The sequence below is a fragment of the Neisseria sp. HMSC070A01 genome, assembly GCF_001810165.1.
In the GTDB taxonomy this organism is placed as follows: domain Bacteria; phylum Pseudomonadota; class Gammaproteobacteria; order Burkholderiales; family Neisseriaceae; genus Neisseria.
The window spans coordinates 267,550-312,613 of the sequence record NZ_KV800123.1 but is presented as its reverse complement, the minus strand read 5'-3'; the positions used below and the strand labels follow the sequence as shown (position 1 = coordinate 312,613).

40 protein-coding genes and 1 pseudogene (1 of these 41 cut by a window edge) are annotated in these 45,064 nt (G+C 51.9%); 15 read left to right on the top strand and 26 right to left on the bottom strand.

Annotated features, from left to right (window positions below):
• The first annotated feature begins 84 nt into the window (after positions 1-84).
• A complete protein-coding gene (locus HMPREF2711_RS06985) occupies positions 85-1,377 on the top strand; it encodes a valine--pyruvate transaminase (protein WP_003749117.1) in 1,293 nt (430 codons plus the stop codon).
• Between the two features lie 69 nt (positions 1,378-1,446).
• On the opposite strand, the gene HMPREF2711_RS06980 is transcribed toward HMPREF2711_RS06985, so the two are convergent.
• From HMPREF2711_RS06980 to HMPREF2711_RS06950, 7 genes are all read right to left on the bottom strand, one after another.
• Positions 1,447-2,205 carry an iron ABC transporter ATP-binding protein gene (locus HMPREF2711_RS06980; protein ID WP_003749115.1) on the bottom strand — a complete coding sequence of 253 codons (759 nt, stop codon included), beginning with the start codon at positions 2,203-2,205 and terminating at the stop codon, positions 1,447-1,449.
• A gap of 84 nt (positions 2,206-2,289) precedes the next feature.
• Complete coding sequence (locus HMPREF2711_RS06975) at positions 2,290-2,916, bottom strand: FmdE family protein (protein WP_003749113.1); 627 nt, start codon at positions 2,914-2,916, stop codon at positions 2,290-2,292.
• Between the two features lie 65 nt (positions 2,917-2,981).
• A complete protein-coding gene (locus HMPREF2711_RS06970) occupies positions 2,982-4,847 on the bottom strand; it encodes an acyltransferase family protein (RefSeq protein ID WP_003749112.1) in 1,866 nt (621 codons plus the stop codon).
• Positions 4,848-4,976: 129 nt separating this feature from the next.
• Complete coding sequence (locus HMPREF2711_RS06965; RefSeq protein ID WP_070615889.1) at positions 4,977-5,948, bottom strand: iron chelate uptake ABC transporter family permease subunit; 972 nt, start codon at positions 5,946-5,948, stop codon at positions 4,977-4,979.
• Positions 5,938-6,906: an ABC transporter permease gene (locus tag HMPREF2711_RS06960; protein WP_003749107.1), complete on the bottom strand. Its 969-nt coding sequence runs from the start codon at positions 6,904-6,906 to the stop codon at positions 5,938-5,940. The genes HMPREF2711_RS06965 and HMPREF2711_RS06960 overlap by 11 nt, the downstream gene beginning before the upstream one ends.
• A 181-nt stretch (positions 6,907-7,087) precedes the next feature.
• Complete coding sequence (locus HMPREF2711_RS06955) at positions 7,088-8,050, bottom strand: siderophore ABC transporter substrate-binding protein (RefSeq protein ID WP_003749104.1); 963 nt, start codon at positions 8,048-8,050, stop codon at positions 7,088-7,090.
• 115 nt (positions 8,051-8,165) lie between these two features.
• Positions 8,166-10,181 (bottom strand): TonB-dependent receptor domain-containing protein, encoded by a 2,016-nt coding sequence (locus HMPREF2711_RS06950; protein WP_003749103.1) that lies wholly within the window; start codon positions 10,179-10,181, stop codon positions 8,166-8,168.
• A gap of 416 nt (positions 10,182-10,597) precedes the next feature.
• Here HMPREF2711_RS06950 and groES point away from each other — a divergent pair, with 416 nt between their 5' ends.
• Entirely contained in the window at positions 10,598-10,885 is a 288-nt protein-coding gene (gene groES, locus HMPREF2711_RS06945; RefSeq protein WP_003744509.1) for a co-chaperone GroES, read from the top strand.
• Positions 10,886-10,983: 98 nt separating this feature from the next.
• Complete coding sequence (groL, locus tag HMPREF2711_RS06940) at positions 10,984-12,618, top strand: chaperonin GroEL (RefSeq protein ID WP_003749101.1); 1,635 nt, start codon at positions 10,984-10,986, stop codon at positions 12,616-12,618.
• Positions 12,619-12,926: 308 nt separating this feature from the next.
• Here the strand turns inward: groL and katA are convergent, their stop codons facing one another.
• The 4 genes from katA to accB form a co-directional block, all read right to left on the bottom strand.
• Complete coding sequence (gene katA, locus HMPREF2711_RS06935) at positions 12,927-14,441, bottom strand: catalase KatA (RefSeq protein ID WP_003749098.1); 1,515 nt, start codon at positions 14,439-14,441, stop codon at positions 12,927-12,929.
• A gap of 296 nt (positions 14,442-14,737) precedes the next feature.
• The gene (gene accC, locus HMPREF2711_RS06930) at positions 14,738-16,099 is read right to left on the bottom strand and encodes an acetyl-CoA carboxylase biotin carboxylase subunit (protein ID WP_070615887.1); all 1,362 of its coding nucleotides are present in this window, start codon (positions 16,097-16,099) and stop codon (positions 14,738-14,740) included.
• Between the two features lie 29 nt (positions 16,100-16,128).
• Positions 16,129-16,320: a YqaE/Pmp3 family membrane protein gene (locus HMPREF2711_RS06925; protein WP_003749093.1), complete on the bottom strand. Its 192-nt coding sequence runs from the start codon at positions 16,318-16,320 to the stop codon at positions 16,129-16,131.
• Positions 16,321-16,391: 71 nt separating this feature from the next.
• The gene (accB, locus tag HMPREF2711_RS06920) at positions 16,392-16,850 is read right to left on the bottom strand and encodes an acetyl-CoA carboxylase biotin carboxyl carrier protein (RefSeq protein WP_070615885.1); all 459 of its coding nucleotides are present in this window, start codon (positions 16,848-16,850) and stop codon (positions 16,392-16,394) included.
• Between the two features lie 357 nt (positions 16,851-17,207).
• On the opposite strand from accB, the gene queA reads away from it, so the two are divergent.
• Both queA and HMPREF2711_RS06910 read left to right on the top strand, forming a co-directional pair.
• Complete coding sequence (queA, locus tag HMPREF2711_RS06915; protein ID WP_003749086.1) at positions 17,208-18,236, top strand: tRNA preQ1(34) S-adenosylmethionine ribosyltransferase-isomerase QueA; 1,029 nt, start codon at positions 17,208-17,210, stop codon at positions 18,234-18,236.
• Positions 18,237-18,351: 115 nt separating this feature from the next.
• Entirely contained in the window at positions 18,352-18,981 is a 630-nt protein-coding gene (locus tag HMPREF2711_RS06910) for a hypothetical protein (RefSeq protein ID WP_003749084.1), read from the top strand.
• A gap of 82 nt (positions 18,982-19,063) precedes the next feature.
• On the opposite strand, the gene gyrB is transcribed toward HMPREF2711_RS06910, so the two are convergent.
• From gyrB to HMPREF2711_RS06890, 4 genes are all read right to left on the bottom strand, one after another.
• On the bottom strand, positions 19,064-21,454 hold the full coding sequence (gene gyrB / locus HMPREF2711_RS06905) for a DNA topoisomerase (ATP-hydrolyzing) subunit B (protein WP_003749083.1): 2,391 nt from the start codon (positions 21,452-21,454) through the stop codon (positions 19,064-19,066).
• Positions 21,455-21,648: 194 nt separating this feature from the next.
• Complete coding sequence (gene prmA, locus HMPREF2711_RS06900) at positions 21,649-22,536, bottom strand: 50S ribosomal protein L11 methyltransferase (RefSeq protein ID WP_003684134.1); 888 nt, start codon at positions 22,534-22,536, stop codon at positions 21,649-21,651.
• Positions 22,537-22,625: 89 nt separating this feature from the next.
• Complete coding sequence (gene dapB / locus HMPREF2711_RS06895) at positions 22,626-23,435, bottom strand: 4-hydroxy-tetrahydrodipicolinate reductase (protein WP_070615883.1); 810 nt, start codon at positions 23,433-23,435, stop codon at positions 22,626-22,628.
• Between the two features lie 9 nt (positions 23,436-23,444).
• Positions 23,445-23,840, bottom strand: coding sequence for an outer membrane protein assembly factor BamE (locus HMPREF2711_RS06890; protein WP_003749079.1), 396 nt, complete (start codon positions 23,838-23,840; stop codon positions 23,445-23,447).
• A gap of 151 nt (positions 23,841-23,991) precedes the next feature.
• Between HMPREF2711_RS06890 and fur the strand changes: the two genes are divergently transcribed.
• The 3 genes from fur to dapD all read left to right on the top strand — a co-directional run bounded on the left by fur (position 23,992) and on the right by dapD (position 26,394).
• A complete protein-coding gene (gene fur, locus HMPREF2711_RS06885; protein ID WP_003682812.1) occupies positions 23,992-24,489 on the top strand; it encodes a ferric iron uptake transcriptional regulator in 498 nt (165 codons plus the stop codon).
• A gap of 77 nt (positions 24,490-24,566) precedes the next feature.
• A complete protein-coding gene (gene aat, locus HMPREF2711_RS06880) occupies positions 24,567-25,310 on the top strand; it encodes a leucyl/phenylalanyl-tRNA--protein transferase (protein WP_036494039.1) in 744 nt (247 codons plus the stop codon).
• A gap of 262 nt (positions 25,311-25,572) precedes the next feature.
• Positions 25,573-26,394 (top strand): 2,3,4,5-tetrahydropyridine-2,6-dicarboxylate N-succinyltransferase, encoded by an 822-nt coding sequence (gene dapD, locus HMPREF2711_RS06875; RefSeq protein ID WP_003749076.1) that lies wholly within the window; start codon positions 25,573-25,575, stop codon positions 26,392-26,394.
• 194 nt (positions 26,395-26,588) lie between these two features.
• Here the strand turns inward: dapD and HMPREF2711_RS06870 are convergent, their stop codons facing one another.
• From HMPREF2711_RS06870 to HMPREF2711_RS06855, 4 genes are all read right to left on the bottom strand, one after another.
• On the bottom strand, positions 26,589-27,383 hold the full coding sequence (locus tag HMPREF2711_RS06870; protein WP_070615881.1) for a glycosyltransferase family 8 protein: 795 nt from the start codon (positions 27,381-27,383) through the stop codon (positions 26,589-26,591).
• Between the two features lie 38 nt (positions 27,384-27,421).
• Positions 27,422-29,224, bottom strand: a complete 1,803-nt coding sequence (gene rmuC, locus HMPREF2711_RS06865) for a DNA recombination protein RmuC (RefSeq protein WP_003749072.1) — start codon at positions 29,222-29,224, stop codon at positions 27,422-27,424.
• A 1,029-nt stretch (positions 29,225-30,253) separates the two neighbouring features.
• Positions 30,254-31,618, bottom strand: a complete 1,365-nt coding sequence (gene mnmE / locus HMPREF2711_RS06860) for a tRNA uridine-5-carboxymethylaminomethyl(34) synthesis GTPase MnmE (protein ID WP_003749070.1) — start codon at positions 31,616-31,618, stop codon at positions 30,254-30,256.
• Positions 31,619-31,709: 91 nt separating this feature from the next.
• Positions 31,710-32,366, bottom strand: a complete 657-nt coding sequence (locus HMPREF2711_RS06855) for an NAD(P)-dependent oxidoreductase (protein ID WP_003749068.1) — start codon at positions 32,364-32,366, stop codon at positions 31,710-31,712.
• A 119-nt stretch (positions 32,367-32,485) separates the two neighbouring features.
• On the opposite strand from HMPREF2711_RS06855, the pseudogene HMPREF2711_RS06850 reads away from it, so the two are divergent.
• The 4 genes and pseudogenes from HMPREF2711_RS06850 to ubiG all read left to right on the top strand — a co-directional run bounded on the left by HMPREF2711_RS06850 (position 32,486) and on the right by ubiG (position 35,518).
• Positions 32,486-33,377 (top strand): annotated as a pseudogene (locus tag HMPREF2711_RS06850) (LysR family transcriptional regulator).
• The gene (locus tag HMPREF2711_RS06845; RefSeq protein ID WP_003749065.1) at positions 33,374-33,646 is read left to right on the top strand and encodes a GIY-YIG nuclease family protein; all 273 of its coding nucleotides are present in this window, start codon (positions 33,374-33,376) and stop codon (positions 33,644-33,646) included. The pseudogene HMPREF2711_RS06850 and the gene HMPREF2711_RS06845 overlap by 4 nt, the downstream one beginning before the upstream one ends.
• 462 nt (positions 33,647-34,108) lie before the next feature.
• Positions 34,109-34,642 carry a c-type cytochrome gene (locus tag HMPREF2711_RS06840; protein WP_003749061.1) on the top strand — a complete coding sequence of 178 codons (534 nt, stop codon included), beginning with the start codon at positions 34,109-34,111 and terminating at the stop codon, positions 34,640-34,642.
• A 162-nt stretch (positions 34,643-34,804) separates the two neighbouring features.
• The gene (gene ubiG / locus HMPREF2711_RS06835; protein ID WP_003749057.1) at positions 34,805-35,518 is read left to right on the top strand and encodes a bifunctional 2-polyprenyl-6-hydroxyphenol methylase/3-demethylubiquinol 3-O-methyltransferase UbiG; all 714 of its coding nucleotides are present in this window, start codon (positions 34,805-34,807) and stop codon (positions 35,516-35,518) included.
• Positions 35,519-35,673: 155 nt separating this feature from the next.
• Here the strand turns inward: ubiG and HMPREF2711_RS06830 are convergent, their stop codons facing one another.
• The gene (locus HMPREF2711_RS06830) at positions 35,674-36,144 is read right to left on the bottom strand and encodes a CYTH domain-containing protein (RefSeq protein ID WP_070615879.1); all 471 of its coding nucleotides are present in this window, start codon (positions 36,142-36,144) and stop codon (positions 35,674-35,676) included.
• A 38-nt stretch (positions 36,145-36,182) separates the two neighbouring features.
• Positions 36,183-36,602, bottom strand: coding sequence for a CopD family protein (locus tag HMPREF2711_RS06825; protein WP_036492713.1), 420 nt, complete (start codon positions 36,600-36,602; stop codon positions 36,183-36,185).
• 234 nt (positions 36,603-36,836) lie between these two features.
• On the opposite strand from HMPREF2711_RS06825, the gene HMPREF2711_RS06820 reads away from it, so the two are divergent.
• On the top strand, positions 36,837-37,100 hold the full coding sequence (locus tag HMPREF2711_RS06820) for a hypothetical protein (RefSeq protein ID WP_003749052.1): 264 nt from the start codon (positions 36,837-36,839) through the stop codon (positions 37,098-37,100).
• Positions 37,101-37,461: 361 nt separating this feature from the next.
• Here HMPREF2711_RS06820 and HMPREF2711_RS06815 read toward each other — a convergent pair whose 3' ends face one another.
• The 4 genes from HMPREF2711_RS06815 to HMPREF2711_RS06800 form a co-directional block, all read right to left on the bottom strand.
• On the bottom strand, positions 37,462-39,498 hold the full coding sequence (locus HMPREF2711_RS06815; protein ID WP_003749050.1) for a M3 family metallopeptidase: 2,037 nt from the start codon (positions 39,496-39,498) through the stop codon (positions 37,462-37,464).
• A gap of 121 nt (positions 39,499-39,619) precedes the next feature.
• Complete coding sequence (locus HMPREF2711_RS06810; protein WP_070615877.1) at positions 39,620-40,486, bottom strand: trafficking protein particle complex subunit; 867 nt, start codon at positions 40,484-40,486, stop codon at positions 39,620-39,622.
• Between the two features lie 71 nt (positions 40,487-40,557).
• Positions 40,558-41,421 (bottom strand): mechanosensitive ion channel family protein, encoded by an 864-nt coding sequence (locus HMPREF2711_RS06805; RefSeq protein ID WP_070615875.1) that lies wholly within the window; start codon positions 41,419-41,421, stop codon positions 40,558-40,560.
• Positions 41,422-41,442: 21 nt separating this feature from the next.
• Positions 41,443-41,937, bottom strand: a complete 495-nt coding sequence (locus HMPREF2711_RS06800) for a restriction endonuclease (RefSeq protein WP_070615872.1) — start codon at positions 41,935-41,937, stop codon at positions 41,443-41,445.
• A 288-nt stretch (positions 41,938-42,225) separates the two neighbouring features.
• Here HMPREF2711_RS06800 and HMPREF2711_RS06795 point away from each other — a divergent pair, with 288 nt between their 5' ends.
• Together HMPREF2711_RS06795 and HMPREF2711_RS06790 are read left to right on the top strand one after the other, a co-directional pair.
• Complete coding sequence (locus tag HMPREF2711_RS06795) at positions 42,226-42,561, top strand: hypothetical protein (protein WP_003684489.1); 336 nt, start codon at positions 42,226-42,228, stop codon at positions 42,559-42,561.
• 440 nt (positions 42,562-43,001) lie between these two features.
• Entirely contained in the window at positions 43,002-44,741 is a 1,740-nt protein-coding gene (locus HMPREF2711_RS06790) for a potassium/proton antiporter (RefSeq protein WP_070615871.1), read from the top strand.
• A gap of 270 nt (positions 44,742-45,011) precedes the next feature.
• On the opposite strand, the gene dnaE is transcribed toward HMPREF2711_RS06790, so the two are convergent.
• Positions 45,012-45,064, bottom strand: the end of a protein-coding gene (gene dnaE, locus HMPREF2711_RS06785) for a DNA polymerase III subunit alpha (RefSeq protein WP_070615894.1). 3,382 nt of this gene lie beyond the right edge of the window; the window shows 53 of its 3,435 coding nt (coding positions 3,383-3,435); its start codon lies beyond the right edge, outside the window; its stop codon occupies positions 45,012-45,014.

Here is a 45,064-nt window from a genome sequence, read left to right as displayed (position 1 = left end):
TAAAGATATTTGACAATGTAATACACTATCTTTGTTCTTATAATAGCGGTTTATTGTTTTCACACACCCAGCAACGGAGTTTCCATGCAGTTTTCAGCATTCGGCGAAAAATTCACGCAACACAGTGGTATTTTGCAATTGATGGACGATTTGGGCGACGCGCTCAAAAGCGACAAACCCGTCAATATGCTTGGCGGTGGCAATCCGGCGAAAATTGCGGAAGTCAATGCCGTGTTCGCCGATGTGTTCTCCAAACTGGCGGCGGAACATGCTGTTGAGAATATCGGCAATTATTCCAATCCGCAGGGAGATGCGGCGCTGATTGACGCGTTGACCGCCTTTCTCAACCGCGAATACGGCTGGAACCTGACCGCCGACAATATCGCGCTGACCAACGGTTCGCAGAACGCGTTTTTCTATTTATTCAACCTCTTCGGCGGCAAATTCAAGGTTTCAGACGACCTTTCCGTAGAGAAAGCCATCCTGCTGCCGCTCGCGCCCGAATACATCGGCTATGCCGACGTGCATGTCGAAGGGCAGCACTTTGTTTCCGTCAAACCGAAAATCGAAGCTGTCGAACACGAAGGCGAAGCAGGTTTCTTCAAATACCGCGTGGACTTTGACGCGCTGGAGAGCCTGCCTGAATTGAAAGCGGGCAAAATCGGTGCGATTTGCTGTTCTCGCCCGACCAACCCGACCGGTAATGTGCTGACTGACGGCGAGATGGCGCGTTTGGACGCGTTGGCGCAGGAACACGGGATTCCGCTGATTATCGACAACGCTTACGGAATGCCGTTCCCGAATATTATTTACAGCGATGTGACGCTCAACTGGCACGAAAACATCATCCTCTGCTTCAGCCTTTCTAAAATCGGCCTGCCCGGCGTGCGTACCGGCATTATTGTCGCTGCGCCGGAAGTGGTTAAAGCCGTCAGCAGTTTGAATGCGATTGTGAACTTGTCGCCAACCCGTTTCGGCGCGGCGATTGCGGCGCCGCTGTTAAACGACGGCCGTCTGAAACAGTTGGCCGACCAAGTGATTCAGCCGTTTTACCGTCGGCAGGCGCAAACGGCGGTTTCCCTGCTCAAACGCGAATTGGGTGCGTATCCGTTAAAAATCCACAAGCCCGAAGGTGCGATTTTCTTGTGGCTTTGGTTTGAAAACCTGCCGGTTTCGTCGCAAACCTTGTACGAAATGCTCAAGGCTGAGGGCACGCTGATTATTCCGGGCGAGCATTTCTTTGTCGGCATCGATACGCAAGATTATCCGCACGCGGGCGAGTGCATCCGCATGAGCATTGCGCAGGACGCGGAAACGCTGGAAAAAGGCATCGCCGCGATCGGTCGCGTGGTGCGCGGTTTGTACGATAAAAAATAAATGCTTTGAATAGGCAAAGGCCGTCTGAAACGTGGAGAATCGGGTTTCAGACGGCCTTTTTTATTGGATTCAAACGTGGTGGATAACCAGTTTTTTGCCTTCGTAATCGAGGACGTTGACGTCCATATCGAATAGGGATTTGATGTTTTCGGCGGTGAAAATGTCGTTGGGTGCGCCCTGCATGGCGACTTGGCCGTTTTTCATGGCGACAACGTGGTCGGCGTAGGCGGCGGCCTGGTTGATGTCGTGCAGGACGACGACGGTGGTGCGTTTGTACTCGTCGGTCAGCCGGCGCAGGATCTGCATGAGGGAGCGGGCATGATACATGTCGAGGTTGTTCAGCGGTTCGTCCAATAAAACGTAGTCGGTGCGCTGGCAGAATACCATGGCAATCATGGCGCGTTGGCGTTGACCGCCGGAAAGCTCGGTCAGGTAGCGGTCGGCGAAGCCTTGCAGGTGGAACTCGGCGAGTGCTTCTTCGACGATGGTTTTATCCGTTTCAGACGGCCTGCCTTGGTGGTAGGGATAGCGGCCGAACATGAGCAGGTCGCGCACGGTAATGCGGCTCATGATGCTGTTTTCTTGGGTGAGGATGGAGAGCGTGCGGGCGAGTTCGGCGGTGGGGGTGGTTTTGATGTCTTTGCCTGCGTAGCTGATGTCGCCGTGTACCAAGGGCTGTAGGCGCGCCATAAAGGAGAGGAGGGTGGACTTGCCTGCGCCGTTCGGGCCGATTAGCGCGGTAATGCCGCCTTCGGGGATGTCGAGGCTGACGTCGTTGAGGATGGGGTTGCTGCCGATGGTGTGGCTGACGTTGCGGATGGTAATCATAGGCGGATTCGAGTATGGAAAACTTGGGGTTTCAGACGGCCTTTCAGCGTGAGGCCGTCTGAATTTTATTTCTGTATGGAATGGTTAGATTTCGCTGACGGTCACAAATTCGGGATTGTCGGCTTGATCTATCAGGAAGGCGCGGACTCGTTCTTGCCAAAGCTCGCCGAATTGTTTGAGTTCGTCGGCACTTGCGCTGCCGCTGACGGCTTTGGGCATGATGTCGCGCATTTGCGGCGCGAAGGGTTGGAGCGCGGCGTTGAGGCTGACGGCAACGGTTTTGCCGGTATCGCGGCGGCGGAGTGCGAGTGTGCCGTTGATTTCGCCTGCACCAAAGGACAATAAATGGCGGCGGGCAAAGCGTCCGGCAGGACCTACGCCGCCAAAGCCGGTTTCGGGTGCTGCGCCGGTAAGGAGTTGGACAACGGAAGCGGTAACGCCGGTTGTGCCTTCGTCACGCTCGCCCTGCATGAAGGCTTCGATGTCGCCGCGTTGCGGCAACTCTTCGCCGTAAAGGGCTTCCAGGCCTTTGATGACCATCAGGTAGGCACCGGCGACAGTCGGGCAGGAGTGGCCGCACAGGCGTACGGCATCGGCGTAGTGGTAAGTGAGGATGCCGTGTTCGGCTGCACCGAGGAAGTCGGCCAATGCGTCTTGGACGGTGACGGTCGGGGCTTGGTTGAAGAATGATGGGAAATGTTCTTGTGTCATGAGGGTTGTCCTTTGCGGGTTTGCCCGGGCCGTCTGAAATATTCAGACGGCCTTGGGCATGAATGTTATTTTAAGAGTATTTGTTTGTCCTGTATAAATTTTTCGGCCAGTTTTGTCGCACCGTGGGTGTTGAGGTGGTTGGTGTCGAAATATATCGGCAGGCCGTCTATGGTTTTATCTGCCGGAATCGGCCCCATGATGTTGACCCAATGCACGGCAGGCCGCTGTTTGACAATGTTTTCTATGGTCTTGTCGGCTTCGGCGGAGCGGGCGATTTCGGCTTTTTTATGCTCGGAAACGTATTGCATGTCGAGGCCGAGGCGTTGTTTCAGGTAATAATGGCGCAGGGGCAGTTGCGCGTTCATCGGCGTGTCGGCAAAGACGTAAACCTGCTTGCCCTGTTGAATCAGGGTGTCGAGCATTTTGCCGAAATGCTCCGTAAAACCGGGCTTGTCGGTATGCAGGAACCAACGTTGCGAGATAAAGACCACCGGATAGTTTTCGATCTTTTGTGCGATAAAGCGGTTGTAAGGGTTGCAACGGTCGGCACGGCGGTCGCTTTGCGGCAACATAAAGCCGAAGGCAACGCCGCAGCTGTTGGACGAGATAACGTCGGCGGCAAAGCCTTCCCGTTTGCCCACCATATCGATAAAGGGCGTCAGGTGGGCGGCGTGGGAATCACCCATCAGCAGGACTTTGCTGCTTTGGTTTTCCGCGCCGACAGCGCAGTCGGTTTTGATCAAGGTATCCGCGCAGATTTTACTTTCGTCAACTGTATATAGGTTTGCCTCGTATGCGGCCGGTTTGGCCGTCAGCAGGTAGCCGGCGGCAGGAATCAGCAGAGCGAAATAGGCGGCGATTACCCCGATGAATTTTGGGGTGGTGAAATTCTTTATCCGTCGCGCCGGTGTTTCGACGAAGTAATAGGACAAAACGGACAAGCCCGACATCAGCACCACGGCCAATACAATCGCGGACATCGGCAAAGCATTGTCCATGTAAACATAGCGCATGACGGCCAAGACCACCCAATGCCACAAATACAGCGAATAGGAAATCAAACCGATAAACACAACAGGCTTGAGGCTCAACAGTTTGGCGGTATTGAAGCCGTTTTGCGTCTGCAGGGTTTTGCCCGAGTAAATCAAGCCGCCGACCGCCGTACAGCACAGCAGCCGTTCGATATTACCTTCACCGGGCAACACGCCGTAAGGAAGCAGCAACATGGCGGCAATCACCGCCATCATCGCCCAGCCGACCAAAGGCGTGCTGAAGCGGTCGTTGTTTTGCGAGGGCGGAATAAAGGCGAAAAGCGCGCCGATCAGCAGCTCGTATGCGCGCACATAAGGCAGGAAATAAGGGTCCATGCCGAAGGTGGGCAAAAAGACGGACAGCAGGCTCAATACAATCAGCAAAAGGATGAATTGGCGGATGCTGCGCCCTTTGCTGAAGCGGAAAAAGGCAATCAGCAAAACCGGAAAAACAAAGTAAAACTGCTCTTCCAGCGATAAAGACCAAATGTGTTGCAAAGGTTTTTCTGCCGCGTCGGCATCAAAATAACCGCCGCGCCGTGCAAAAAACAGGTTGGCCGAAAACAGCAACGCAAACACTGCCGATTTGACGTATTGGCGCAGGTCGAATGCCAAAAAGAAAAGGGCGGCCGCCGCGGTTGTACACACAAGTACAAAAGAGAAAACGGGCAAAATGCGTTTCGCGCGTCGTTTGTAAAACTCTAAAAACGAAAAACTGCCGTTTTGCATTTCGCGGCTGATAATGGTGGTAATCAGATAGCCGGACAAAACGAAAAACATATCCACGCCGAGAAAGCCGCCGGGCAGCCAAGCGGCGTCGATGTGGAAAATAATAACGGCCAAGACGGCCAAAGCTCGGATGCCGTCCAAGTCGGGACGGTATTTTAATGTCGTACTCATTTTTTGTAATTTTAGTAAATTTAGTGATGTTTACTATGAGTACATGTCAGAAATTTAGTTTCATTTCAATGGTTAAATATTTTTTAACACGGGTTTCAGACGGCCTGAAGCTGTTTGGGCACATTTAATTTATTTCTTTTTCAACACCAAATATAAAAATACTAATCCGCCTGCAAATTCGACGACCACGCTCAATACGGCCTGCATGCCGAGGAAGTGTTCGAAGATGGTTTGCCCGCCGACCAGCAGGATGCCGCCGACACAAAAAGTCATCGGCAGGCGGACGGAATGTTTGACCGACGGGGAGAAATGGTTGGCCAGCGCGGCAACCAGCAGGCCGAAAAAGCTCACGGGGCCGACAACGGCGGTCGCGGTCGCAACCAGCGCGGCGATCCATAGCAGCAGCCATAAGGTATTGCGCGTGTAGTTGATGCCCAAATTAATGGCCTGATTGCGGCCGAGCAGGTAAACGTCGAGGCGGTGGCGTTCGCGCCAGATCACGGCGGCGCTGATGAGCAACACGACTGCGCCGATGCCCAACAATTCCGAGTGGACGGTATTGAAGGTGGCAAACATATTCGCCTGCGCGGCGGTAAATTCTTCGGGGTCAATCATGCGCGAAAGCAGCGACGACAGGCTGCGGAACAAAATCCCGAAAATCACGCCGATTAAAATCATGCGCGACAAATCGCGTCCGCCCTGTTTGATGAGCGTGTAAAACAGCAGCAGCGAGCCGCCCATCATGATGACCAGCTCAAAGCCGAATTTGCCCGTCAACGGCAGGGAAGCATAGCCCACGCCGCCGAGCGTAAACACCAGCAAGGTCTGCAAAAACACATACAGCGAATCGAAACCCAAAATCGAAGGGGTCAGAATCGGGTTGTTGGTCAGCGTTTGGAAAAGTTGCGTGGACACGCCGACCGCATAGGCGACCATCAGCAGCGCGGCAAGTTTGGTCAGGCGCAGGTTTAAAACAAAGTCCCAATCGCCTTTGACGTTGAGCGTCATAAACAGGGCGCAGGAAACCAGCAGCAGCGCAAAGGCGACCCACAACGGACGGCTGCTTCCTGCCATAAAATCGATATTTTTTTCAGACGGCATGAGCTGGTTTCCTTAATAAAAGCCACAAAAATAAAACCGTCCCCATTACGCCAAAAACCGTAGAGACCGGAATTTCAAACGGAAACACAATCACGCGTCCGACAATGTCGCACAGCAACACCAAAGACGCGCCCAGCAAGGCCACTGCCGGCAGGCTTTGGCGCAGCTTGTCACCCATCAGGCGGCTGATGATGTTCGGCACGACCAGGCCGATAAACGGAATATTGCCGACCGTCACGACCACCAAAGACGTAATCAGCGCCACAATAATCAGCCCCGACCACAGAATCGCCGTCCGGTTCAGCCCCAAGTTCACGCTCACCGTTTCGCCCAAACCCAAAATCGTCAGCTGGTCGGCAATCAAATAGGCAAACAAAGCCAAAACCCCCGTTGCCCACAACAGCTCATACCGCCCGAGCAACACGCCGGAAAAATCGCCCTGTTGCCACACGCCCAGCATTTGCAGCATTTCGTTTTGATACGCGATAAAGGTGGCCACCGCCTCAATCACGCCGCCGAAAATAATCCCGACCAAAGGCACCATCAGTTGCGCGGTCGGTGGCAGGCGGCGGATCAGCAGCATAAAGACCAACATCCCGATCAGCGCGGCAACGGCGGCAACTGACATTTTTGCCAGCAGCGGCGCGGCCGGAAGCAGCAGGGTCATCAACAGCAAACCCAAAGCCGCGCTTTGGCTTGCGCCCACCATTGACGGCTCGACAAAACGGTTGCGCATCAAAATCTGCATAATCATGCCGGCCACGGCCATCGATGCGCCTGTCAGCACAATGGCAAACGTGCGCGGCAGGCGGCTGATGAACATAACCTGTTGGCTGTCGGAGAGCGAAAACAGGGCGGACCAGTCGAATTGGGCGACCCCGACCGACAGGCTGACGGCAAACAATATCAGAAGCGCGATGCCGTTGATAAGGTTCAAATAAAAGGGCTTGTGAAACATAAACGATAAGGTCGTAAAAGAAACAAAGGCATTATTTTATAGTTGTATCGTTTTAAAAGATAACGAAGCAAACGGGCATTCTTGCCCGTTTCAGACGGCCCGATGACCAAAATACAGCTTGGGCAAAGGCCGTCCGGATGCCGTGAAACGGAAGGGTGGGCATTGCCGCCCGCCGAAACAACTATTTCGCCGCGTTGAATGCGTCGGCAACCTGTTTGGAAGCGTTCAGCAATTCTTGCGCGCCGCCGGCCGCCAAATAAGTTTCAGGAACAAGGTAAACCACCTGTCCTTTTTTCCAGGCGTTCGTTTCAGCGACCAGCGGATTGTTCAACACATCTTTTGCCGCCTGGCCTTCTTCGCCGATGGCCGCGCCGCGGTCAAGGACGAACAACCAATCAGGGTTTTTCTCTTTCAAGTATTCAAAGCTGATGGGCTGGCCGTGGCTGCCTTCTTTAATCGATTCATCGACAGCGGGAACGCCGATGTCTTTGTGCAGCCAACCGCCCAAACGTGAAGAAGGGCCGAAAGCCGACATCTTGCCGCCGTTGACCAATACCACCAAACCCTTGCCTTTGCCTTGTGCCGCAGTTTTCGCCGCGTCAAACGAAGCATCGATTTCCGCTTTCAGCTTGTCCGCTTCGGCCTGTTTGCCGAAGATTTGCGCCAGCGCGTCGATGCGCTCTTTTGAGCTTTCTTTCAGATTGGCGGTTTCGGCGGTCATTTCGATGGTCGGCGCGATCTCGTTCAACTTATCAAACGCTTTGGCTGCACGGCTGCCGATGATGATGAGCTGCGGTTTGTAAGCGTTTAAGGCTTCGTAGTCAGGCTCAAACAGCGTGCCGGCAGGTTTGGTCGTTTTGAAATATTCGTCCAAGTAGGGTAGGCGGTTTGTGTCGACGGACAAACCGGTTTTTACGCCCAGTTTGTTTAAAGTGTCGAGCATACCCAAATCGTAAACGGCGATACGCTCCGGATTTTGCGGTACTTTCACCTCACCGCGCGCCGTTTTCACGGTCAGGCCTGCGCCTTCGGTTTGGGCGGCAGAAGCGGAAGCAGTTTGGGCTTGGTTGGAAGCAGAATCTTTCGGTGAACACGCACCCAAAGCAAGGGTGCAGCATACGGCTAAAGCGGTCAAACGTAACATGGGGTTTCTCCGTGGTCGGGAATAAAGTAAATCGAAATGATAACTTGTATCGGATTATAAAGCTAGATGCCGTCTGAAAACTTTTGTTTTCAGACGGCTTTTTCAAGCTGATTGCTTAGAAGCGGTAGTTCACGCTTAGGCGGACATCGCGGCCTGGTTCAGGCAGAGAATTGGCACCTGCGCGTTGGCTGTGCGGCTTGTAGTTTTTATCAAAGACATTGTTGACGGAGAAGTTGACGTTCAAATCGTCTTTGCCTGTCGGCTTCCAGTTGGCAAAGATATCGTTGACGCCGTAGCCTGCACGGACGACATTCAGAGCCACGTCAGAGCCGCGCGAGGTCGGCGCATAGCCTGCATTTTGGACATAACGTCCGCGCCAGCCGATTTCCAGATTCGGATTGTCGAATTGGTAAGACAGACCTGTCGTCCATGTACGTCCCATCGGGATGGCGGTTGTCACGATGTCGGCGGTGTCGCCGTTCAGTTTCGGTCTGCTGTATGCTACGCCTGCACGGGCGGTCAGACCTTTCCAGCGGTAGGCTGCGTTCAGTTCGTAACCTCTGTTTTTCAGCTTGCCGCCGTTATACCAGACGTAGTTTCGTCCTTCTTGACGAATGGCCTGTACATCTTTGATTTGCTGATGGAAATAGCTGCCGGAGAGCGTCAGGGCAGAATTCCAGTGGTAGTTAAAGCCGATTTCTGCATTTCGCGAGCGTTCTGCTTTCAAATCAGGCGATGAAACAATCGGCCTGTTGTTTGCTAAAGCTGCTTCGTACAGGCGGGGGCTGCGGGTTGCATAGTTCAGGCTGGTGTTGATGGAGAAATCAGGAGTAATGTCATAAACCAACCCGATGCTTGGATTGAGGTTGCCGTCTGAATTTTCTGTATTACTGCTGGTTTTCATTTTCCAACGGTCATAGCGCAAACCTGTGGTCAGCGTAACCGGAGAGAAATCCCAAATGCCTTCTACATATACGCCGGCATCGTTTTTCTTCTCGCTGTTTTCTCCGTTTGAGCTGCTTTTTTGAGTGCGCCAGTTTACTCCGTATTTCAGGGTATGGCGGTCAAATAGACGGCTGTCGAGATTCAGATTGGCTCCGTATGTCCGTACTTCGCCGTCCAATTCATAATTTGGATTGGGGACTTCATCACGTTTGGTATTCAAACGGTAAACATTGGCTTTGATTTTGTCGATAAAGCCCAAGTTTCCGCCTTTGAATTCCAAGTTGGTGGTGTCTTGGGTCAGCGTGCGGTAACGCGGCGAGTTGTTGGCGGTATTCGGAATGCGGTTGCCGTTGGCATCCAAAACGTATTGACCTGTGCGGCGGTCGGTTTGGAAGACTTGCGAGAAATCGAACTCTTCGCGTAGGGCGCGTTCTCCATATTGTTTTTCTTGGCGGTGGCTTAATTCAATACGGTTGTCCTCGTTGAAACGATAGCCGATTTTGCCCAGCAAACCGCGTGAACCCAATCCACTGTTTAAAACCTTATCGCTTCCGAGCAGATTACGGTAGCCTTTGCCTGCCGTGTATTCTTTGTCGCGTACGAAATTGCCTGAAACCAAAGCATCAAAACCGCCTGCCTGACCGTAAACGCTTGCGCCGCGTGAATAGCCTTTATTGCTGCTGATGCCGGCATTGACTTTGAAACCGACGTTTTGACCTTCTCTCAGTAAGTCTTTGGCTTCAACCGTTTCGGCAACAATCGCGCCGCTGGTTGCGCCGATACCTGCGGAGGCCGAACCCGTACCTTTTTGCACGGCAACGACTTTTACCAATGCGGGGTCAAGCATAAAGCGGCCGTTGTGGTGGAAAATCTGGCTGTCGGTGTAAGTATCGTCAACTTTATAGTCTATTTGGTCTTGTCCCATGCCGCGGATGGTCACCCACTGCGACTGACCGTTGCCGCCGCCGAAACTGATAGAGGGTTCGTTGAACAATACGTCTTTTAAATCAGTGGAAGTCGTTTCTTCCATACGTTTCGTCGTTACGCGGTGTGTGGCGCTTGTGGCTTGACCTTTGACGGTAACGGTATCGAGTACAACATTGTCTTTGGCTTCATTTTCTGCGTGTGCAAAACCGGCTGCCAGTGTCAGTGACAGCAGGCTCAGTCGAAACAGGGGCGTATTCATTGAGAAATGTCCTTAATAAAATGACAGTAATAAAAAAATAAAAGCAAATAAAGAGAAATTATCTTTAAAATATGCAATTAAGAATAATCATCATTTATAATAATGCATATAAAAGAAACAGTTGTAAAGAGTTGTATTGAATTTGTTAAGGAAGTGGGTTGTTTTTAAACGAACTTTGCAGTTGGTATATCAGGCCGTCTGAAAAATAAGTGATCGGGCATTTTTGCGTATGAAAATATTTGGAAAGACTGCATAGAATTTTTTACTTTTTCCCTTGAATTTGTCGCAAACAACCCAAATCTATCCGCCATTACGGCAGGCTTTCCATAAGCGTGTCGCTATTTCCAAGCAAACCGTGTCTGTCATGTCCGACAGACAATTGTTTTCAATCTATTTATTTATCGGAGCATTAAGACATGACCATCCGCCCTTTACACGACCGCGTAGTCGTCAAACGCTTAGAAGCTGAAGAAAAAACTGCCTCCGGCATCGTTTTGCCGGGTGCGGCTGCTGAAAAACCCGACATGGGCGAAGTAATCGCCGTGGGTGCGGGCAAAATCGGTAAAGACGGTGCGCGCCGTCCGCTGGATGTCAAAGTCGGCGACAAAGTGATCTTTGGCAAATACAGCGGTCAAACTGTAAAAGCCGACGGCGAAGAGCTGTTGGTAATGCGTGAAGAAGACATCTTCGGTATCGTTGAATAATTGTTGAATTAAGTTTCAGAACCAAAGGCCGTCTGAATCAAACATGAAGTTTTCAGACGGCCTCGAACAGATTTTTAATATTGATTTGGAGAATTTAAATGGCAGCAAAAGACGTACAATTCGGCAATGAAGTTCGCCAAAAAATGGTAAACGGCGTCAATGTATTGGCAAACGCCGTACGCGTAACTTTGGGCCCTAAAGGCCGCAACGTGGTACTCGACCGCGCTTTCGGCGGCCCGCACATCACTAAAGACGGTGTGTCTGTTGCAAAAGAAATCGAATTGAAAGATAAATTCGAAAACATGGGCGCGCAAATGGTGAAAGAAGTTGCGTCTAAAACCAACGACGTAGCCGGCGACGGTACCACTACTGCAACCGTATTGGCACAATCCATCGTTGCCGAGGGCATGAAATACGTGACCGCCGGCATGAACCCGACCGACCTGAAACGCGGTATCGACAAAGCCGTCGCCGCTTTGGTTGAAGAGCTGAAAAACATCGCCAAACCTTGCGACACTTCCAAAGAAATCGCCCAAGTCGGCTCGATTTCCGCCAACTCCGACGAACAAGTCGGCGCGATTATTGCCGAAGCGATGGAAAAAGTCGGCAAAGAAGGCGTGATTACCGTTGAAGACGGCAAATCTTTGGAAAACGAATTGGATGTCGTCGAAGGTATGCAGTTCGACCGCGGCTACCTGTCCCCTTACTTCATCAACGACGCAGAAAAACAAATCGCCGCGCTGGACAATCCGTTTGTATTGCTGTTCGACAAAAAAATCAGCAACATCCGCGACCTGCTGCCTGTTTTGGAACAAGTGGCAAAAGCCAGCCGTCCGCTCTTGATTATTGCTGAAGACGTAGAAGGCGAAGCCTTGGCGACTTTGGTGGTGAACAACATCCGCGGCATCCTGAAAACCGTTGCCGTGAAAGCCCCAGGCTTCGGCGACCGCCGTAAAGCCATGCTGCAAGACATCGCCATTCTGACCGGCGGTACTGTAATCGCCGAAGAAGTCGGCCTGTCTTTGGAAAAAGCCACTTTGGAAGACTTGGGTCAAGCCAAACGCATCGAAATCGGTAAAGAAAACACCACCATCATCGACGGCTTCGGCGACGCAGCCCAAATCGAAGCGCGTGTTGCCGAAATCCGCCAACAAATCGAAACCGCAACCAGCGATTACGACAAAGAAAAACTGCAAGAGCGCGTTGCCAAATTGGCCGGCGGCGTGGCAGTAATCAAAGTCGGTGCCGCTACCGAAGTGGAAATGAAAGAGAAAAAAGACCGCGTGGAAGACGCGCTGCACGCTACCCGCGCAGCCGTTGAAGAAGGCGTGGTTGCAGGCGGCGGCGTAGCCCTGTTGCGCGCCCGTGCTGCTTTGGAAAACCTGCACACCGGCAATGCCGACCAAGACGCAGGCGTACAAATCGTCTTGCGCGCCGTTGAATCTCCGCTGCGCCAAATCGTTGCCAACGCAGGCGGCGAACCTAGCGTGGTTGTGAACAAAGTGTTGGAAGGCGAAGGTAACTACGGTTACAACGCAGGCTCCGGCGAATACGGCGACATGATCGAAATGGGTGTACTCGACCCTGCCAAAGTAACCCGTTCCGCGCTGCAACACGCCGCATCTATCGCCGGCCTGATGCTGACCACAGACTGCATGATCGCTGAAATCCCTGAAGAAAAACCTGCTATGCCTGATATGGGCGGCATGGGTGGTATGGGCGGCATGATGTAAGGCCGTCTGAAACCTTCAGACAAAAAGCAAAACCGCACGGCAAGCAGCCGTGCGGTTTTTTTATTTGCCGGTAGAGGCGTGAGATAGTGAGGGGCATGCCATGATTTACGGAGAAATAAGGGTAGCCAGTTCCATTGAATCAGAAGCAGTTAAATAAACTTCATCATCAAAAAAGGCCGTCTGAAACTTTATTTTGTGTTTCAGACGGCCTGATTAATGATCTAAACCGTTCGTTACTTTTTGCTCAAACGGCTGTATCGGACAGCTTGAGACAAGATTTCTTCAATTTCTATCCACATAATGCCTCCTTACAGCAAACCAGGTTGACCTAAAGCCGGGTCGTTGGCTCGTGCCGCTTGGGCATCTTCGACAGTCAGCCCCAAGGCTTTCGCCACGCCTTCACCGTATGCCGGATCGCAACGGTAGCAGTTGCGGATATGGCGGTATTTGATGAAGTCGGGGGCGTCGCCCATGGCTGCGGCGGTATTGCCGAACAAAGCCTGTTTCTGCGTGTCGTTCATCAGGTTAAACAAGGCGCGCGGTTGGCTGAAATAGTCGTCATCGTCTTGGCGGTAGTCCCAGTGCGCCGCGTCGCCACTGATTTTCAAAGGCGGTTCGGCGAAGTCGGGCTGTTGCTGCCATTGGCCGAAACTGTTGGGTTCGTAGTGCGGCAGGCTGCCGTAGTTGCCGTCAGCACGGCCTTGTCCGTCACGCTGGTTGCTGTGAACAGGGCAACGCGGGCGGTTGACGGGGATTTGGCGGAAGTTCACCCCCAGGCGGTAGCGTTGCGCGTCGGCGTAATTGAACAGGCGGGCTTGCAGCATTTTGTCGGGGCTGGCGCCGATACCGGGAACCAGGTTGCTCGGCGCGAAGGCGGATTGTTCCACATCGGCGAAGAAGTTTTCGGGATTGCGGTTCAACTCGAATTCGCCCACTTCAATCAGCGGATAGTCTTTTTTCGGCCAAACTTTGGTCAGATCAAAGGGATGATACGGCACTTTTTCCGCATCGGCTTCAGGCATGACTTGGATATACATCGTCCATTTCGGAAACTCGCCGCGCTCGATGGCTTCGTACAGGTCGCGCTGATGGCTTTCGCGGTCGTCGGCGATGATTTTTGCGGCTTCTTCGTTGGTCAGGTTTTTAATGCCTTGCTGGCTGCGGAAATGGAATTTCACCCAAAAACGTTCGCCCGCTTCGTTCCAAAAGCTGTAAGTATGCGAACCGAAGCCGTGCATATGGCGGTAGCTGGCGGGGATACCGCGGTCGCTCATGACGATGGTAACTTGGTGCAGGGCTTCGGGCAGCAGCGTCCAGAAGTCCCAGTTGTTCGTAGCGGAGCGCATATTGGTGCGCGGGTCGCGTTTGACCGCCTTGTTCAAGTCGGGGAATTTACGCGGGTCGCGCAGGAAGAACACAGGCGTGTTGTTGCCGACCATGTCCCAGTTGCCTTCTTCGGTATAGAACTTCAACGCAAAGCCGCGGATGTCGCGTTCCGCATCGGCTGCGCCGCGCTCGCCTGCCACAGTGGTGAAACGGGCGAACATTTCGGTTTTCTTGCCGACTTCGCTGAAGATTTTGGCGCGGGTGTATTTTGTGATGTCGTGCGTCACGGTAAACGTACCGAACGCGCCCGAACCTTTGGCGTGCATACGGCGTTCGGGGATGACTTCGCGCACGAAGTCGGCGAGTTTTTCATTCAGCCACAAATCCTGCGCCAGCAGAGGGCCGCGTGGGCCGGCGGTCAGGCTGTTTTGATTGTCGGCAACAGGGGCGCCGTTGTTCATGGTCAGATGGGTGACTGGGCATTTAGAGATAGACATAGTGATTTCCTTTGTGAAGTTGTTATAGGTTGATGAAATGGTTTCCAGGATGGAATGCTTCTATACAAAATATAATAAATTTTCAATATCGATATTTAAATATAGTTTGCGTTAAGCTATGAATTGAAGTATACAGAAAGGTTTTAACTATTGGAACTATGAAACCGATTTAGAATAAATATTATTAATTAATAATCTAATATTGTTTGTTTTTATAAATGATGGTGTTATAAAAAAGGCCGTCTGAAACTTTATTTTGCGTTTCAGACGGCCTGATTTTTAGTCAAGACAAGGGATTATTTAGCCTGTTTGGCTTTGCGTTCTTCCAGCCAGTGTTCCAAGTAGTGGATGCTGACACCACCTTTTTGGAAACCCGGATCGCTGAACAAGTCACGGTGCAGCGGCGTATTGGTTTTGATACCGGTAATCGCCAGCTCATCGAGGGCTACGCGCATTTTGGCCATGGCTTGGTCGCGGTTTTTGCCGACGACACAGACTTTGCCGATCAGGCTGTCGTAGTAAGGAGGGATGCGGTAGCCTTGGTAAATATGGCTGTCGACGCGGACACCGAAGCCGCCGGGCAGGTGGCAGCTTTCAATCAGGCCCGGGCTTGGAATGAAGTTGTACGGGTCTTCGGCGTTGATACGGCACTCAAACGCGTGGCCTTCAACGTGGATGTCTTCCTGTTTGTATTGCAAAGGCAGGCCGGATGCGATGCGCAATTGTTCTTGGACGATGTTCACGCCGGTGATAAGCTCGGTAACCGGATGCTCAACCTGAACGCGTGTGTTCATCTCGATAAAGAAGAATTCGCCGTCTTCGTACAGGAATTCAAATGTACCTGCGCCGCGATAACCGATGCGTTTGCAAGCGTCGGCACAGGCTTTGCCGATTTTGGCGCGTTCTTCTTCAGTAATGAACGGAGCAGGTGCTTCCTCGATGACTTTTTGGTGGCGGCGCTGCATGGAGCAGTCGCGCTCGGCGAGGTAGATGGCGTTGCCGTGTTCGTCGGCAATCACTTGGATTTCGACGTGGCGTGGACGTTGCAGGTAGCGTTCCATGTAAACCATCGGGTTGCCGAATGCCGCGCCTGCTTCGGCTTTGGTCATTTCGACAGACTGGAGGAGGTCTTCTTTTTTCTCGACGACGCGCATACCGCGGCCGCCGCCGCCGCCGGAGGCTTTGATAATGACGGGATAACCGACTTTATCGGCGATTTTGAGGATTTCTTCGCCGTCGTCCGGCAATGCGCCGTCAGAGCCGGGAACGCAAGGCACGCCGGCTTCGATCATGGCGTGTTTGGCGGATACTTTGTCGCCCATCAGGCGGATGGTGTCGGCTTTAGGGCCGATGAAGACAAAGCCGGATTGTTCGACTTGTTCGGCAAAATTGGCGTTTTCGGCGAGGAAGCCGTAGCCGGGGTGGATGCCGTCGGCTTCGGTTATTTCGGCAGCAGCAATGAGAGCGGGAATGTTGAGGTAGCTTTGTGCGGATGCGGCAGGGCCGATGCACACGGATTCGTCGGCGAGTTTGACGTGCAGGCTGTCTTTGTCGGCTTCGGAATGGACGGCGACGGTGGCGATGCCCATTTCACGGCAGGCACGCAGGACGCGCAGGGCGATTTCGCCCCGGTTGGCGATCAATACTTTTTTCAGCATGATAATCTTTCCGGATGGTTCAGACGGTCTCAGCGGCCGCCTAATGCGTTGCGGATTTTTTGGTCGGTTTTGTATTGGCTCAAGGCGTAAACCGACCACATGGCTGCGGGTATCCAGCCGATCAGCGTACATTGCAGAATCAGACAGATGATGCCTGCAAACGGACGGCCGATGGTGAAAAACTGAAGCCATGGCAAGAAAATAGCCAAAATCAGACGCATGGTTTGTCCTTGATGAACAGAAAAAGGAATTTCAGACGGCCTTAAAGATAAAGGCCGTCTGAAAAAACGGATTATTCAATGATGAAGAGCGGCTCGCCGTATTCGACCGGAGTACCGTTTTCAACCAGAATTTCTTTAACGACACCGGATTTCTCGGCTTCGATTTCGTTCATCAGCTTCATGGCTTCGATGATGCACAAAGTATCGCCGGCTTTGACTTGTTGGCCGACTTCGACGAAAGCGGCGGCGTTCGGGCCGGGGGCGCGGTAGAACGTACCGACCATAGGCGATTTTTGCGCGTTGGACAAATCGCGAGTGGCAGGGGCGGCGGCCGGAGCGGCTGCAGCCGGAGCAGCGGCAGGCGCGGCAACCGGAGCGGCTGCGGCAGGTGCCGGAGCAGCATAAACGGGAGCTGCGGCGGCAGTGGTGCGCGTAATGCGGACTTTTTCTTCGCCTTCGGTAACTTCAATTTCTGCAATGCCTGATTCTTCGACCAAATCAATCAGTTTTTTTAATTTACGCAAATCCATTGCTTTTCCTTTTTTGCGCGGCATATAAAGTGCATATTAGGTATGCGCCGCAGTGGTTTTAGATGATTTCCTGATACGTCGGAAGGCAGGTTTGCCATCCGGCGTTTAAATAATGTCGGAACAGGGCGGAGCCTGAAAAATGAATCCGGTTATTTTCCCGAACTTGTCGGTAAATGTCCAGTAAAAGATAGAAAAAAGGCGTTTTTCGGCGAAAAAAGAAAGGAACGCTGATTTTCGTTAAAAAGTGATTTCCCCAAGAGCGTTTATTCTAATTTATTGGTTTTTCGACAAAACATGCCGTCTGAAAACCTACTTTGCGCGTATAATGGCGCCTGTTTTTTTAAATTATGCACGACGATGGATATTTCCGATTTTGATTTTGAATTGCCCGAAAAACTGATTGCCCAGCATCCGCCGGAAGTGCGCGGCAGCAGCAGGCTTCTGGTTGCCTTGCCCACATTGCCGATTGAAGACAAACATTTCGGCGATTTACCCGATTATGTCGCACCGGGCGATGTGCTGGTGTTTAACAATACCAAAGTGATGAAGGCGCGCCTGTTCGGCCAAAAAGCCAGCGGCGGCAAAATCGAAGCCCTGATTGAACGGGTATTGGACGCGCATACCGCATTGGCGCATATCCGTTCGTCCAAATCGCCGAAACCGGGTACAGAATTGATTTTTGAAGGCGATATCCGCGCCGTCATGCTGGAGCGCGCGGAAGAATTGTTTTACCTGAAATTTGAAGGCGCGCAAACCGTTTACGAACTTTTAGAGCAAAACGGCCATCTGCCCTTGCCGCCTTATATCGAACGCGCGGCCGATGATGAAGACGACAGCCGCTATCAGACCGTGTACGCCAAATATCAAGGCGCAGTGGCCGCACCGACGGCAGGCTTGCACTTTACCGATGAATTATTGGGCCGTCTGAAAGCCAAAGGCGTAGAAACCGCAGAAGTAACCCTGCACGTCGGTGCCGGTACATTCCAACCCGTGCGCGTCGATAAAATTGAAGAACACAAAATGCACAGCGAGTGGTTTGACGTACCGGCCGAGACCGTTGCCGCCGTTGAAGCCGCCAAAGCGCGCGGCAATAAAGTGTGGGCAGTGGGCACAACCTCCATGCGCGCCTTGGAATCCGCCGCATGCGAAACAGGCCGTCTGGAAGCCGGTCGCGGCGATACCGATATTTTCATTACGCCGGGCTACCGCTTCAATGTTGCCGACCGATTGATTACCAACTTCCACCTGCCCAAATCAACCTTGCTGATGCTCGTCAGCGCGTTTTCGGGCATGGAACATATCCGCAGCGTTTACCGCCATGCCGTGGAACAGGAATACCGCTTTTTCAGCTATGGCGATGCGATGATTTTGGGAAAAGCGGAATAAATCGGAAACGGATTGGAGCGTTTCAAATGGGGTATTTGGGTTGTCCCGAATCTGAATCAGTTGGAACGTTCTACTAGAATACGCGGCTTAAGTAAGTTGCCTAAGGGTCAAATTAATGGATGAGAAAAAAATAGATTTTTTGCTGTATAGCGTACCGGAAAATGTGGACTATACGACGATTCCAGAAGAGCTTGACTTGGAGGATGTGCCGCAAGAGAGGATAGATGGATTAATCGAATTGCTATCCAATGAAAATGAGGTATTGCAATTTGATTCAGCGCGCCTGCTTGCTCACTGGGGTATTGATGAAGGCTTTGATACTTTGGTTTTGATGTTTGAGAAAGGGGAGGCAGAGGGAATGATTGATCATCGTTTACATGGTTATGATGATACAGATCGGCATATCTTGTCTGCTTTTATCAGTTACTGGGCATCTAAAGCAGATCAGAGTCAGCAAAAAGGTGATGATGCACGTCAGAAAATCTTTCCTCCTGTGGCTAGAATTATTCGTAAAGCATCATCGGCAGATTTTTCTATCAGTGAGTTGTTTTGGCTGGTCACGAAAATGCAGTTTATAGAGTATGTACCGCTCGTTAAGGAGTATCTACAGCATATTATTGACTATCCAAGTAAACAGTATTGGGAAATCCATGATACTGTAAAATCATTATTAGAAATAGAACCGCAATTTATTCATGATTTACTTGAAAGTAAACACAAAAAGTTATCGGACTTTGGATTATAAAAAGAATATTGTGAATAAAATACAAAAAAACAAAAAGGCCGTCTGAAAATCGTTTTTCAGACGGCCTTTTATCTTTCCATGCTTAGGCGTCGATGTTTTGTGCCAGCAGGGCGTTGTTTTCGATGAAGGCGCGGCGCGGTTCGACTTCGTCGCCCATCAGGGTGACGAACACTTCGTCGGCGGCGATGGCGTCTTCGATGCGGACTTTCAGGAGGCGGCGGACGGTAGGATCCATCGTGGTTTCCCAAAGTTGTTCCGGGTTCATCTCACCCAAGCCTTTGTATCGTTGGATGGACATGCCTTTTTGGGCAACGCTCATCAAGATGTCCAAAGCGGCTTCAAAGCTGTCGATGTCGTATTCGTTGTCGCCTTTGTAGAGCTTCGCCCCTTTTCCGACCATGCCTTTGAGTGCGGCGGCGGTTTGGGTAAGGGTTTGATAGGCTTTGCTGTTGAGGAACTTAGGCTCGAGGTAGCTCACCATCACATTGCCGTGCAGCTTGCGTGTGATTTTGATGAACTGGTGTCCTTCGTGGCCTTCGATGCGTTCGAGTGCGACTTCTTTTTCGTCCAAGAGGCCGCTCAATTCGGCAACGGCGCGGTCTGCGCTTTCTGCCGTGCTGAGGTCGACCGGCGAAGCGTGCAGCATGGCGTGCAGGACGAGTTCGTCAATAATGCGGCTTTCTTGCTCGATGACGGTTTTGGCCAACAGGAATTGTTTGGCGGTATTGGCAAGCTCTTCGCCTTCGATGGTACGGCCGTCTGAAACAATTTTGGCTTTTTCCAAGGCCAAACCGAGCAGCCATTGGTCTTTTTCCAATTCGTCTTTGAGATAGCGCTCTTGTTTGCCGTATTTGGCTTTGTACAAAGGCGGCTGGGCGATGTAGATGTAGCCGCGTTCGACCAGCTCGGGCATTTGGCGGTAGAAGAAGGTCAGGAGCAGGGTGCGGATGTGCGCGCCGTCCACGTCGGCATCGGTCATGATGATGATGCGGTGGTAGCGCAGTTTTTCGGCATTGAATTCTTCTTTGCCGATGCCAGCGCCTAGAGCGGTAATCAGCGTGGCGACTTCTTGGCTGGCCAGCATTTTTTCAAAACGTGCTTTTTCGACGTTCAAAATTTTACCTTTGAGCGGCAAAATCGCTTGGAATTTGCGGTCGCGGCCCTGCATGGCGGAACCGCCTGCGGAGTCGCCCTCGACGAGGTAGAGTTCGGACAGGGCAGGGTCTTTTTCTTGGCAGTCGGCCAGTTTGCCCGGCAGGCCCAAACCATCCATCACGCCTTTGCGGCGGGTAATTTCGCGGGCTTTTCGTGCGGCTTCGCGTGCGCGTGCGGCATCGACGATTTTGCTGGTGATGATTTTGGCTTCGGTCGGGTTTTCTTCAAGGAAGTCGGTCAGGGCTTGGTTGATGACTTCGTTGACGACGGGGCCGATTTCGCTGGAAACCAGTTTGTCTTTGGTTTGCGATGAGAATTTTGGATCGGGCAGTTTGACGGACAACACGCAGGTCAGGCCTTCGCGCATATCGTCGCCGGCGGTTTCCACTTTGGCTTTTTTGGCCACTTCGTTGGCTTCGATATAGTTGTTGATGGTGCGGGTCATCACTTGGCGCAGTGCGGTCAAGTGGGTGCCGCCGTCGCGTTGCGGAATGTTGTTGGTAAAACATTGCACACTTTCTTGGTAGCTGTCGTTCCATTGCATCGCGCATTCGACGCTCATGCCGTCTTTTTCACCGAACGCGTAGAAGATTTTTTCGTGCAACGGTGTTTTTTTGCGGTTCATGTATTGCACGAAGCCGGCCACGCCGCCGGAAAGGGCGAAGCTTTCGTGTTTGCCGTCGCGTTCGTCGGTCAGTTCGATGTCCACGCCGTTGTTCAGGAAGGAAAGTTCGCGGATGCGTTTGGCAAGGATGTCGAAGCTGTATTCGACATTGCCGAAGGTTTCCGCGCTGGCAAGGAAGCGTACGGTCGTGCCTTTTTTGTCGGAATCGCCGACAACCTTCAACGGCTCTTCGGTTTCGCCGCGTACGAAGCGGACGAAGTGTTCTTTGCCGTCGCGGTAGATGGTCAGCGTTACCCAGTCGGACAGTGCGTTGACGACGGAGACGCCTACGCCGTGCAGGCCGCCGGAGATTTTGTAGCTGTTGTTGTCGAATTTGCCGCCTGCGTGCAAGACGGTCATGATGACTTCGGCAGCGGAGCGGCCTTCTTTCGGGTGGATGCCGGTCGGCATGCCGCGGCCGTTGTCGGCCACGCTGACGGAATTGTCGGCATGGATGGTTACGGTGATTTTGTCGCAATGTCCGGCGAGCGCTTCGTCAATGGCGTTGTCGAGCACCTCGAACACCATGTGGTGCAGGCCGCTGCCGTCCTGCGTGTCGCCGATATACATACCGGGGCGTTTGCGTACCGCTTCCAAGCCTTCCAGCACTTGTATGCTGTCGGCGCCGTATTCTTCGTGTTTTTGGTCAGTCATGGTCTTTTCTTGCTGAATTTCAAGGAATTTTTCCGTGCGCGCAATGAAATGTCAAACGGGCGCGGCGGATGTGTTCCGAAAGGTCAAAATAATAGGCAATTATACCTGATTTTGCTGGAATATTCAGCGTTTTAAGTACAAAAAGGCCGTCTGAAAGCTTAAATTTCAGACGGCCTTTGTATCGGAAAACAGCTTTAGCGTTTGACGCCGCTCAATCGCGCCCAGCCTTCTTCGATTTCGGCAGGCTCGATGTCGAACCATTGGCTGTAAATGCCGCTGAGTTCTTCGACTTGTTCGTCCAAAAGGCCGGACAAGACAATGCGGCCGCCTTGTTTGGTGCGTGCGGCAAGCATTTCGCCGAGCATACGCAGCGGGTTGGCCAGAATGTTGGCGACAACGACATCAAATTGGCCTTGCGGCAGGCCGTCCGGCAGGTAGAACTGCGCGTCGACGTTGTTTTGCGCGGCATTGTCTTTGCTGGCGCGGATGGCTTGTTCGTCAATGTCTACGCCGATGGCGGAGCCTGCGCCGAGTTTGAGGGCGGCAATGGCCAAAATGCCGGAGCCGCAGCCGTAGTCCAATACGCTTTCTCCGCCTTTGAGCTGCGTGTCGAGCCATTTGAGGCAGAGGCGGGTGGTCGGATGGCTGCCGGTGCCGAAGGCAAGGCCCGGGTCGAGTTGCAGGTTGACGGCGTTGCCGTTGGGCGCTTCGTGCCAAGACGGGGTAATCCACAGGCGGTCGGAAATTTGAATCGGGTCGAATTGCGCTTGGGTCAGGCGTACCCAGTCTTGATCTTCAAGGATTTCGCCGGTGTATTTCAAATCGTTCAAACCGCATTCCTGCGCGGCGGCTTCGATAATGGAAGCGGCGTCGTCGCTTTCGCCGAAAAGGGCGATGACTTTGCTTTGTTGCCAGATTTGCTCGGTCGGCATGCCCGGCTCGCCGAAAATGGCCTGCTCGTTTTCTGTACCGGCGTAGGCATCTTCAATGGCGGCGGACAATGCGCCGTGTTCCATCAGCGCGTCGGCAAGGCGTTCGGCGACGGCATCGTTGACGTTGATGGTAATTTGTTGATAGGACATGGTGGGGCTTTCTTTTTAATAAGGCCGTCTGAAAATCGACGTTGTGCTTTCAGACGGCCTTGTCAGGGATGAAACCTGATAATGCGGGTTTATCGGTTTTTCAAACCCAATACGTCTTGCATATCGTACAGGCCTTTTTTGCCGTTTGCCCAAACTGCGGCGCGTACGGCGCCGGCGGCAAAGGTCATGCGGCTGCTGGCTTTGTGGGTGATTTCCACGCGCTCGCCGTCGGTGGCGAAGAGGGCGGTGTGGTCGCCGACGATGTCGCCTGCGCGGACGGTGGCAAAACCGATGGTGGACGGATCGCGCGGGCCGGTGTGGCCTTCGCGGCCGTAAACGGCGCATTCTTTGAGGTCGCGGCCGAGGGCGTCGGCAATGACTTCACCCATGCGCAATGCGGTACCGCTTGGGGCATCGACTTTGTGGCGGTGGTGGCCTTCGATGATTTCGATGTCGTAGCCTTCGTTCAACACGCGGGCGACGGTGTCGAGGATGTGGAAGGTCAGGTTGACGCCGACGCTGAAGTTGGCGGCGAAGACAACGCCTGTTTTTTCGCCTGCGGCTTGGATGGCGGCTTTGCCTGCGTCGTCAAAACCGGTGGTGCCGATGATGATGTTGACGTCTTTTTCCACGCATTTTTGCAGGTGTTTCAGGGTTGGCTCGGGGCGGGTAAAGTCGATAAGGACATCGCTTTGGGCCAGTACGGCATCCACGTCGTCTGAAATGGCAACGCCGGTTTTGAGGCCGGAGGCGAAGCCTGCATCCAAACCCAATACTTCCGAACCGGAATGCTCGAGTGCGCCGGAGAGGACGGCATCGGGATGGTTGTTGACTGCTTCAACCAAGACGCGGCCCATGCGGCCGTTGACGCCGGCAATGGCGATTTTCAATGCGCTCATGGGGCTTCCTTATTTCGGCTTGGTTTCGGTGGTCGGAACGATGTTTTGTCCGGCTTGAACTGCTTCGATGGATTTTTGAATGGCATCGCCTTCGGCGCGTGCGAGGACGTCGTTTTCAAAGTACAGGGTCAGGTTGCTTTGTTCTTTGATGATGCCGTTGCGGCTGGTGTTGAAAGTGTAATCCCAGCGGTCGGCATGGAAGGCGTCGCGCAGGAGCGGCGTACCGAGCAGCAGTTGGACTTGGTCGCGGGTCATACCTTGGCGCAGGGAAACCACGGCGCGAGGATTGAGCTCGTTACCTTGAATGATTTTGAGTTTGTAGGATGGAAAGTTGGATACGCGCTCGGCACTGCATGAGGCCAGACCTAAAATAGCGGCGATGGCAAGGCATAAGGCTTTATTCACGGGCTTACCTTTCTGTGTCATTTCGGAAAAGATGTTTATCATCGCTTGAATATTTTTAAAAAGCAAACGATAATCATCTTCTTAATTTTTCTTTTCGCCGATTTTCAATTGCAAGACCGGCGGCAGATTGCCGCCCTTTAACGGCCCAATAGTGGGCAAACGGGCGGAAAGTGCGTATTATAACGGTTATTACCTTACAGGGATATTGAATATTATGGAAAAATTCAGCAACATTGCGCAATTGAAAGACAGTGGTTTGAAAGTTACGGGTCCGCGTTTGAAAATTTTGGACTTGTTCGAGACTCATGCCGAGGAGCATTTGAGTGCGGAAGATGTGTACCGCATCCTGTTGGAAGAGGGCGTGGAAATCGGCGTGGCGACGATTTACCGTGTGCTGACCCAGTTTGAACAGGCCGGCATTTTGCAACGCCACCATTTTGAAACCGGTAAAGCGGTTTACGAATTGGACAAAGGCGATCATCACGACCACATCGTTTGCGTGAAATGCGGCGAAGTAACCGAATTCCACAATCCGGAAATCGAAGCGCTGCAAGACAAAATCGCCGAAGAAAACGGCTACCGCATCGTCGATCACGCGCTGTATATGTACGGCGTATGCGGCGAATGCCAAACCAAAACCAAACGTTAATCAGTTTGTATGTTGATTTTTCAGACGGCCTTGGGCGTTTTCAGCTTGAGGCCGTCTGAAACTTTATGGGCTTTACGATGAAAATTCCTTTACTTGCGCCACGGGATTATCGTTTCCCCGAACCGTCTTACGCTTTGGCAGAATGCGACGGCTTGGTCGGTGTCAGCGGCGATTTGGATACGGGGCGGCTGTTGTCGGCGTATGGGCAGGGGATTTTTCCGTGGTTTAGCCGCGACGGTTGGTTTTTCTGGTATGCGGTTGCGCCGCGAGCCGTGATTGTGCCGGAAAGCCTGCATATCGGCCGTTCGCTCGCCAAAACTTTGCGTAACAAGCCGTATCGGGTAACGGTCAACTGCTGTTTTGAAAAAGTGATTGCCCATTGCGCCGATGTGCCGCGTCCGGAACAGGACGGAACGTGGATAGAACCTGCGTTTCAGACGGCCTATTTGAAGTTGCACCATCAGGGGTATGCGCATTCGTTTGAATGCTGGCTGCCGGATGAACAAGGCGAAATGCAGTTGGCTGGCGGGTTTTACGGCGTGCAAATCGGCTGTGTGTTTTATGGCGAGTCGATGTTTGCTTTGCGTCCCGATGCGTCAAAGATTGCGTTTGCCTGCGCCGTCCCATTTTTGGCGGATTTGGGCGTTGCGCTGATAGACTGTCAGCAGGATACGGAACATATGCGCCGTTTCGGTTCGCAGTTGATGGATTTTGCCGATTTTCAGACGGCCTTGAAGGATTTAAATGCGAAACCGTTAAAGCGGAATATTGAATGTGGCGTGGTGGCTGAAAATCTTCTACAAAAGATTGGTGGTAATTGATTTATCGGCACGGCGTGTCGGTAGAATCGACAGCTTGCATATCGTAGCTGGAAAATTAGTTAGAAAATAAATGCTATTCCATTCACTTGAACAGGCCGTCTGAAAATCTTGGCCTAGCCGAAATCCGGCCGTGTAACGCGCGGCACTCATCATGTTAATAGCTGACGAAATCGCTTTTACATGGCAAAATAACGAGTTAAATATTTGTAATAGGGCGGCCTGAATAGGTTTCAGACGGCCCTGATCTCTTGAAGGAATCAACATGTCTTTGCAAAACATCATTGAAACGGCTTTTGAAAACCGTGCCGAAATCAATCCGAATACCGTTACCCCGGAAGTGCGTGAAGCGGTTTTGGAAACCATTCATCAACTCGACTCCGGCAAACTGCGCGTTGCCGAGCGTTTGGGTGTGGGCGAATGGAAAGTCAACGAATGGGCGAAAAAAGCCGTATTGCTGTCTTTCCGCATTCAGGATAATGAAATCCTCAACGACGGCGTGAACAAATATTTTGACAAAGTGCCGACCAAGTTTGCCGACTGGTCTGAAGACGAATTCCGCAGCGCAGGCTTCCGCGCAGTTCCGGGTGCGGTTGCCCGCCGCGGCAGCTTTGTGGCGAAAAATGTCGTGTTGATGCCTTCTTATGTCAACATCGGCGCATACGTTGACGAAGGTGCGATGGTCGACACTTGGGCGACTGTCGGCTCTTGCGCACAAATCGGTAAAAACGTTCACTTGAGCGGCGGCGTCGGCATCGGCGGCGTACTCGAACCCTTGCAAGCCAGCCCGACCATCATTGAAGACAACTGCTTCATCGGCGCGCGTTCTGAAATCGTCGAAGGCGTGATTGTCGAAGAAGGCAGCGTGATTTCTATGGGCGTGTTCATCGGTCAATCCACCAAAATCCTCGACCGCACTACCGGCGAAATCTATCAAGGCCGCGTACCGGCTGGTTCGGTTGTCGTATCTGGCAGCATGCCTTCCAAAGACGGCAGCCACAGCCTCTACTGCGCAGTTATCGTCAAACGCGTGGACGCGCAAACCCGTGCGAAAACCAGCGTGAATGAATTGTTGCGCGGTATTTAATCGGATAACGATGACGCCGGTTGAGGGTAGGTGAAAAAGCCTGCTTTACGGTCGGGTTTGAACACAAAACAGGCAGAATGTTCTGCCTGTTTTTTATGGCTCAAAGGCCGTCTGAAACGATTTCAGACGGCCTTTTGTTTTTGATGATGGGTTGTTTAAAGATAATTGTAGAGAATGGAAGTTCCTACCTGAAGTTACGCTTTCGGCCAATCGGCGCAATAGTATTGCCAATAGACTTCGATAAAAGGAATTTCGCCATAATCGCACAACCACGGTTTGGCGCGTGTGGTGTAGTGGATAACGGGCGGGACGGTGTCGGGTTTGGGGAATACTTCGCTGAGGTTTCGTTTTTGGAAGTATTCGACTGCGCCTGTTTGGAAATTCCAAGATTCTTCCAATTGCAGCCAGTTTTCTTGAAATACGGTGTTTAGAAAGCATTGGTCACCAAAGGGGACGGCTTTATCAATGGTGGCGGCGGTTTGCAGCAGTTGCTCCGCGATATTGTGTTTGCGCCATTGACACAAATCGGCCAGCAGCATGCCGGAATTGAAATAGGGTGTGGTGTGCAGGCCGGTCGGGTGACTCCATTCGGTACGGGCAAGAAAGGAATCTTGTACCGCCGCAACGGGATAGCCGCGCATATCGAGGTTGAACAAATCGTGCAGGGATTGGGTAACCACCATATCGCTGTCGAGATAAAGGGCGCGGTCGACGGGCAGGTGCTGCATCATCAGGCGGAAAAATGCGGCATCCGAAATATGGGACAGGCGGCGATATTGGCTGAAGTCCATTTCGATTTTGACGTCATTCAGACGGCTGCCGCTGGCGGCGAGTTTTTGGTTGGTATAGTTGATCCATTCTTTCCTGAAGGTGTTGTGCATAAGGTAGAAATTGACACCTGTATTGTGCGTACAGACGGACTTCATCAGGGTATGAACCTGCTCGGCGTAGCCGGTATCGGCGGCAAGGACGATGGTGATGTTGCTCATTGATTAAATTCCCTTTATTTGCAATGTCTTAAATTTTTTCAGTCATTTTCTTGATTTTGTGTGGTGGGTAAAGCGGCGTGGTCTTCGGTTTCCGACACGGCCTTTTCTACTAAATCCCGTTGCAGTTGTTTGCCGGCTTTGATGCCCAATTTGCGCAGTTTTTCAGTGCTGCTGATGAGGTTGCCCCTGCCGGAAACCAAGCGGCTGTAGGCCGTCTGAAACTGGGATTGTGCCTGACCAAGCGCTTTATTGATGCCGTCCATGCTTTCGACAAAGCCGACAAATTTGTCATAGAGTTTGCTGCCGGCCTCGGCAATGGCCAGCGCGTTTTGGTTTTGCTGCTCGTTGCGCCAGATATTGGCAACGGTGCGCAGGGTGGCGAGCAGGGTGCTGGGGCCGGTCAGCATGATGCGTTTGTCGAAACACTCTTGGAAGAGGTTCGGATCGTGTTGCAGGGCGAGGAGGTAGGCAGGTTCGACAGGGACGAACATAAAGACGAAGTCCAGCGTTTTGACGCCTTCAAGGTCGGTGTAATCTTTTGCTGCCAAGCTTTTGATGTGGGCGCGGATACTGGCGACGTGGTTGGCAAGCTCGCGCTCTGCTTCTGCGCCGGTGCTTTGCGTATAGCGGACGTAGGCGGTCAGCGATACTTTGGAGTCGATGACGATTTGTTTGTTGTCGGGCAGATTGATGAGGACGTCGGGCTGGAGGCGGCGCTGGGTGCCGTCTGCTTCGTGGCGGACGCTGGAGGCTTGAACGATGTATTCGCGGCCTTTTTGCAGGCCGGAATTTTCTAATACGCTTTCCAAAATCATCTCGCCCCAGTTGCCTTGGGTTTTGTTTTGCGTGCCGGTCAGCGCGGTGGTCAGCGCTTTAGCATCGTGGTGGAGCTGAGTGTTGAGGGTTTGCAGGCGTTTGAGCTCGTTTTCGATAGTCAGGCGTTCTTTGGCTTCTTTTTCATAAGTCTGCTGAATCAGCTCACTGAAGCCGTGGATGCGTTCGTTGAGCGGATTGAGCAGTTGCTGGAGATGGTCGTGGTTTTGCTCGGTAAAGCGGCGGCTTTTCTCTTCCAAAATAGTGTTGGCGAGGTTTTGGAACTGGTCGCTCAGGTTTTGACGCGCATCTGCCAGCAGGGCCAATTTTTCTTCGGCGGCCTGACGGTCTTTTTCCGATTGGGTGTTGAGGCGCTCGTTTTGGACTTGAAGTGCGTGGTTTTGCTCCAAAAGGGCGGCGTATTCTTGTTTCAGACGGCCTTTTTCGGCTTCCTGTTGCTGTAAAAGGCTGTTTTTGTCGTCGATATTGGCTTTTTCTTGGGTCAGTTGTGTGGAGAGGCGTTCGTTTTGGACTTGCAGCGCATGGTTTTGCTCTAACAGCGTGTCGTAGTCTTGTTTCAGACGGCCTTTTTCCGTTTCCTGCTGTTGCAAAAGCGTATTTTTATCCGCACTCAAGGCCTGTTCTTGAACCAGCTGCGTGTTTAGGCGCTCATTGTTGATTTGCAGGTTTTGCGCGCTTTGCTGCCATTTTGCACATTCGTGTTTTAAGGTTTCGGCTTCGGCCTCGCAATCTTGCAGATAGGCAATTTGTTTTTCGGCCGCGGCAAAGCGGTTGCCCGTCTCCTGCAATTCATCTTGCAATTCCTGCACGGTATGGCGGCTTTGCGCCAAGTCTGCCGTAGTTTGAGCCTGTACCTGCTCGGCAAACTCATGCAGGCGGCGGGCTTCGGCCAATTCTTGCAAAACGGTAAAGTGTCGGCTTTGAGCTTGGTAGCGTGTTATCAGCCAAGCAAACAGCGCGCCGATAAAAAATGCGGCCGCGCCGGTCAGGATTAGGGTGGTGTTCATGCTGGAAATAGTCAATACACGGAATGTTTCACTATATCATATATTTGCAACGCATTTTATGGTCGGATATGCGCTAGAAACGTGTGTTTTCTTTAAAAGAAGCTATCAAAGGTATTGGTTTTGACTAATTAAATATTTTTGTTGTAAAAAATATAAATTCATAAGATATTGAATCTTAAAATATATTTTAATTATAGTGCAATTTTGCAACAAAAAAGGCGCGATTTTATGGGGGAAATGAAACACATTTGTAGTGCGTATGTAATCAAGACATCGGTGTCATTTGGTAAGACATCGGTGTCATTTTCAAAAAATAATGGAAATTAACAAAAAATATTGGTATGTTTGATTTTTGCGCTATATATTTACGATTAAGCTGTATTAGTTTACATTTAAAACGGTATGATTCGCCCTGTCGGTAGCGCAGATGCCGATGAAAAAATGTGTATGTTGTTAAATAACATTTTGTTTCTATGAAAAAGGATTAATGAAAATGGGAAATTTAATAACGCTTGCTGCCGCTTCTTTAATCGGTATGTCCGGAATATCCGCTTCTGCTATCGGTATCTCCCGTAATATTGAAACGGCTGTACACAAATAATTCAATTATAAACGAATTAATTACAATACTTTAGAAAACGCAACTTAGGCCGTTTTTCGGCCGACAGACAAGAAAGTGAGACAAACAATGAAAACTTTAATCAAACTGGCTGCAGCCTCTTTAATCGGCATGTCCGGCCTGACCGCCGGTGCAACCAATATTGCCCACAATATGGCTGATGCCGACAAATAAAAACACACAACGCTTCCTCAATCAATACACAGAAAAGAGTCAGAATGAAAAAATTAATCAAATTGGCCGCGGCTTCTCTGATCGGCATGTCCGGTTTGACAGTGGGTGCGACCAATATCGTCAAGAATATGGCAGAAGCTGCCGATAAATAAATACGAGTAAAACAAAGCTTGTTTTGGTGATAAAAAAGGCCGTCTGAACATTCAGACGGCCTTTTTATTTGATGGCAAACCGTTTTATTTGCCAATACAGAAGCGCGAGAAAATCACGCCCAGCAAATCGTCGGCGGTGAATTCGCCGGTGATTTCGCTGCACGCGTTTTGGGCGAGGCGCAGGTGTTCGGCGAAAAGCTCGATTTGGTTGTTGTCGCAGAGGGCGGCGTTTTCCAGCTCGGCTTCGGCTTCGTGCAGGGCGTTGAGGTGGCGGCTGCGAGCGAGGAACAGGCTTTCGCTTTCGCCCTGCCAGCCGACTTCCTGCAACAGCGCGTGTTTGAGCAAGTCGAGACCCGCGCCGGTTTTGGCGGACAGGCTGATGACGGTGTCCGCACCGGTTTGCGCGAGGCCGTCTGAACGGACGGCGACGGGTTCGCCGGTCAGGTCGGCTTTGTTGTGGATTTCGATTTTTTTCAAACCTTCGGGCAGGCTGTTCAAAATGGCTTGGGTTTTGGCGTTCACGCCTTCGCGCGGGTCAATCAGAATCAGGGCGACATCGGCTTCGGAGACGGCTTTGCGGCTGCGTTCGATGCCGATTTGCTCGACCACGTCGTCGGTTTCGCGCAGGCCGGCGGTGTCGATAATGTGGACGGGCACGCCGTCGAGAGTGATTTGTTCGCGCACGGTGTCGCGGGTGGTGCCGGCGATGTCGGTTACGATGGCGATGTCGTCGCCCGCCAAGGCGTTGAGCAGGCTGGATTTGCCAACATTGGGCGCGCCGACGAGGACGACGTTCATGCCTTCGCGCAAAATCGCGCCTTGTTCCGCGCTGGCGAGGACGGTTTTCAGACGGCCTTGCAGGGCTTGGAGCTTGCCGCGCGCGTCGGCGGCTTCGAGAAAGTCGATGTCTTCTTCAGGGAAGTCCAGCGTGGCTTCAACCAGCATCCGCAAAGTAATAAGGTCGTCCACCAGCTCGTGTATGTGTTGGGAAAACGCGCCTTTGAGCGAACGCAACGCCATGCGTGCGGCGGACTTGCTGGAGGCGTCGATGAGGTCGGCGACGCTTTCGGCTTGGGCAAGGTCGAGTTTGTTGTTGAGGAAGGCGCGTTTGGTAAATTCGCCCGGCTCGGCCATGCGTGCGCCCAGTTCGAGGCAGCGCGAGAGCAACATGTCCATCACCACGGGGCCGCCGTGTCCCTGCAATTCAATCACGTCTTCACCGGTGAAGCTGGCGGGCGCGGCGAAGTAGAGCAGGATGCCGTTGTCTATCGGCTGCCCGTCGCCGCCGAGAAAGTCGGTGTAAAGCGCGGTGCGCGGTTTGGGCGTTTTGCCGCCGCTGAGGGTTTGCACCAAAGGCAGCAGGTTTTTGCCGGAAAGACGGATCACACCGACGCCGCCGCGTCCGGGTGCGGTGGCGATGGCGGCGATGGTGGGTTGGGATGCGGACATGGGAACTCGCGTATAGGTAAATTTAATGGGCGTATTATAGCAAAAGGCCGTCTGAAACTTTGGGTTTCAGACGGCCTTTAAATTGAGACGATTAAACAGCGGTGACGGTAAAGCGTTCAAACAAATGCGCTTTGTTTTCCACATCGTCGGCGATGGCGACTGCCAAATCGGTCACGCTGATGCCTGCCGGAATTTCACCGTCCATCAGCAAATCGTCTTTGCCCAAACGGTATTTGCCGGTTTTGTCTTCGCCGAATCCGCCGTCCGCGCCCAGTCGTGCCGGAGGGGAAACAAAAGACCAGTTCACGTCGCGGCGCGGCAGGAGTTCTGCCAAGAGATGGCGTGCGGCATTGGCGCCGTCGTAAATTTCTTTCGGGAAGTCGGGCGTATCGACAACTTGCAAACCGGGCGCGGCATACAGGCTGCCTGCGCCGCCGACAATCAAGAGATACGGCACTTGCGCCGCTTTTGCCGCTTCGACGATGCTGTTTGCGCCGCGCGTGAAATCCGCGCCGATGTTGGGATTGGTCCAGCCCGGGTTGAACGCGCTGACCACGGCATCAAAACCGGCCAGTTTGTCGGCAAAATCTGCTGCGTTGACATCTGCAGAGACTGCGGCAACATTTTGCGCTTGGAACACTTTGTCCGTGTTGCGGGCGAAAGCGGTTACTTCATGACCGCGGCCTGCCAATTCTTGCACGACTGCGTTGCCGACATAACCAGTTGCACCGATAACTGCGATTTTCATGTTTGACTCCTTGTGGGGATGTGATTGATTAGATGAGTGCATTGTAAGGCCGTCTGAAACGCTTGATAATCCCTGTTTTGCTGTTATGATTGTGAAGTTGAACTACATAATCAGTCGAAATGCAAGACATCAAACCCCTGCTTGTTTTCGCTACCGTCCTTGAACACGGCAGCATGAACGCCGCCGCTGCCGCGCTGGGCATGACCCCGTCGGCGGTCAGCCAGCACATCAACCGCCTCGAAACCCTGCACGGCATCAAGCTGTTAAACCGCAGCACGCGCAGCCTTGCGCCGACCGATGCCGGCCGCGCCCTGGGCGAATACTGCCGCCGCCTCGCCGCTACCTTGTCCGATACGCGTACCGTTATCGACAATCTGAAAACAGAACCCGTCGGCGAATTGCGGATTGCCCTGACTTCTACGGTCATCGAATCCCGCGCTTTTCAGACGGCGTTTTCGCGATTGCAAACCGAGTTTCCCAAAATCCGTCCTATCCTTAATTTCAGCGATACTTTGGACGATCTGCAACACAATCAGACCGACATCGCCATACGCGGCGGCGACCGCGCTTTGGACGATCCCAATCTGGTCGCGCGTCATCTTGTTACTTGGCCGTACACCATTTGCGCCGCGCCCGATTATCTCGACCGCCATCCGCCTATTACCCATCCCTCGCAGCTTCATGCCCACCGCTGGCTGCACTTCCTGCCCGTCCGCACAACCGTTACAACACGGAGGGGAAAGCTATTTTCTCGATATTGCCGACAGCATTGCCTGCACGCATTTGGCCGCTGTGCGCAGCCTGACCGAAAGCGGTTTCGGTTTGTCTTTGCAGGTGAGCGGCGAAGTGAGGGAGAAAATTGCGCAAGGCCGTCTGAAAAGCGTTTTACCCGAATGGACATTGCCGCCGGTCAGCCTTTATTTGGTAACGCCTTATCGTGTGCAGTCTGCCAAAACCGAAGCCGCCGTGCGCATTTTTACCGAGAGTTTTGCCAAGGAAGGGAATTTATGAACGCGGAAAATTGGTGTGTTTATCTGATTTTGTGCGAAAACGGCGCGTTTTATTGCGGCATCAGCAACCGTCCGCAAGAGCGGTTTGCGGCGCATTTGTCAGGAAAAGGCGCGAAATACACGCGTTTGAACAAGCCTGTCGAGATGCGCATCGTTTCAGACGGCCTGACTAAAAGTGAGGCGCTGAAACGGGAAATCGGGATTAAGAAATTGACAGCGGAGCAGAAGCGGGGCTTGTGGGCTGAAGCTGAAACCTTGGCAAAAGGCTAATGGTATTGGATTAAATCGTAGTCGGAATATGAAAAACTCTATAAACAAGTAGGCCTGCCGGTGTCTTTTGCATGGCCAAGCGGCAAATGTTTATTAACATGATTCAAAAAGGCCGTCTGAAACCTGATTGGGGTTCAGACGGCCTGGTTGGGATGGGGATGACTTTCAGGTTGACGCTATTCATGGAGAAGTCGGTAAAAAGTTGAATTTTAAAAGAAACTTTGAAAATAAGATGAGTAACTGCTTGAACAATAAAATGAAAGTTATTGCGCTTCATGACAAATGGGGTAATTTCTATCCGAGTAGAGAGGTGGTGTCAATATGTTTTTCAGTTTTTGTGACAAAATCTGATTTATACCAATATTTATTATAGTGTAGGTCGAAAGTATTAGTTTCTGTGTTAGAATTTTTGAGCTGTTTATATAAAACAGTGATTTAAATAAAATTAAGGAAAGACAGAACATGAACAAATTACTGATTGCCGTAATGATGATGGCTGGTTTGACAGCTTGTTCCCAAGAGGCTAAACAGGAGACACAAGAGACTGCTCAAGCCGTTGCATCTGAAGTGAAAAACGAAGCCGCTTCTGCTGCCGATGCGACTGCATCTGCTGCTCAAGAAGCTGCCGATAAGGTTGAAGCCGCCGCCAGCAAAGCAGAGGAAGTCACCAAACCTGAAGAAGCCGCCAAGCCCGAAGAGAAAGCCGAAGCACCTGCCGCTGAAGCCAAGCCTGCCGAATCCGCCAAAGTGGACGGCAAAGCCGTTTTTGAAGCGAACTGTAAAGCATGCCACGGCGGCTTGATTCCCGGCGCTCCGGCCGTAGGCAAAAAAGAAGACTGGGCGCCTCGCATTAAACAAGGCAAAGACACCTTGCACAAGCACGCCCTCGAAGGCTTTAATTCCATGCCTGCCAAAGGCGGCAACAGCAGCTTGAGCGACGACGAAGTGAAAGCCGCAGTTGACTACATGGCCAACGAATCTGGCGCTAAATTCTAAATCATGCCGATTGAAACGCACCTTGCCGCAAGGTGCGTTTTTTATGGGCAGGCGGATGAAAGTTGAAATAGGGCCGATAAACGGGCAAAGGCCGTCTGAAACATTTTATTTTGAAGCACAATCGGCTAAAATCAGGCGAATGATTTTATGCAGGAGCAAACCATGAGCAATCAACACGACAACGTAGATGCCGGCGAAATCGCCAAGTTCAGCCAAATCGCCGACAAATGGTGGGATAAAAACGGCGAATTCAAGCCCCTGCATGACATCAACCCCTTGCGCCTCGACTATATCGACGGCTATGCCGGATTGGCAGGCAAACGTGTGTTGGATGTAGGCTGCGGCGGCGGTATTTTGTCCGAAAGCATGGCCAAACGCGGCGCAGAACACGTGACCGGCATCGATATGGCGGAAAAATCCCTGCAAACCGCCGCTGCCCATGCGGCCAGCCAACACGTTGCCAATATCGATTACCGCTGCATCCGCGTCGAAGACCTCGCCGCCGAGCAGCCGCACAGCTTCGATGTGGTAACGTGTATGGAAATGATGGAACACGTTCCCGATCCGGCCGCCATCGTTCAAGCCTGTGCGAAACTGGTCAAACCAGACGGCATGGTGTTTTTCTCCACCATCAACCGCAATCCCAAATCTTATCTGCATCTGATAGTCGGTGCGGAATATCTGTTGAAATTCGTCCCCAAAGGCACGCACGACTGGAAAAAATTCATCACGCCGGCAGAACTCGCGCGCATGTGCCGCCAAGCCGGATTGGATACCGTCGGCAGCAAGGGCATGACCTACAATTTGTTGAGCGGCCGTTATTCCCTGTGCGACTCGACCGAAGTTAACTACATGGTGGCCTGCCGTCCGGCATAAGACTACACGGATAAAATACACGGGCTTGCCCGATATTTGAAACGGTATGTCGAAAGCAGCTCGATGCAAATATCGGTAAGGCAAATCAGGCCGTCTGAAAAGAAAGAAAAAAGGCATGTTTGATACATGCCTTTTTTGTATGTGGGTTGTACCCGTTATTCCGTCCAAGACGAATACGGATGTTTGCTCAAATACGCATTAGTGAATTTTCCGTCTGACGTGATTTCCTTGCCCAACCAAGACGGTTTGGGGAACTCGGTATCTTCAGACGGCAATTCGATTTCCGCCACAATCAAGGGCGCATTGTCGCCGAAATATTCGTCGATTTCATACACAAAGCCTTCAAATTCGGCACGATAGCGGTATTTTTCCATTTTAAACGGGCACATATCCGCCATCATCGCTTGCGCGTGAGCCAGAGGAATTTCGTATTCAAATTCGCTGCGCGTCATGTCGGAAATATAGCCTTTCAGGGTCAGCCAGGCTTGCGAACCGATAATCCGCACACGGATGGTGCGCTCTTTTTCCACGCTCAAATAGCCCTGTTGCAATACCAGCGGCTCGCCTGCCGCTTCGCGCCAACTGTCATCCGCCAGCAAAAAGCGGCGTTCAATTTCGACCGTCATGAATTCTTTCCTTATTTACCAAACAGGCCGTCTGAAGATTAAAACGGCTTGAAAACCACCATATAAAGCGCGGCCACCATCATTAAAACGGGGAGTTCGTTGAATACCCGATACCAGCGGTGCGAATACACATTGCTGCCGTTTTGGAAACGGCGCAGCAGCAGGCCGCAATAAAGCTGGTAGGCCAAGAGCAGCAGGCCGCACAATAATTTAACCGCCAGCCAGCCGTTGCCCCACCAATTGTTGACAAAGCCGATGGCCGCGCCGAATATCAGCGTTCCCCAGCCCAAAGGTGACATAAAGCGGTACAGCCGCCGCGACATATCCGTCAGCCGTACATATTCCGCGCTGCCGGGTTCCAATTGCGCCAGATTCACATAAATCCGCGGCAGATAAAACAGTCCTGCAAACCAAGAAATCACAAAAAATATGTGCAACAGCTTAAACCACAAATACATTTCAGACGGCCTCAACACCTAAAACCGTTATTTTATCCGCAATGCGGCCCAGGCCGAAACAAAATAGTCAAAACAATCCGACAGGGTGCGCCGCAACAATGTGTTGCAGGCATGATTTTACCCAAAAGCCAAATTGTAAATTCCGCAATAATATGCACATTGAGATATGCATAATGCAAAAAACTTGCTAGAATCCTATGCTATTTAACTATAAAAGCATTATGGACGGAAAACATGAAACAATTTGAAATCAGCAGCAGCGTCAGAAAAGCGCTTTGCGACTACCTGAATACGCACAATCTAAACCTCAAAGCCGCCATGGACAATGAAACAACCAATGGCGAAGTCGCGGCCATTGTTCACGCAGGATTGCCGACGATGATTCGGAAAATCTATTCTTTGGAAAAAATGAAAACCTTTTTCTGGGCGAAAAAAGATTTGATGATGGAATTTATCAATATGCGTTTGGCCGCCGGCGATAAAAAGGGCAAAAATTGATTTGAGCGATGGGCCGGGGGAGATAGGAGTTTGAAATGCGGACTTCTGTTTTCTCGAAAATTTTGTTAGGGGCAGGGCGCACTCATTGTTCCTAATAAGTTTTGATAACCGAAAGACCGTCTGAAATTCAAATGATAGGGCATGGGAACATGCCCTGTTTTTATGGGCGGCTTCCGCATTGGGAAAATATTGAGCATGGCAACCGCTGCGGCGTTCCGTGCCGGGTGGTTTTATCGGCTGAATGGTTTTATTTGTTTTGCTGAAAATATTGAATTAATTATAAAAAGGCCGTCTGAAACATTTCAGACGGCCTTTAGTGTTGAATCAGCAACCGTTCTGTTTAAAACGGCGGATTTTCAAATCAAGCTGCGTTGTCGAAACCGCTGTGGCGGAGCAGGGCATCCAGGCTTGGTTCGCGGCCGCGGAAGGCTTTGAAGGATTCTGCTGCGCTGCGCGAACCGCCGACGGCCAGCACTTCTTTCCAGAAGCGGCGGCCGGTTTCGGCCACGTCGTCGCTTTCTTCAAACGCTGCGTAAGCGTCTGCGCTCAAAACTTCCGCCCATGCGTAGCTGTAATAGCCTGCGGCGTAGCCGCCGGCGAAGATGTGGCTGAAGCTCAAGGCAAAGCGGTTGTATGCCGGCGGTTGGGTTACGGCGACTTCTTGACGCACTTTGTCCAAGATTTGCGGCCATTCTTTCAGACGGCCTTCATCTTCCTGATGGTAGATTTCCATGTCGAAGAGGGCAAATTCCATTTGACGGACGAGGAACATACCGCGTTGGAAGTTTTTGGCGGCGTGCATTTTGTCGAACAGCTCTTTCGGCAATACCGCGCCGGTTTCTTCGTGCGAGGACATTTGCGCCAATACGTCGTATTCCCAGACGAAGTTTTCCATGAATTGGCTAGGCAGCTCGACCGCGTCCCATTCGACGCCGTTGATGCCGGATACGCCCACTTCGTCAACTTGGGTCAACAAGTGGTGCAGGCCGTGGCCAGTTTCGTGGAAGAGGGTGATGATTTCATCGTGGCTCAAACGCGCTTCTTTGTCGCCTACAGGCGGGGTGAAGTTGCAGACGAGGTAGGCGGTCGGCAGTTGCAGCGTACCGTCGGCGAAACGGCGACGGCTTTTGTAGCCGTCCATCCATGCGCCGCCGCGTTTGCCTTCGCGTGCGTACAAATCCATGTAAACGCCGCCGATGGTTTGGCCGTCTTGTTTCAGCTCGAAATAGCGCACGTCTTTGTGCCAAACGGGGACGGTTTTTTCAGCCAGCTCGATGCCGTAGAGTTTTTTGATTTGGGCAAACAGGCCTGCCAAGACTTTGCTGATAGGGAAGTATTTTTTCACTTCGGCTTCGCTGAAGGCGTATTTGGCTTGGCGCAGTTTTTCGGCGGCGTAGCTCAAATCCCACGATTGCGGGTCTTCGATATTCAGGTTTTCGCACGCAAAGGCCTTGATTTCGGCAAAGTCTTTTTCGGCAAACGGTTTGGCTCGGCGGGCGAGGTCGTGCAGGAAGTTTAAAACCTGTTCGGGCGTGTCGGCCATTTTGGTTGCCAGCGACAGCTCGGCGTAGTTTTTGAAACCGAGCAGTTTGGCGGTTTTCAATGCGTTTTCGAGGGTGCGGTCGATGTTGGCCGTATTGTCGAATTTGCCGTCGTCGGACAATTCGCTGGCACGGGTAACGTAGGCGCGGTAGATTTGTTCGCGCAGTTCGCGGTTGTCGGCGTATTGGATGACGGCGAGGTAGTGCGGAATTTGCAGGCCGATTTTGTAGCCTGTTTTGCCTTCGCTTTGCGCGGCGGCGGCAAACATGGCGAGGGAGTCTTCGGGAATGCCGGCAAGCGGCGCGGCATCGTCAAAGTAAATGCCGAAAGCGTCGGTTGCGTCTTGGATGTTTTGTGCGAATTTGGCACCCAGTTGCGCGCCTTCGGTTTGCAGTTGCGCCAGTTCTGCCTGCTGTTCGGGCGGCAATTCGGCACCGCTGAGGACGAAATCGCGCAAGTCGTGGTTGAGCTTGGTTTGCTGCGCCGGGGAGAGGGTGTCGAATTCGGCAGAGTTTTTGATGATTTTAAAGCGGTTGTACAACTCGATGTCTTGACCGATTTCGGTGAAGAAGATGGTGATTTCTGGCATCAATTCGTTGTATACGGCACGCAGCTCGGGCGTGTCGACTACGGAGTTGAGATGGGAAACCACGCTCCAAATACGGCCGACGCGTTCGGTAATGTCGGTCAGTTTTTCGACAGTGTTTGCCCAGTCGGTGTGCGTTTGCGCTTTGATGGCGGCGATTTGTTCGCGCGCTTCGGCAATGGCGGTTTGCAGGGCAGGTTTGATGTCTTCGGTTTTGATTTGGTCGAAACGGGGTTCTTCGCCCAAGTGGAGCAGGACGTTGTCGCTCATATGGTTTCTCCTGAATAAGATGGATTCAGACGGCCTTGTGGCCGTCTGAAAAGAAAACGATAGGAGTTATATGGTGGCAGACAGATAGAATTAAAGTGTTTTGCCTGCCTGTCGGCCAACCTTATTCCGGACCGCGCGGATTGGCGTGCAACGGGGCGGCCAGTTCGAGGCGCATGGTGGTGCCTTCGGGGGCGTAAACCGCATTGGCAACATTGGTTTGCAAGGATTCGGCAAACGAGCCGTGATACACTTTTGCGCCTTGGTGGGTCAGGTTGGATTGTACATCGACGTACACTTCGCCGCCGATTTGTCGCCAGAGGTGGCAGAAGGTGTAGTCTTCAGACAGGTAGCGCTTGCTTTCGGGATCGACCATGCAGTCGAAGAAGCGGTAGTGCAGGCCTTTGTTTTCCGGGCTGTAGTCGCTGTCGGAGACGTAGTTCAACTCGGGATAGGCCTCTATCATTTTTTCAAATACGCTGCGCTTGATGACCATGAAGCCGGTTGGCGCGTCATGAACCTTCATAAAGCCTTCTTCATCTACTTTCAGGACGATTTCGCCGTTTTCATTTTTGTCGTTGGTGTTGACGGTGTAAGAAGTGTACATGCGCTCAAAATCGGCTTGGGTCATGCCGGCAGGAAGGCCTGCTTGGGGCCAGTTTTCGCGTTTGAGCGGATAAACGCCGGCCACAACGTCTTTATCGGCCAAGAGCAGGCGGTAGAATGAGTCGGGAGAGAAGCCGATGTCGGAGTCAATCCAGAATAAATGCGTCCATTCTTTGTTTTCCAAAAATTTGGCCACGCAGTTGTTACGCGCGCGTGTAATCAGGCTTTCTCCGCGCTGCATCATTACTTGCAGCGGCAGGCCGAGGGAGGCGTTGGTGTGGACGATGTTCAGAAGCGAGAGGGTGTAGTTGTGGAAATATTTGCCGTCATGGCTGGGGGTCATAATGACGGGGTACATTTCGGCAAGGGCTGATTCGGGCAACATGACTTTTCCTTATTGTTGATTGTGAACTTCATTATTGTAAGGGATTTGATTGTATCAATAAACAAACCGTACTATTTTGTTTGGTTGATCAGTCGGTATTGCGTGCGCAAAAATTCGTCTAAGACGGCCTGTTGTATTTCCAACCGTTTGGAAACGGGGGAGGCGAAGCGTACGATGATGTGGTACACCTTGTCATCATGCGGCACGCGGGACACGCGCGGCTGGGCGGCGGGGGTAATAAAGAGTTTTTGCGCTTGAACGTTTTCCAAATATTGTTGGATAACGGGAACATAGGCCGCGCACAACGGCTCAAGCACGTCTTTCAGACGGCCTATGATTTCGTCCGAATCCAAATGAATCGGCACGGGGATTTCCACCGTATGAATCACATAATTGCCCAAAATATTGTCGCGGCGCACGGTATGGCTCAAAAGCAGGCTGTTGGGAAACGAGAGCGTTTTGCCGGAAAGCTGGCCGATCAACGGATTAGGGCCGATTTGCATCATCAGCGTGTTCAGCATATTGATATCGACCACCCGTCCGCGCAGGCCGTTGATTTCGATGTAGTCGCCGATGGAGTATTGTTTGGTTACTGAGCGCAGGATGCTGCCGGACAAACACATAATCAGCTCTTTGGTCGCCACCACAATCGCTGCGGCCACTGCAAACATCGACAAGGCTAAAGTTTGAATCTGCGCCGCCCAAATCATCGCCAGCCCGAGCAGGATCAGCAGCATGGTTACGTTGCGGCTGAACACCAGCGAGCGGCGTTTGTTTTCAATGCTCAAATCCGGATGGCTGCGAAAATGCGCCGAGAGCAAAATGCTGCGCCCGGCAATGACGGCCATAATCATCAATACCGACATCAATGCCGATTTAATGATTTCTTCACTGACAGGCAAAGCGTTCAGCCATTCATGCATGGTGTTCCACATAATCCTGTTTCCTTTCCCTTCTTAGGCCGTCTGAAAACCCATGCGTTCAAAAATTTCTGCCGCACACGCTTCCGATACCGCAAACAAAGTCGCCACGCTGCCCAAAGCCCGTTGCGCCGCCGTACTCAAATCATCACGGCACACTTCGCCCAGCCACTCAACCGGCCGCACCAGCGACATTTTTTCATCGTCCCATTGCGGACAATGCACCGCGCCGCCCGTAATCCTGCCGACCCGATAACGGCGCAGGGCAGGCGAGTAGGTCAATACGGCATCTCCATCGGCCAACTCGTTGACAAACCGCCACATCTGAGCCGCACCCGATTGCGCCGTTCTCAACTTCACATCCGGCACAGCCGAACGGTAAATATCCGTCAGTTCCTCACGGCCAAAACCCTTGGCCGCCGCTTCGGCCAGCATAGGCCAGGCCAACGCCGCCACACCGCGTTCAAAAAATACATCATAAAGCGCACCTTGCGTGCTGCGAACCATATAAAGTCTGGCTTGTTTTCCCATTGCAGTACCTGTTTGTTTGAAGAATACATCCCTTGGTTTCAATATTACCCGTTACGGCTGAAAAATTCGATATTCAGCATAGGCGGAAAGGGTTAAATTACCCGCTGAAAATAAATGAATGATAAATAAAAGGCCGTCTGAAAAACAAAATAGGCTGATATATCAATAGATGATATATCGTAACAATATATTAATAACTGTAAATTTTTTTACGCTTGGATCAAAAAAAGATAAGATGGAATAATCAATCGAGAAAGATTGCTATTCACTGAACATTAGGAGAGAAAAATGACCTGTAAAACCCACGAACATCATGACCACGTTCACGGCGCAAACTGCGGCCACACTGCCATCAAACACGAAGGCCACGTCGATTATCTGCACGACGGCCACCTGCACCATGAACACAACGGTCATTACGACGAGCATGCCCTGAGCGTCAATGAAACCAATCCTGACGGCTGCCATCCGGTTGACACCTGCCACGGCCACGTTCACGGTGAAGGTTGCGGCCACGAAGCCGTACCGCACGGCGATCATGTCGACTACATCGTCAACGGCCGTCTGCATCACCAACACGGCGACCACTGCGACGACCACGGCCCGGTTGAAATCGTTAAATAAAACTGTTTTTCAGACGGCCTTTAATATGGGGCTTCTATAGAAAAAGGGGGTGTATTTTCACCCCCTTTGCTTCGTTTGCCCTGTATTTAAAACTGCTGCGGCTTACCGCTGCAAAATCTGTACTGAACCAATGTATTTACTGGGTGCTTGGCATTGTTTCGGCATTGTCGTTCCCCTTTGTTGTGGGCTACCTTTCCCTATTGGTCAAAAGCTTTTTGCAGTAAACTTTTCAGATAATCTCTCTATACAATAAGGCCGTCTGAGAAGGGGTAAGTTTTATTGGCAGAAAAAGCCGTTTGGGTAAAGCGGTTTGTTGTATGAACGAAGCCGTCTTTCAGACGGTTTTTTTATTTCTGTATAATGGGTAGGCCTTCAGTAAATCTTATTGATTTTATGATACAATTTCGCCTCGTTTTTATTAACGGTAGGACTTTTGCAACGTGGACTGGATGAACAATCTGTTTTTGCTCGGCGGGGCGTTATTGTTTTTAAGCGTGGTTTCGACCACTTTGTCGGCAAGGCTGGGGATGCCGCTTTTGTTAGTGTTTCTGGCGGTTGGAATGTTGGCGGGTGAGGACGGTATCGGGCGCATCGATTTTGACAATTTCGTTTTGGCCAACGTCATCAGCCAGCTTGCGTTAGCCGTCATTTTGCTTGACGGCGGGTTGCGGACCCAGCTTTCAAGTTTCCGAATTGCATTGAAGCCTTCTGCGGTATTGGCGACATGGGGCGTGTTTGCCACCGTGTTGCCTTTAGGATTGTTCGCCACGTTCTATTTGGGTTTGGATTGGAAATTCGGTGTACTGATGGCGGCGATTGTCGGCTCGACCGATGCGGGGGCCGTGTTCAGCCTGCTGCGCCACAGCGGCGTGCGCCTGAATGACAGGGTGCAGGCGACTTTGGAAATCGAATCCGGTGCGAACGATCCGATGGCGATTTTTTTAGTTACCGCCCTGATTACCATGATTACCAACCCCGAACAATCAGGTGTGTTGGCGTTTTTATGGATGCTGCTGCTCCAAATCGGCTTCGGCCTGCTGATGGGGTGGGCGGGCGGAATGGTGTTGGCGAAACTCGTACGTCGTCTGAACCTTGCGGAAGGATTGTACGCGCTGATGATTGTGTCAGGCGGCCTGTGGGTATTCGCATTTACCAATACCATAGGCGGCAGCGGTTTCTTGGCGGTTTATCTGGCGGGGATTATCGTCGGCAACCAGCATACCCGCGCAACCGAACACGTTTGGCGCGTGATGGACGGCCTGGCGTGGCTGGCGCAGGCGACTTTGTTCGTCGTACTGGGTTTGTTGGTAACGCCCAGCAGCGTTTGGGAAAAAAGCGTCGATGCCTTGGTTATCGCCGTATTCCTCATGCTGGTCGCCCGTCCGCTTGCCGTTTTCAGCGGCTTGTGGAAATTCGGATACAGTGTGCGTGAAAAAGCCTACATCAGTTGGCTTGGGTTGCGCGGCGCAGTACCGATTTCTTTGGCGATGATGCCTTTGGTCATGGGCGTGCCGAATTCTGAACTGTTGTTCAATGTCGCCTTTGCCGTCGTCGTACTTTCCCTGCTGATTCAAGGAACGACGATACCCGTCATGGCGCGTCTGCTCAAGGTCGCCATGCCGCCCAAACCCGAGCCGGAAGGAATGCACGACATTTGGCTGTCGGAACGCGAAGCCGTGGCTTTGTTTTCTTTTAAGGTAACGAAGGAATCTGAGGCGGAAGGCAAGCATCCCGATGCCGTCACCCCCATTTCGGAGTCGTTTGACTTGCGCTGTTTCGCGCTGATACGTGACGGGCGGAAAATCGAAATGCAGAATGATACGGTTTTGAGGGAAGGCGATACGGCTTGGTATATCCTGCCTGACAGCCAAGTGGACAAAATGGCGAAATACTTTAGTGAAACCGGGCAGAATGTGCGCGAAAATTTTGATTTCTTCGGCGAATTTGCCGTCGACCCGTATGTCAATACCGGCGATTTGGCAGCGGCGTACGGGTTGAAGCTGGAAGACGGCGAAGCCGGTATGAGCCTGCTCGAATGGTTTCAATCCAGAGGAGGCAGCGCGCAGCCCGTCGAGGGCGACCGCATTGTCGTTGACGGGTTTTCATTGACGGTTAAAGAAACCGATCAGAACGGTGTCGTGAAGAGTATGGGGTTGAAAGTACCACGTCGGGAAAGCTAGGCTATGTCGTGATTTCTACACAAAAAACCAAACGACGACAGATTTTTTGTATATTGGTGCTTGCAACATTTATTGCAGTGATGGTATAGCCTTATGTTTGGGCACAATATTTTGATTTAGGAATGAATACGCCGGATAGAATTTATTAAAACTACAGGGTATTTATTTTATGGCAATACTTTCATTCTAGAAAAATCATAAAGGAAAATAGCTTTTGTAATGAAATTGAAAAAGGCCGTCTGAACGTATGGTTTCAGACGGCCTCTAGCGTCACCAATTCACACGAACTGCCCTGCTGCCGAGCAATGTTTCCAGTTCTTCAA

Excerpts from the sequence above, each read along its gene's own strand:
- HMPREF2711_RS06800 (WP_070615872.1), bottom strand. The coding sequence starts at position 41,937 with ATGGGAAAACAAGCCAGACTTTATATGGTTCGCAGCACGCAAGGTGCG.
- dapD (WP_003749076.1), top strand. The coding sequence starts at position 25,573 with ATGTCTTTGCAAAACATCATTGAAACGGCTTTTGAAAACCGTGCCGAA.
- groL (WP_003749101.1), top strand. The coding sequence starts at position 10,984 with ATGGCAGCAAAAGACGTACAATTCGGCAATGAAGTTCGCCAAAAAATG.
- HMPREF2711_RS06855 (WP_003749068.1), bottom strand. The coding sequence starts at position 32,366 with ATGAAAATCGCAGTTATCGGTGCAACTGGTTATGTCGGCAACGCAGTC.
- HMPREF2711_RS06825 (WP_036492713.1), bottom strand. The coding sequence starts at position 36,602 with ATGTATTTGTGGTTTAAGCTGTTGCACATATTTTTTGTGATTTCTTGG.
- HMPREF2711_RS06870 (WP_070615881.1), bottom strand. The coding sequence starts at position 27,383 with ATGAGCAACATCACCATCGTCCTTGCCGCCGATACCGGCTACGCCGAG.
- HMPREF2711_RS06810 (WP_070615877.1), bottom strand. The coding sequence starts at position 40,486 with ATGTTGCCCGAATCAGCCCTTGCCGAAATGTACCCCGTCATTATGACC.
- queA (WP_003749086.1), top strand. The coding sequence starts at position 17,208 with ATGGATATTTCCGATTTTGATTTTGAATTGCCCGAAAAACTGATTGCC.
- accC (WP_070615887.1), bottom strand. The coding sequence starts at position 16,099 with ATGCTGAAAAAAGTATTGATCGCCAACCGGGGCGAAATCGCCCTGCGC.
- HMPREF2711_RS06965 (WP_070615889.1), bottom strand. The coding sequence starts at position 5,948 with ATGCCGTCTGAAAAAAATATCGATTTTATGGCAGGAAGCAGCCGTCCG.
- gyrB (WP_003749083.1), bottom strand. The coding sequence starts at position 21,454 with ATGACTGACCAAAAACACGAAGAATACGGCGCCGACAGCATACAAGTG.
- HMPREF2711_RS06960 (WP_003749107.1), bottom strand. The coding sequence starts at position 6,906 with ATGTTTCACAAGCCCTTTTATTTGAACCTTATCAACGGCATCGCGCTT.
- HMPREF2711_RS06830 (WP_070615879.1), bottom strand. The coding sequence starts at position 36,144 with ATGACGGTCGAAATTGAACGCCGCTTTTTGCTGGCGGATGACAGTTGG.
- HMPREF2711_RS06815 (WP_003749050.1), bottom strand. The coding sequence starts at position 39,498 with ATGAGCGACAACGTCCTGCTCCACTTGGGCGAAGAACCCCGTTTCGAC.
- HMPREF2711_RS06955 (WP_003749104.1), bottom strand. The coding sequence starts at position 8,050 with ATGTTACGTTTGACCGCTTTAGCCGTATGCTGCACCCTTGCTTTGGGT.
- HMPREF2711_RS06840 (WP_003749061.1), top strand. The coding sequence starts at position 34,109 with ATGAACAAATTACTGATTGCCGTAATGATGATGGCTGGTTTGACAGCT.
- HMPREF2711_RS06980 (WP_003749115.1), bottom strand. The coding sequence starts at position 2,205 with ATGATTACCATCCGCAACGTCAGCCACACCATCGGCAGCAACCCCATC.
- HMPREF2711_RS06820 (WP_003749052.1), top strand. The coding sequence starts at position 36,837 with ATGAAACAATTTGAAATCAGCAGCAGCGTCAGAAAAGCGCTTTGCGAC.
- dapB (WP_070615883.1), bottom strand. The coding sequence starts at position 23,435 with ATGAGCGCATTGAAAATCGCCATTGCCGGCGTCAACGGCCGCATGGGC.
- HMPREF2711_RS06975 (WP_003749113.1), bottom strand. The coding sequence starts at position 2,916 with ATGACACAAGAACATTTCCCATCATTCTTCAACCAAGCCCCGACCGTC.
- HMPREF2711_RS06845 (WP_003749065.1), top strand. The coding sequence starts at position 33,374 with ATGAACGCGGAAAATTGGTGTGTTTATCTGATTTTGTGCGAAAACGGC.
- HMPREF2711_RS06910 (WP_003749084.1), top strand. The coding sequence starts at position 18,352 with ATGGATGAGAAAAAAATAGATTTTTTGCTGTATAGCGTACCGGAAAAT.
- HMPREF2711_RS06925 (WP_003749093.1), bottom strand. The coding sequence starts at position 16,320 with ATGCGTCTGATTTTGGCTATTTTCTTGCCATGGCTTCAGTTTTTCACC.
- prmA (WP_003684134.1), bottom strand. The coding sequence starts at position 22,536 with ATGTCCTATCAACAAATTACCATCAACGTCAACGATGCCGTCGCCGAA.
- HMPREF2711_RS06950 (WP_003749103.1), bottom strand. The coding sequence starts at position 10,181 with ATGAATACGCCCCTGTTTCGACTGAGCCTGCTGTCACTGACACTGGCA.
- rmuC (WP_003749072.1), bottom strand. The coding sequence starts at position 29,224 with ATGAACACCACCCTAATCCTGACCGGCGCGGCCGCATTTTTTATCGGC.
- HMPREF2711_RS06985 (WP_003749117.1), top strand. The coding sequence starts at position 85 with ATGCAGTTTTCAGCATTCGGCGAAAAATTCACGCAACACAGTGGTATT.
- HMPREF2711_RS06795 (WP_003684489.1), top strand. The coding sequence starts at position 42,226 with ATGACCTGTAAAACCCACGAACATCATGACCACGTTCACGGCGCAAAC.
- accB (WP_070615885.1), bottom strand. The coding sequence starts at position 16,850 with ATGGATTTGCGTAAATTAAAAAAACTGATTGATTTGGTCGAAGAATCA.
- HMPREF2711_RS06970 (WP_003749112.1), bottom strand. The coding sequence starts at position 4,847 with ATGAGTACGACATTAAAATACCGTCCCGACTTGGACGGCATCCGAGCT.
- aat (WP_036494039.1), top strand. The coding sequence starts at position 24,567 with ATGAAAATTCCTTTACTTGCGCCACGGGATTATCGTTTCCCCGAACCG.
- katA (WP_003749098.1), bottom strand. The coding sequence starts at position 14,441 with ATGTCTATCTCTAAATGCCCAGTCACCCATCTGACCATGAACAACGGC.
- ubiG (WP_003749057.1), top strand. The coding sequence starts at position 34,805 with ATGAGCAATCAACACGACAACGTAGATGCCGGCGAAATCGCCAAGTTC.
- mnmE (WP_003749070.1), bottom strand. The coding sequence starts at position 31,618 with ATGTCCGCATCCCAACCCACCATCGCCGCCATCGCCACCGCACCCGGA.
- groES (WP_003744509.1), top strand. The coding sequence starts at position 10,598 with ATGACCATCCGCCCTTTACACGACCGCGTAGTCGTCAAACGCTTAGAA.
- HMPREF2711_RS06805 (WP_070615875.1), bottom strand. The coding sequence starts at position 41,421 with ATGTGGAACACCATGCATGAATGGCTGAACGCTTTGCCTGTCAGTGAA.